The 54,825-nt window shown below is 70.4% G+C and carries 56 protein-coding genes (2 of these 56 only partly in view); 38 read left to right on the forward strand and 18 right to left on the reverse strand.

Annotated features, from left to right (window positions below; all coding sequences use genetic code 11):
- The 11 genes from BM109_RS33730 to BM109_RS33780 form a co-directional block, all read right to left on the reverse strand.
- Window positions 1–662, reverse strand: partial view of a 4-carboxy-4-hydroxy-2-oxoadipate aldolase/oxaloacetate decarboxylase gene (locus tag BM109_RS33730; RefSeq protein ID WP_143129316.1) — the 5' portion only. It extends 49 nt beyond the left edge of the window; the window shows 662 of its 711 coding nt (coding positions 1–662); its start codon is at window positions 660–662; the stop codon falls past the left edge of the window.
- 13 nt (window positions 663–675) lie between these two features.
- Complete coding sequence (locus BM109_RS33735) at window positions 676–1,569, reverse strand: TauD/TfdA dioxygenase family protein (RefSeq protein ID WP_093352948.1); 894 nt, start codon at window positions 1,567–1,569, stop codon at window positions 676–678.
- 54 nt (window positions 1,570–1,623) lie between these two features.
- Entirely contained in the window at window positions 1,624–2,592 is a 969-nt protein-coding gene (locus tag BM109_RS33740) for a Bug family tripartite tricarboxylate transporter substrate binding protein (RefSeq protein ID WP_177239537.1), read from the reverse strand.
- Window positions 2,593–2,603: 11 nt separating this feature from the next.
- Window positions 2,604–3,854 carry an alpha-hydroxy acid oxidase gene (locus BM109_RS33745; RefSeq protein ID WP_256222943.1) on the reverse strand — a complete coding sequence of 417 codons (1,251 nt, stop codon included), beginning with the start codon at window positions 3,852–3,854 and terminating at the stop codon, window positions 2,604–2,606.
- A gap of 115 nt (window positions 3,855–3,969) precedes the next feature.
- Window positions 3,970–4,809: an IclR family transcriptional regulator gene (locus BM109_RS33750; protein ID WP_256222944.1), complete on the reverse strand. Its 840-nt coding sequence runs from the start codon at window positions 4,807–4,809 to the stop codon at window positions 3,970–3,972.
- A gap of 88 nt (window positions 4,810–4,897) precedes the next feature.
- Entirely contained in the window at window positions 4,898–5,896 is a 999-nt protein-coding gene (locus tag BM109_RS33755; RefSeq protein ID WP_093352956.1) for an HpcH/HpaI aldolase/citrate lyase family protein, read from the reverse strand.
- A 31-nt stretch (window positions 5,897–5,927) separates the two neighbouring features.
- Window positions 5,928–7,136: a CaiB/BaiF CoA transferase family protein gene (locus BM109_RS33760; protein WP_093352958.1), complete on the reverse strand. Its 1,209-nt coding sequence runs from the start codon at window positions 7,134–7,136 to the stop codon at window positions 5,928–5,930.
- A 1-nt stretch (window position 7,137) separates the two neighbouring features.
- A complete protein-coding gene (locus tag BM109_RS33765; protein ID WP_093352960.1) occupies window positions 7,138–8,136 on the reverse strand; it encodes an HpcH/HpaI aldolase/citrate lyase family protein in 999 nt (332 codons plus the stop codon).
- 43 nt (window positions 8,137–8,179) lie between these two features.
- Window positions 8,180–9,166, reverse strand: a complete 987-nt coding sequence (locus tag BM109_RS33770; RefSeq protein WP_093352962.1) for a Bug family tripartite tricarboxylate transporter substrate binding protein — start codon at window positions 9,164–9,166, stop codon at window positions 8,180–8,182.
- Between the two features lie 75 nt (window positions 9,167–9,241).
- Window positions 9,242–9,748 (reverse strand): flavin reductase family protein, encoded by a 507-nt coding sequence (locus tag BM109_RS33775; RefSeq protein ID WP_093352964.1) that lies wholly within the window; start codon window positions 9,746–9,748, stop codon window positions 9,242–9,244.
- Window positions 9,749–9,763: 15 nt separating this feature from the next.
- Complete coding sequence (locus BM109_RS33780; protein ID WP_093352967.1) at window positions 9,764–11,128, reverse strand: LLM class flavin-dependent oxidoreductase; 1,365 nt, start codon at window positions 11,126–11,128, stop codon at window positions 9,764–9,766.
- A gap of 130 nt (window positions 11,129–11,258) precedes the next feature.
- On the opposite strand from BM109_RS33780, the gene BM109_RS33785 reads away from it, so the two are divergent.
- The 6 genes from BM109_RS33785 to BM109_RS33810 all read left to right on the forward strand — a co-directional run bounded on the left by BM109_RS33785 (window position 11,259) and on the right by BM109_RS33810 (window position 17,789).
- Window positions 11,259–12,146, forward strand: coding sequence for a LysR family transcriptional regulator (locus tag BM109_RS33785; protein WP_093352969.1), 888 nt, complete (start codon window positions 11,259–11,261; stop codon window positions 12,144–12,146).
- 112 nt (window positions 12,147–12,258) lie between these two features.
- On the forward strand, window positions 12,259–13,458 hold the full coding sequence (locus tag BM109_RS33790; RefSeq protein WP_093352972.1) for a PQQ-dependent sugar dehydrogenase: 1,200 nt from the start codon (window positions 12,259–12,261) through the stop codon (window positions 13,456–13,458).
- A gap of 56 nt (window positions 13,459–13,514) precedes the next feature.
- Window positions 13,515–14,240 (forward strand): response regulator transcription factor, encoded by a 726-nt coding sequence (locus BM109_RS33795; RefSeq protein WP_093353241.1) that lies wholly within the window; start codon window positions 13,515–13,517, stop codon window positions 14,238–14,240.
- Complete coding sequence (locus BM109_RS33800) at window positions 14,237–15,607, forward strand: sensor histidine kinase (protein WP_093352974.1); 1,371 nt, start codon at window positions 14,237–14,239, stop codon at window positions 15,605–15,607. Before BM109_RS33795 ends, BM109_RS33800 begins: the two co-directional genes overlap by 4 nt.
- A gap of 140 nt (window positions 15,608–15,747) precedes the next feature.
- Window positions 15,748–16,236, forward strand: a complete 489-nt coding sequence (locus tag BM109_RS33805) for a tripartite tricarboxylate transporter TctB family protein (RefSeq protein ID WP_093352976.1) — start codon at window positions 15,748–15,750, stop codon at window positions 16,234–16,236.
- A gap of 41 nt (window positions 16,237–16,277) precedes the next feature.
- On the forward strand, window positions 16,278–17,789 hold the full coding sequence (locus BM109_RS33810; RefSeq protein ID WP_093352978.1) for a tripartite tricarboxylate transporter permease: 1,512 nt from the start codon (window positions 16,278–16,280) through the stop codon (window positions 17,787–17,789).
- A gap of 42 nt (window positions 17,790–17,831) precedes the next feature.
- On the opposite strand, the gene BM109_RS40995 is transcribed toward BM109_RS33810, so the two are convergent.
- From BM109_RS40995 to BM109_RS33825, 3 genes are all read right to left on the reverse strand, one after another.
- Entirely contained in the window at window positions 17,832–18,251 is a 420-nt protein-coding gene (locus BM109_RS40995; RefSeq protein WP_143129317.1) for a type II toxin-antitoxin system Phd/YefM family antitoxin, read from the reverse strand.
- A 110-nt stretch (window positions 18,252–18,361) separates the two neighbouring features.
- Window positions 18,362–18,814, reverse strand: coding sequence for a RidA family protein (locus BM109_RS33820; protein WP_093352983.1), 453 nt, complete (start codon window positions 18,812–18,814; stop codon window positions 18,362–18,364).
- Window positions 18,811–20,160: an aminotransferase class V-fold PLP-dependent enzyme gene (locus tag BM109_RS33825; RefSeq protein WP_093352984.1), complete on the reverse strand. Its 1,350-nt coding sequence runs from the start codon at window positions 20,158–20,160 to the stop codon at window positions 18,811–18,813. The genes BM109_RS33820 and BM109_RS33825 overlap by 4 nt, the downstream gene beginning before the upstream one ends.
- Window positions 20,161–20,372: 212 nt before the next feature.
- Between BM109_RS33825 and BM109_RS33830 the strand changes: the two genes are divergently transcribed.
- Both BM109_RS33830 and BM109_RS33835 read left to right on the forward strand, forming a co-directional pair.
- Complete coding sequence (locus tag BM109_RS33830) at window positions 20,373–21,191, forward strand: helix-turn-helix transcriptional regulator (RefSeq protein WP_093352986.1); 819 nt, start codon at window positions 20,373–20,375, stop codon at window positions 21,189–21,191.
- A 125-nt stretch (window positions 21,192–21,316) separates the two neighbouring features.
- Entirely contained in the window at window positions 21,317–21,622 is a 306-nt protein-coding gene (locus tag BM109_RS33835) for a type II toxin-antitoxin system TacA family antitoxin (protein ID WP_371269137.1), read from the forward strand.
- A 75-nt stretch (window positions 21,623–21,697) separates the two neighbouring features.
- Here the strand turns inward: BM109_RS33835 and BM109_RS33840 are convergent, their stop codons facing one another.
- The gene (locus tag BM109_RS33840; RefSeq protein WP_093352988.1) at window positions 21,698–22,819 is read right to left on the reverse strand and encodes a branched-chain amino acid ABC transporter substrate-binding protein; all 1,122 of its coding nucleotides are present in this window, start codon (window positions 22,817–22,819) and stop codon (window positions 21,698–21,700) included.
- A gap of 200 nt (window positions 22,820–23,019) precedes the next feature.
- Between BM109_RS33840 and BM109_RS33845 the strand changes: the two genes are divergently transcribed.
- Entirely contained in the window at window positions 23,020–23,607 is a 588-nt protein-coding gene (locus tag BM109_RS33845; protein ID WP_093352991.1) for a TetR/AcrR family transcriptional regulator, read from the forward strand.
- Between the two features lie 19 nt (window positions 23,608–23,626).
- Here BM109_RS33845 and BM109_RS33850 read toward each other — a convergent pair whose 3' ends face one another.
- Window positions 23,627–24,520 carry a LysR substrate-binding domain-containing protein gene (locus tag BM109_RS33850; RefSeq protein WP_177239538.1) on the reverse strand — a complete coding sequence of 298 codons (894 nt, stop codon included), beginning with the start codon at window positions 24,518–24,520 and terminating at the stop codon, window positions 23,627–23,629.
- Between the two features lie 106 nt (window positions 24,521–24,626).
- Between BM109_RS33850 and BM109_RS33855 the strand changes: the two genes are divergently transcribed.
- From BM109_RS33855 to BM109_RS33865, 3 genes are all read left to right on the forward strand, one after another.
- Entirely contained in the window at window positions 24,627–25,523 is an 897-nt protein-coding gene (locus BM109_RS33855; RefSeq protein ID WP_093353246.1) for a DMT family transporter, read from the forward strand.
- 98 nt (window positions 25,524–25,621) lie between these two features.
- Window positions 25,622–26,608, forward strand: a complete 987-nt coding sequence (locus BM109_RS33860) for an AraC family transcriptional regulator (RefSeq protein WP_093352996.1) — start codon at window positions 25,622–25,624, stop codon at window positions 26,606–26,608.
- Between the two features lie 19 nt (window positions 26,609–26,627).
- Window positions 26,628–27,662 (forward strand): SDR family oxidoreductase, encoded by a 1,035-nt coding sequence (locus tag BM109_RS33865; RefSeq protein WP_093352998.1) that lies wholly within the window; start codon window positions 26,628–26,630, stop codon window positions 27,660–27,662.
- On the opposite strand, the gene BM109_RS33870 is transcribed toward BM109_RS33865, so the two are convergent.
- Entirely contained in the window at window positions 27,652–28,074 is a 423-nt protein-coding gene (locus tag BM109_RS33870) for a helix-turn-helix domain-containing protein (RefSeq protein ID WP_093353001.1), read from the reverse strand. The genes BM109_RS33865 and BM109_RS33870 overlap by 11 nt on opposite strands.
- Window positions 28,075–28,158: 84 nt before the next feature.
- Here BM109_RS33870 and BM109_RS33875 point away from each other — a divergent pair, with 84 nt between their 5' ends.
- The 18 genes from BM109_RS33875 (at window position 28,159) to BM109_RS41705 (ending at window position 45,777) form a co-directional block, all read left to right on the forward strand.
- Entirely contained in the window at window positions 28,159–28,905 is a 747-nt protein-coding gene (locus tag BM109_RS33875; RefSeq protein ID WP_093353004.1) for an alpha/beta fold hydrolase, read from the forward strand.
- A gap of 111 nt (window positions 28,906–29,016) precedes the next feature.
- Window positions 29,017–29,493, forward strand: a complete 477-nt coding sequence (locus tag BM109_RS33880) for a MaoC/PaaZ C-terminal domain-containing protein (RefSeq protein WP_093353006.1) — start codon at window positions 29,017–29,019, stop codon at window positions 29,491–29,493.
- On the forward strand, window positions 29,490–30,272 hold the full coding sequence (locus BM109_RS33885; RefSeq protein ID WP_093353009.1) for an enoyl-CoA hydratase/isomerase family protein: 783 nt from the start codon (window positions 29,490–29,492) through the stop codon (window positions 30,270–30,272). The genes BM109_RS33880 and BM109_RS33885 overlap by 4 nt, the downstream gene beginning before the upstream one ends.
- Before the next feature lie 9 nt (window positions 30,273–30,281).
- On the forward strand, window positions 30,282–30,659 hold the full coding sequence (locus BM109_RS33890) for a Zn-ribbon domain-containing OB-fold protein (RefSeq protein WP_093353012.1): 378 nt from the start codon (window positions 30,282–30,284) through the stop codon (window positions 30,657–30,659).
- Window positions 30,656–31,813: an acetyl-CoA acetyltransferase gene (locus BM109_RS33895; RefSeq protein WP_093353015.1), complete on the forward strand. Its 1,158-nt coding sequence runs from the start codon at window positions 30,656–30,658 to the stop codon at window positions 31,811–31,813. Before BM109_RS33890 ends, BM109_RS33895 begins: the two co-directional genes overlap by 4 nt.
- A gap of 7 nt (window positions 31,814–31,820) precedes the next feature.
- The gene (gene paaN, locus BM109_RS33900; RefSeq protein ID WP_093353017.1) at window positions 31,821–33,473 is read left to right on the forward strand and encodes a phenylacetic acid degradation protein PaaN; all 1,653 of its coding nucleotides are present in this window, start codon (window positions 31,821–31,823) and stop codon (window positions 33,471–33,473) included.
- Between the two features lie 36 nt (window positions 33,474–33,509).
- Window positions 33,510–34,871 (forward strand): phenylacetate--CoA ligase family protein, encoded by a 1,362-nt coding sequence (locus BM109_RS33905; RefSeq protein WP_093353020.1) that lies wholly within the window; start codon window positions 33,510–33,512, stop codon window positions 34,869–34,871.
- Entirely contained in the window at window positions 34,868–36,088 is a 1,221-nt protein-coding gene (locus BM109_RS33910) for a CaiB/BaiF CoA transferase family protein (RefSeq protein WP_093353023.1), read from the forward strand. The genes BM109_RS33905 and BM109_RS33910 overlap by 4 nt, the downstream gene beginning before the upstream one ends.
- Before the next feature lie 71 nt (window positions 36,089–36,159).
- Window positions 36,160–37,269, forward strand: coding sequence for a hypothetical protein (locus BM109_RS33915; RefSeq protein WP_256222947.1), 1,110 nt, complete (start codon window positions 36,160–36,162; stop codon window positions 37,267–37,269).
- Window positions 37,270–37,289: 20 nt separating this feature from the next.
- On the forward strand, window positions 37,290–38,303 hold the full coding sequence (locus BM109_RS33920) for a 2Fe-2S iron-sulfur cluster-binding protein (RefSeq protein WP_093353251.1): 1,014 nt from the start codon (window positions 37,290–37,292) through the stop codon (window positions 38,301–38,303).
- A gap of 51 nt (window positions 38,304–38,354) precedes the next feature.
- Entirely contained in the window at window positions 38,355–39,521 is a 1,167-nt protein-coding gene (locus BM109_RS33925) for an ABC transporter substrate-binding protein (RefSeq protein WP_093353026.1), read from the forward strand.
- 22 nt (window positions 39,522–39,543) lie between these two features.
- A complete protein-coding gene (locus tag BM109_RS33930; protein ID WP_093353029.1) occupies window positions 39,544–40,581 on the forward strand; it encodes a branched-chain amino acid ABC transporter permease in 1,038 nt (345 codons plus the stop codon).
- A complete protein-coding gene (locus tag BM109_RS33935; RefSeq protein WP_093353032.1) occupies window positions 40,578–42,365 on the forward strand; it encodes a branched-chain amino acid ABC transporter ATP-binding protein/permease in 1,788 nt (595 codons plus the stop codon). The genes BM109_RS33930 and BM109_RS33935 overlap by 4 nt, the downstream gene beginning before the upstream one ends.
- A complete protein-coding gene (locus BM109_RS33940; RefSeq protein ID WP_093353035.1) occupies window positions 42,362–43,126 on the forward strand; it encodes an ABC transporter ATP-binding protein in 765 nt (254 codons plus the stop codon). Before BM109_RS33935 ends, BM109_RS33940 begins: the two co-directional genes overlap by 4 nt.
- Window positions 43,127–43,141: 15 nt before the next feature.
- Window positions 43,142–44,551, forward strand: a complete 1,410-nt coding sequence (locus tag BM109_RS33945) for an FAD-binding oxidoreductase (RefSeq protein WP_093353038.1) — start codon at window positions 43,142–43,144, stop codon at window positions 44,549–44,551.
- Between the two features lie 120 nt (window positions 44,552–44,671).
- On the forward strand, window positions 44,672–45,037 hold the full coding sequence (locus BM109_RS41000; RefSeq protein ID WP_143129318.1) for a hypothetical protein: 366 nt from the start codon (window positions 44,672–44,674) through the stop codon (window positions 45,035–45,037).
- Window positions 45,034–45,597: a zeta toxin family protein gene (locus BM109_RS33950; RefSeq protein WP_256222948.1), complete on the forward strand. Its 564-nt coding sequence runs from the start codon at window positions 45,034–45,036 to the stop codon at window positions 45,595–45,597. The genes BM109_RS41000 and BM109_RS33950 overlap by 4 nt, the downstream gene beginning before the upstream one ends.
- Window positions 45,598–45,777: a hypothetical protein gene (locus tag BM109_RS41705; protein ID WP_256222949.1), complete on the forward strand. Its 180-nt coding sequence runs from the start codon at window positions 45,598–45,600 to the stop codon at window positions 45,775–45,777.
- Between the two features lie 27 nt (window positions 45,778–45,804).
- On the opposite strand, the gene BM109_RS33955 is transcribed toward BM109_RS41705, so the two are convergent.
- Complete coding sequence (locus BM109_RS33955) at window positions 45,805–46,299, reverse strand: Lrp/AsnC family transcriptional regulator (RefSeq protein ID WP_057589770.1); 495 nt, start codon at window positions 46,297–46,299, stop codon at window positions 45,805–45,807.
- Window positions 46,300–46,418: 119 nt separating this feature from the next.
- Here BM109_RS33955 and BM109_RS33960 point away from each other — a divergent pair, with 119 nt between their 5' ends.
- The 8 genes from BM109_RS33960 to BM109_RS33995 all read left to right on the forward strand — a co-directional run.
- Window positions 46,419–49,928, forward strand: coding sequence for an indolepyruvate ferredoxin oxidoreductase family protein (locus BM109_RS33960; RefSeq protein WP_093353041.1), 3,510 nt, complete (start codon window positions 46,419–46,421; stop codon window positions 49,926–49,928).
- 16 nt (window positions 49,929–49,944) lie between these two features.
- A complete protein-coding gene (locus BM109_RS33965; RefSeq protein WP_093353044.1) occupies window positions 49,945–50,283 on the forward strand; it encodes a YciI family protein in 339 nt (112 codons plus the stop codon).
- Between the two features lie 73 nt (window positions 50,284–50,356).
- Entirely contained in the window at window positions 50,357–50,890 is a 534-nt protein-coding gene (locus BM109_RS33970; RefSeq protein ID WP_177239539.1) for a MarR family winged helix-turn-helix transcriptional regulator, read from the forward strand.
- Between the two features lie 188 nt (window positions 50,891–51,078).
- Window positions 51,079–52,083: a Bug family tripartite tricarboxylate transporter substrate binding protein gene (locus tag BM109_RS33975; protein WP_093353050.1), complete on the forward strand. Its 1,005-nt coding sequence runs from the start codon at window positions 51,079–51,081 to the stop codon at window positions 52,081–52,083.
- Window positions 52,084–52,098: 15 nt separating this feature from the next.
- Complete coding sequence (hppD, locus tag BM109_RS33980; protein ID WP_093353053.1) at window positions 52,099–53,163, forward strand: 4-hydroxyphenylpyruvate dioxygenase; 1,065 nt, start codon at window positions 52,099–52,101, stop codon at window positions 53,161–53,163.
- Window positions 53,164–53,167: 4 nt separating this feature from the next.
- Entirely contained in the window at window positions 53,168–53,491 is a 324-nt protein-coding gene (locus tag BM109_RS33985; RefSeq protein ID WP_093353056.1) for a YciI family protein, read from the forward strand.
- Between the two features lie 7 nt (window positions 53,492–53,498).
- Window positions 53,499–54,677: a homogentisate 1,2-dioxygenase gene (locus BM109_RS33990; protein WP_093353059.1), complete on the forward strand. Its 1,179-nt coding sequence runs from the start codon at window positions 53,499–53,501 to the stop codon at window positions 54,675–54,677.
- Window positions 54,674–54,825, forward strand: the 5' end (the start) of a protein-coding gene (locus BM109_RS33995; protein ID WP_093353062.1) for a fumarylacetoacetate hydrolase family protein. 829 nt of this gene lie beyond the right edge of the window; only the first 152 of its 981 coding nucleotides appear in the window; its start codon is at window positions 54,674–54,676; its stop codon lies beyond the right edge, outside the window. The genes BM109_RS33990 and BM109_RS33995 overlap by 4 nt, the downstream gene beginning before the upstream one ends.

Raw genomic sequence — 54,825 nt, forward strand, 5'->3', positions numbered from 1 at the left:
GAATAGCTCGCCGCCGAGCCGCCCAGGTCCCACACCGCCTCGCCGCCCTCGACCGCACGCGCCATCTCCTCTTCCTTGCGCATGCGCGCAAGCGCGGCCTCGACAACCTCGCCGGCCTCGCGGCGCGGCACGCAGACCACGCCGTCGCCGTCGGCCATGACCAGGTCGCCCGGCTGCACCAGCACGCCGTCGCAGACCACGGGTGTGTTGACGAAGCCATGGCCGCACTTGTCGGGATGGATCGAGAGGACGTGGGTGGACCAGACCGGCAGGCCCAGCGCCTCGACCGTGTCGGTGTCGCGCACGCAGCCCTGCACCACCACGCCCGCGAGGCCCTTGCGCAGCGCATAGCGCGCCGCCATGTCGCCCCATTGGGCGCCCGAGGTCTCGGCGTCGCAGACCACCACGAGCACGTCGCCGGGCTGCGCGAGGTAGAGCGCGCGGTGCATCATCAGGTTGTCGCCGGGCGCGCAGAAGGCCGTGACGGCGGGGCCCGCGATGCGCGCGCCCTTCTGGATCGGCCGCATGCGGCTGGACATCAGGCCGCCGATGCCGCGCGGCGCGGCCGCCTCGTGCAGGTCGGACACCGTGGCCTCGCGCGCCTTCGCGCACAGGGCCGCTTCCACGCGATTGACGCGCAGGAACACTCTGGAACTGTTCACGGTCGCTCCCGGTTCAGTGCGGCACGCAGTAGGCGTCGGCCGCGAGACGGAAGGTGGTGCGCTTCATCAGCCGCGGCTGGTTGAGCTGCATCTCGTCGCGGCGGTGCATGGTGCAGCCGTTGTCCCACATCATCAGGTCGCCGTTGCGCACCTTGTGGCGGTACACGAGTTCGGCGCTGCCGCCGGCCTCGAACAGCAGCGGCAGCACGCGCGCGTTCTCGGCCTCGCTCAGGCCCTCGATCGCCACCAGCGTGGTCGGGTCGGCATAGAGCGCCTTGCGGCCGGTCAGCGGATGCGTGAGCACCACCGGGTGGAAGGCATCGGGAAGCTTCGCCATCTCCTTGGCCTGCTCGCTCTCCTTGTCCTTGAGCTCGAGCGTGTTCATGATCGCCATGCGCTTGGCATAGCGGTAGGTGCCGGTGCGGCCGTCGATCAGCGCGCGCACGTCGGCCGGCAGGCGCTCCCAGGCGCCGTACTGGTCAGCCCAGTAGATGTCGCCGCCGCCCTTGGGCACCTCGAGGCCGTAGAGCATGGCGCCGGTGGCGGGCTTGACGCGGAAGGTCTGGTCCGAATGCCAGTCGACGTCGTCGCCGCCCGCGAAGCCGCCGACGAAGCGGCCGTCGGCATAGCGCAGGGTGCTGAAGTAGATGATCTCGTCGTGATAGGGCGACTGGATGTCCTTGCGGTTGGCGCTCTCGCAGTGGCCGAACTGCTCGGTGAAGCGCACCTGGTCGGCCTCCTCGAGCGACTGGCGCGGGAACACGATGACCGGCGCGTCCTGCCACAGGCGGCGCACCTGCTCGATGGCGTCGGGGTTGGCGAGGATGTCCTCGATGCGTTCGTCGATCTCGATCACGAAATCGGAATGCAGCGGGCGGAACTTGAGTTCTTGCGCGAGCACGGTCATGGGATGTCTCCTGGGTGTGTATGAAAGAAGAAAAGGGGAAAGAGGGGCGGCGCGTCAGTCGGCCTTCATGCCGGCGCTGCGGATGATCTCGGCATTGGTCTGGCGTTCCGAGCGCAGCCAGGCGACGAGCTGGGCATAGTCCATCGGCGGCGCGGGCTCGAAGCCGAGCTCGTGCAGGGCCTTGGCGGTCTCGGGCAGCGCGAGGATCTTGCGCATCTCGGTGGCCAGCCGTTCACGCACCTCCACCGGCGTGCCGCGCGGCGCCATCAGCGCATTCCAGGCCACCACGCTGAAGCCCTCGAGGCCCTGCTCGGCCACCGGCCGGATCTCGGGCAGCGCGGTCATGGCCTTGGCCGAGGTCACGGCCAGCGGCTTGATCCTGCCGAACTGCGCGCGCGAGGCCGCCACGGTGTCGATCAGCACCGGCACTTGGTTGCCCAGCAGCGCGGTCATCGCCTCGCCCGAGCCCTTGTACTTGATCGAGAACAGCGGCACGTTCTGGCGCCGGATCATCTCGAGCACCAGCTGCGCCGTGACGCTGGGCAGCGCCACGTCGACCTTGTCGGGCCGGCTGCGCGCGAGCTTGATGAGTTCGGGCAACGTCTGCACGCCGAGCGAGGGGTGCACCGAGATCACCATCGGGATGAAGGCGGTCGCGACGATGGGATCGAAGTCCTTCTCGGCGTCGAAGCCGATGTTGTCGTAGAGCGCCGGGTTCATCGCATGCGTGCCCGAGGCGCCCATGATCAGCGTGTAGCCGTCGGGCGTGGCGCGCGCCGCATAGGCGGTGCCGATGTTGCCGAAGGCGCCGGGCCGGTTCTCCACCACCACGCCCTCGTGCAGCGCGGCCGAGAGCTTGGCCGCGAAGTAGCGGGTGGCGATGTCGGTGCTCTGCCCGGGCGGGTAGGCGATCACGATCTTGATCGGCCGGTTCGGGTAGCCCTGGGCCAATGCGCCGGCGGTCAGCGCGAAGGCCAGCGGCAGCGCGGCGAGCCGCCGAGCGAGGCGAAAAAGTGAGGTCATCGCTGTCTCCTTCATGGTTGTGAGGTCGCCGCCCGCGGTGGATCGAAGGCGGTGCCGTTGGCCGCCGACATGGCGGGCAGGGGAGGGGATGGGCTCGCGAAGGCCTCGGCGCCCGCACTGCGCAGATGGCGCGCGTCGAGCGCATCGAAAGAAGCGCAGCCGATCTGCGCAAGCACCATGTCGATCTCGTTGCGCACGATCTGCAGCGCACGCGCGATGCCGCGCGCGCCGCCCGCGGCCGCGCCGAACAGCGTGGGCCGGCCGAACAGCGCAAAGCGCGCGCCGAGGCAGCGCGCGATCACGATGTCGGAGCCGCGGCGCACGCCGCTGTCGAGCAGCAGCTCCACGCGCTCGCCGACCGCCGCGCGAATCGCGGGCAGCATCTCGAGCGGCGTGGGCGCCACGTCGAGCTGGCGCCCGCCATGGTTCGAGACCACGATCGCATCGACGCCGAGCGCCGCGGCCTGGCGCGCATCGTCGGGATGCAGCAGGCCCTTCACGGCGAGCGGGCCGCGCCAGGCCGCGCGGATGCGCTCGAGCGTGCGCCACGTGATCATCGGCGCGGGTGTCAGCGTGCCGTAGAGGTCGGCGACCTCGGACGCCGAGGCCCCCGCGCGGCCATAGGGCGCCCAGTTGCTCATCATCGGGATGCCGCCGCTGCGCAGGTAGCGCAGCACCCAGGCCGGATGGCCGAGCGCCTCGAGCACCACGCCGGGCGTCATCCGGAAGGGGCGCGAGAAGCCGTTGCGCCGGTTGCGCTCGCGGTTGGAGTTCACCGGCACGTCGACCGACACCACCAGCGTGCGCACGCCGGCGTCGCGTGCGCGCTCGACGAGATCGGCGTTGATGCGCTCCTCGCGCGTGCCGTAGATCTGGAACCAGACATGCTCGGGCGCGAGCTTCGCGACCGCCTCGACCGAGGCATTGCTCGCGCTCGACAGCAGGAAGGGCACGTCGGCCGCGCGCGCGGCCTGCGCGAGCAGTTCGTCGGCACCCGGATGAAACAGCCCGGCCAGCCCGGTGGGCGATATGCCGAAGGGGCTCGCATAACGCCGGCCCAGCAGTTCGGTCGACTGGTCGCGCCGCGACACGTCGACGAGGTAGCGCGGCACCAGCTGGAAGCGGCGGAAGGCTTCGCGGTTGCGCCGCATGCAGTCCTCGTCGTCCACGCCGCCATCGATGAAATCGAAGGCGATCCGCGGCAGCTTGCGCCGTGCCATCGAGCGCAGGTCCTCGAGGTTGACGGCAGTGTCCACGTTCATCGTTTCTCGTCGTGAGTTGTCTCTGCGATCGAGAATATCGAGCGGTCTTTTCGCTGCCCATAGGGCCGGGCAGCGGAGTTTCACAGTCTGAACTTGTAGCGCCGCGCGCCGGTGTTCAAGGCTCGGCGCTCGCGCCCATGTGCCCCATGTGCATGACGCCGCCGAGGAGTTCGCGCGCATCCTGTTCCACCGCCGCGGCCACTTCGGCGAGCGCCGCGCGAACTTCGGCCAGCTTCGGCTCGCCGAACTGCTCGGCCAGCCCGGTGAGGCACACCGCGGCCATCGCGCGCCCGTTGTCGGCGCACACCGGCACCGCGAAGGCATGCACGCCGGTCACCACGTCGCCGAGGTTGACGCCGAAGCCATGGCGGCGCGAGCGGTCGCGCATCTTCTCGAGCGCGCCGAGGCGGCCGCTGCCACGCTGCGCGATCTCCTGCTGCACGTTGTCGGCGAGGATGTTCTCGGTCTCGAGCGAGGGCAGGGTCTGCAGGATCGCGACGCCGCCGACCGAGGTGAACAGCGGCCGCCGCGTGCCCGCATGCACCATCAGGCCGCGCAGCTCGAGCGAGCCCTGGCGCACCGCGCAGACGTACTCGTTGCCGCTGCGCAGGATCAGCCAGGCGATGGCCTCGGTCTGCGCCGCCAGCTTCGCCATGCGGCGTTCGCAGGCCTGCTGGAAGGCCGCGTAGCCGGGCAGCGAGAGGCCGAGCTCGTAGAGCATCGGGCCGGGGAAGTAGTGCTTGTCGGTGCTGCGCTGCTGCACGAAGCGTTCGCGCACCAGGCACGAGAGCACGCGGTGCACCGTGCCCTTGTCGACCTCGCAGCGCGCCGCGAGGTCCGACAGCCGCCAGCCGAATTCGCCGCGCGCGGCCAGCTCGCGCAGGATGCGCAGCGCGCGCTCGATGCTCTGCGTGCCATGGGAGGCGGGGGCCTGGGGGCTGCGCGAACTTTTCACCGCTCGTGTTCCTTCGATGGGCCCGCGCGGCGTTCCGGGCCGGACATCGATCGTGGGCGAAGACGCGGATTATTCGCCGCGCGCCGCCTCAGCCCGCGAAGAAGCGCTCGCGCACCTGCGAGGGCAGCGCGGTGCCCGCGGCCTGCGCCGCGCGCAGCACGCTCCAGAAGTATCGATAGCTGGCGCGGTCATGCAGCTCGCCCTCGTGCCGTATCGGCCCCCACTGCGCTTCGCTCGCCGCCAGCAGGATCGCGCTGGCGCGCTCGGCCTGGCTCGCATCGGGCGCCATGGCCTCGACGATCGGCCGGATCTGATCGGGATGCACGCTCCACATGCGCAGGAAGCCGAACTCATGCCGCGCGCGATAGGCGTCGTTGCGCGTGGCCAGCGGATCGCGCAGCGCCAGCGACACGTTGTGCGCCGGCACGAGGCCGTTGGCGAGCGCCGCGGCCACGATGCGCGTCTTGGCGCGCACCAGCAGCGGATGCTCGAACTGGCCCGGGCTGCGCATGGCCTCGAAGCCGATCGCGCCCTGGTGATCGCTGACGAAATCCATCAGCCCGAAGTCGAGCACCTCCAGGCCCGGCAGTGCCGCGATCTCGAACACGTCGCGCAGTGCGCCATGGGTCTCGACCAGCACATGGACCGGGATGGCGCGCGCGAGGCCGGCCGCAACGCGGCGCCGTTCGATGTGGTCGAGCATGGCGATGACGTCCGCGGTGCGCTGCGCCTTGGGCAGTGTGAGGTAGGCCAGGCGGTCGCCGGCTTCGCCGACCAGCGTGTCGACGTCGGCGCGCCAGAAGGCCGACGAGGCATCGTGCACGCGCGCGCCGACCCGGCCGTGGCGATTGGCATCCGAGGCGATGGCGCGCGCGGCCATCTCGGCATGCGCCTTCTCCTCGCCCGCCGCGGCGCCATCCTCGCAGTCGCAGGTCAGGTCGAAGACCGGGCCGAGTTCGGCCTGCAGCTGCAGCGCCTTGTGGATCAGCTTCTCGCTGCCCGCGTAGTGCTCGCAGGGGGCGAGCGCGGGAACGAGCTTCTCGCCGGAGAACAGCGCGGCGGAGGGATGAACGGGCGTGGGATGCATGAGCGCTTGTCGTGGATGAAAGGAGACCGGGTCACAGCGCATGGGCGGCACGCAGCCGCGCCAGCGCCTCGGCATCGAGGCCCAGCAGTTCGCCGAGCACCTCCTGCGTGTGCGCGCCGAGCGCGCCGCCCAGGTGGCGCAGCAGCGGCGGCGTCTTCGACAGCCGCGGCACGGCGGCCGGCACCACGAGCTCGCCCACGCGCGGGTCCTGCACCCGCTGCAGGTTGCCGCGTGCCGCGTACTGCGGGTCGGCGAAGATGTCGTCGATCGCCATGATCGGACCGCAGGGAACGCCGGCCGCGTCGCAGCGCGCCACCGCTTCGGCCAGTTCGAGCCGGCCGATCCAGCCCGCGATGGCGGCATTGATCTCGGCGCGGCCCGCGAGCCGCTGCGCATTGGTCGCGAAGCGGTCGGGTGCCACGAGCTCGGGCCGTTCCATCAGGTGGGCCAGGCGCTCGAAGATCTTGTCGCTCGAACAGGCCAGTGCCACCCACTTGCCCTCGGCCGTCTGCCAGTGGCCATGCGGCACCACGTGCGGCACGTCGGCGCCGAGCCGCTGCCGAACCTCGCCGAACTTGCCGTAGGCCGGCACCAGTTCGTCGAGCAGCCGGAAGATCGATTCGTAGAGCGAGACGTCGATGACCTGGCCTTCGCCGGTCTGTTCGGCGACACGCAGCGCCAGCAGCACGCCGAGCGCACCCCACAGGCCCGAGATGTAGTCGGCCAGCGAGGTCGAGCCCGGCACCACGGGCGGTCCGTCGCTCATGCCCGCGAGGTGCGAGAGCCCGCCGAAGCCGTGCGCCACGCGCGCGAAGCCGGGCTTCTCGCGGTAGGGGCCGGTCTGGCCATAGGCGCTCACGCGCAGCAGCACGATGCGCGGATTGGCCTTGCGCAAGGTCTCGAAGTCCAGGCCCCAGCGCTCCAGGGTGCCCGGGCGGAAGTTCTCGAGCACGGCATCGGACTGCGCCACCAACTGGAGGAACAGTTCGCGGCCCTCGGGCACGCGCAGGTCCAGCGTCACGAAGCGCTTGTTGCGCGCCTCGCTGAGCCACACCAGGGTGTCGCCGCATTCGGTGGGCGTGCCGAACTTGCGCAGCGGATCGCCGCCCTCGGGCTGCTCGATCTTGATCACGTCAGCGCCGAAGTCCGCGAGGATGGTGCCGCTGAAGGGCGCGGCCACGAAGGTCGCGATGTCGAGCACGCGCACGCCGGCCAGCGGGGCGGTGGAGGTCTGTTCCATCTCAGCGCCGCTCGGCGTTGCCGCCCGTGTGCCGGTCGATCGTGGCCTGGCGCTGCTGCAGCGAGCGCGCGAGCTTGGCATGGGCCAGGTCGATCAGCACGCCCTTCTCGCCGATGGCCCCGTTGCCTTGCGCGGCGGCCGCTTCGAGCGTGCCGAGCACCTTGTCGGCCCAGGCCAGTTGCCCGGCCGAGGGCGAGTAGACCTCGTTGGCGATCGCCACCTGCGAGGGATGGATGGCCCACTTGCCCTCGAAGCCCAGCGCCGCCGAGCGCGTGGCCGAGGCGCGGTAGCCCTCGGCATCGCCGAAGTCGGTGAAGGGCCCGTCGATGGCGCGCACGCCGTAGGCGCGGCAGGCATTGGCGATGCGCGCGAGCGCGAAATGCCACTGGTCGTTCCAGTGCCGGTGGCGCACGCCCTGCGCGTCGGGGGCGGTGAGCACCGCATAGCGCTCGCTCGGCGTGCCGAACACGAAGTCGTTGGTGCGCATGTCGACCGTGTAGTCGCCGACGCCGAAGATCATCGCCTCCAGCCGATCGGACGAAGCGGCGATCTCCTCGGCATGCGCGACGCCCTGCGAGGTCTCGATCAGCACCTCGATGCCCACGCGCTTGTCGCGTCCCTTCTCGCGCTCGATGGCCGTCAGCACCTGCGCCACGAACTGCACGTCGAAGGCGGTGCCGGCCTTGGGCAGCAGCACCATGTCCAGCCGCGGGCACTCGCTCACGATCTCGACCAGGTCGCGCAGGGCCCAGGGCGTGTCGAGGCCGTTGATGCGCACGGCCACGCTCTTGCGACCCCAGTCGAGTGCGTTGAGGGCCTCGACGGCCTGGCGCCGGGCCTGGTCCTTGAAGGCGTCGGCCACCGCGTCCTCGAGGTCGAGGAAGACGACGTCGGCATCGCTCGCGCAGGCCTTGGCGAAGAAGCGCTCCGAGGTGGCGGGCACCGCGAGTTCGGAACGTTGGAGGCGCTGGCGGCGCGGCGGGGTGAGGGTGGCGGACACGAAGGCTCCTGTGGCGGATGAAGGGGTGTGGGATGCGGCCGGCCTACTGGTCGACCTTGATGCCGTTGGCGACGATCAGCTCGGTCCACTTCGGGACCTCGGCCTTGACGAAGGCGCCGAAGGCACCGCCGCCTCGCAGGTCGGGCAGCGCGCCGCGCTGCGTCATGGCCTCCTGGATCGCGGGGTCGGACATCACGTGGTGGATGCCCTGCTCGGCGGCCGCGACCACGGCCGGCGGCGTGTGCAGCGGCAGCAGGAAGCCGGCCCAGCCCACGGCCTCGACACCCGGGAAGCCGCTCTCGGCCACGGTCGGCACGTCGGGCAGCTGCGGCACGCGTTTGGCAGAGGTGACGGCGAGCGCCTTGAGCTGTCCGCTGCGCACATAGGAGATGGCGGCCGAGACCGTGTCCACGCCCAGCGTGACCTGCCCGCCCAGCAGGTCGCTGAGCATCACGCCGCTGCCGCGGTAGGGCACGGCCACCACGTCGATCTGCGCCTTGGCCTTGATCAGTTCGCCCGCGAGGTGCGGCGAGGTGCCCAGGCCGGCCACGCCCCACTTCTCGGCGCCGGGCTTGCGCTTCGCGGACTCGACCAGCTGCCTGAACGAATCGATGCCGGCCGAGGGATGGGCGAGCACCACCAGCGGCGAGAGGAACAGGCCGTGCACCGGGATGAAATCGGCCAGCGGGTCGTAGGGCAGCTTCTTGCCGTAGAGCCCGGGGTTGATCGCCATCGGCCCGCTGCCGCCGACCGTCAGCGTGTAGCCGTCGGGCGCGGCATTGCGGCCCGCGAGCATGCCGGGGATGCTGGCGCCGCCGCCCTTGTTGTCGATGAACACCTGCTGCGGCCACAGCTTGCCGAGTTCGATCGCGACCATGCGGCCGAACAGGTCGGCCGACTGGCCCGTGGTGTAGGGCACAAGGATGCGCACCGGCTTGCTCGGGTAGCCGGCCTCGGCGCGCGCGGCGCCCGCGTGCACCAGCGGCCAGGCGGCCGCGGCGCCTGCCTGCAGCAGGGTTCTTCTCTTCATGGCTGTCTCCTGTTCTTGTCGTCGGATTTCCCGGCGGGTCGCCGGGCGGGTTTCCGAGTGAGTTTTCGGGCGCGGTCAGGCCGCGCAGGCCGCTGTCGCGCGCTCGCGCAGCGCGCTGAAGCTGCCGCGGAAATAGATCAGCGGGTCGGCGCCGCCATCGCTGTGCACCTCGCGCACCAGGCCGATGAAGACCGAGTGCGTGCCGTGGTCGTGCGCCTGCAGCAGCTCGCAGTCGAGGCTGGCGAGCGCATCGGCCATCACCGGCGCGCCGGTCTGCTGCACGGTCCAGTCGCCGCCCTCGAAGCGCTGCTCGCCCTTCAGGCCGGTCATGCCCGCGAAGCGCGCGGCGATGTCGGCCTGGCCGTCGCGCAGCAGGTTCACCGAGAAGGCGCGCGTGCGCTCGATCACCGGGTGCGCGCTCGCGCCGCGGTTGACGCAGATCAGCACGGTGGGCGGCGAATCCGACAGCGAGCAGAAGGCCGTGGCGGTGAGCCCGGTGCGCTCGCCGGGCCGGCCGGTGGCGATGACCACCGGCGCACCCGCGTGATGCTTCATGAGTTGCTTGTAGGCGCTGGCTTCCATGGGGTGCTCCTCGTGTCAGCGGTAGAGATGTTTCCAGTCGCCCGCCGCCGGACGCGCCAGGCCGAGGTTGTCGCGCAGGGTCGGGCCCTCGTAGTCGTGGTGGAAGACGCCGCGGCGCTGCAGCTCGGGCACCACCAGCCGCACGAAGTCCTCGTAGCTGCCGGGCATGCTGGTGGCCGCGAGCACGAAGCCGTCGCAGGCGCCGGTGCGGAACCACTGCTCCATCTGGTCGGCGACGTCGGTCTTGCTGCCGACGAAGGTGGCGAGCTCGTCGGTGGTGCCGCGGCCGCTGAAGCGCAGGAAGTCCGCGAGCGTCGGCCGTGCGAGACCGCTCTGCGCGATCACGCGATCGAGGATCGCGCGCAGCCCGGTGATCGAGCCCAGCTCCTCGTCGGTGAAGGGCTCGTCGGGCCGCTTGGTCGCGAAGTCGAAGTTCAGCACTTCCGACAGCAGCGCGAGGCCGTCGACCGGTTTCACGAGCGCATCGATCGCGGCCTTCTTGTCCTCGGCCTCGGCACGGCTCTCGGCCGCGATCACGTAGACCGCGGGTGCCACCTTGACCTGGGCGGGATCGCGGCCGTGCGCCGCGACCTTGCGCTTGAAGTCGGCATACGACCTGCGCGCCACGTCGATGTTCGGATAGATCACGAACACCAGCTCGCCCCAGCGCGCCGCGAACTCGCTGCCGCGTCCGCTCTGGCCGGCCTGGATCAGCACCGGATGGCCCTGCGCCGAGCGCGGCACGGTGAACGGTCCGCGCGACTTGAACCACTTGCCGCTGTGGTCGAGGCGGCGCACCTTGGATGCATCGGCGAAGCGGCCGTTCGCCTTGTCGTGCAGCACGGCGCCTTCCTGCCAGGTGTCCCAGTGGCCGAGCACCACTTCCAGGAACTCGTCGGCGCGTTCGTAGCGCAGGTCGTGCGCGAGATGCTCCTGCGCGCCGAAGTTCGCGGCCTCCGAATTGTTGAGCGAGGTCACCACGTTCCAGGCCACGCGGCCCTGCGTCAGCAGATCGAGCGTGGCGAACACGCGCGCCACGTGGAAGGGCTCGTAGTAGGTGGTGGAGTAGGTGGCGCCCAGGCCCAGGCGCTCGGTGGCCAGGCCCATGGCCGTGACCACCGAGATCGGATCGAGCTTGACTGCGCGCACGCCATGCTCGACCGTGTCGCGATGGTCGTCGCCGTAGCGGTCGGGCATCGCGAGCCGGTCGTCGAAGAAGGCCATCTGGAACTTGCCGCGCTCCAGCGTGCGCGCGATGTTCTGGTAGTAGGCCGGCGTGCCATAGCCGAGCTCGGTGTCGGGGTGGCGCCACGAGGCGACCAGGTTCGAACAGTTCTGCGCCTGCAGGAAGGCCACGAGCGTCATCTGGGGTGCGGTCATCGGATCTTGCCTCTCTCGCGACTCGTCGGAGTCATTGGGATGGCTCGAATGCTAGGTTTGACCTCGCACCACAACAACTCAAATAATCTTAGGCATTGTTCAGACTTTTGGAATGACTCAGGATCGCCCCATGAACATCAACTTCAAGCTGATCGGCACCTTCCTTTCGGTGGCCCAGAACGAGAGCTTCCGCAAGGCGGCCGAGGAGACCAACCGCTCGCTGCCCGCGGTCAGCATGCAGGTCAAGCAGCTCGAGGAGCAGCTCGGCGTGGCGCTGTTCCAGCGCACCACGCGCAAGGTGGCGCTGACGCAGGAGGGCGAGCAATTGCTGATCAGCGCGCGCAAGGCGCTGGCCGAGCTCGAGGTCGGGCTCTCGCATATCCAGCACGCGGCCGACGTGCAGCAGGGCCACCTGTCCTTCGCCTGCGTGCCGACCATCGCGAGCACGCGGCTGCCGGCGATCCTCACGGCCTTCGCGAAGAAATACCCGGGCATCAGCGTGCACGTGCGCGAACTCGCCAACCAGGACCTGCTGGAGGCGGTGCGCCGGCGCGAGGTCGACTTCGCGATCGGGCCGGTGCCCGAGAAGAAGGGCGAGCTCGAGTTCGCGCCGATCTTCGTCGACGACTACTGCGCGATGCTGCCGCGCGGCTACCAGGACAACGGTCGCGCCAGCATCTCGCTGCGCGAGCTGTCGAAGCTGCCGCTGCTCAAGCTGTCGAGCTCGACCGCCTTTCGCGACCATGTCGACAACGCGCTCAAGGCCAACGGCCTTTCGCACGAGAGCAACTACGAGTTCATGCAGGTCACGACGCTGGTGGCGATGGCCGAGGCGGGGCTCGGCATCGCGCTGCTGCCGCGCGTGGCGCTGCCGCGGCGCACGCCGCTCAAAGTGGTGCGCATCATCGGGCCGGCGCTGAGCCGCACCATCGCCATCGTGACGATCCGCGGCCATTCGCTCTCGCCCGCGGCGGCGCGGCTGGTGGAGATGTGCAACAAATTGATCGCGGCCGAGTAGCGAGCGGCCGAACATGGACAAACGGTAATGTTCGCGGCGTTCGTGCGGTCCCTATCGTTCCTATGATCCGAAGCGAGGGCGGCCCTGTCACGGGGTCGCCGTTCCGCTCGACATGAACACCGCACCCCGTCCCTCCCTGTCGACCTGCTTGCGGGCCGGTCTGCTGTGCGCGGGCCTGTTGCTCGGGCACACCGCCGACGCGGCGCGCGGGCCCGCGCCCACCGCCTTCCAGACCAGCACCTACGCGGCCGGGCTCGAGCTGCCCTGGGGCATGGAGTTCATGCCCGACGGCCGCCTGCTGGTGACCGAACGCGCGGGCCGGTTGCGCATCGTGGATGCGCAGGGCGACAAGGTCTCGATACCGGTGCGCGGCCTGCCGGCCGTCGATCAGCGCAGCCATGGCGGGCTGCTCGACGTCACGATCGATCCGGGCTTCGAGGCCAACCGCCTCATCTACCTGAGCTACACCGAGGTCGATCGACGCCGCAGCCGCGCCGGGCGCAACGGCATCGCGGTCGCGCGGGCGCGGCTCAGCGACGACGGCGCGCGCGTCGAGCAGCTCAAGGTGCTGTTCCGCCAGACGCCGAAGATCGCGATCGGCGAGAACCTCGGCGGGCGGCTCGCGGTCTCGGGCGACGGCCACCTGTTCCTCACGCTCGGCGATCGCTATGCGCCCGAGGACCGCATGCGCGCGCAGTCGCTGGGCTACTACCAGGGCAAGACGGTGCGCATCCGCACCGATGGCGGCATTCCGGCCGACAATCCCTTCGCGCAGCGCGCGGGCGCGCGGCCCGAGATCTGGAGCCTCGGCCATCGCAATCCGCAGGGCGCCTTCGTGCATCCGCGCACGGGCCAGCTGTGGGTGGCGGAGCACGGACCGCAGGGCGGCGACGAGATCAACGTGGTGCGCAAGGGCCGCAACTACGGCTGGCCCCTCGTCACCTTCGGCTGCGAATACAACACCTGCGCGCCGATCGGCGAAGGCACCGCCAGGCCCGGCCTCGCGCCGCCGCTCGTGCACTGGGGCCTGCCGGCGATCGCGCCGAGCAACCTGATCCTCTACACCGGCGACCAGTTTCCCGAATGGAAGGGCAGCGTGCTCGTGGGCGCGCTGGCCGGCAAGGCCGTGTGGCGCATCGAGCTCGCGGGCGAGGACGCCGCGCCGCGCGTGGTGCGGCGCGAGCCGCTGTTCGCCGAGCTCGGCGAGCGCATCCGCGACATCCGCCAGGGGCCCGATGGCGGGCTGTACCTGCTGGTGGACGGGGTGCAGGGCCGCGTGGTGCGCGTCGCGCGCGCCGACGCGAGCCTGTAGCGCCGGCGCGGGCGGCAGCGGGCGGCACAATCGCAGGCGTGATCCATCCCACTCCCCTGTGGCGTTGCCTCATCGTCGAGGACGACGCCGACAACGCCCGCTACATCGCCGAGGGCTTCCGCGCGCTCGGCCACGTGGCGGTGATCAGCCGCGACGGCGCCGATGCGCTGGCGCGCGCCACCAGCGAAGCCTGGGACCTCGTGATCCTCGACCGCATGCTGCCGAACGAGGTCGATGGCCTGTCGATCCTCTCGACACTGCGCGCGCTCGGCAAGAAGACGCCGGTGCTGGTGCTCAGCGCGCTGAGCGCGCTCGACGAGCGCGTGCGCGGCCTCAAGGCCGGCGGCGACGACTACCTGGCCAAGCCCTTCGCGTTCTCGGAGCTGGCCGCGCGCGCCGAGGCGCTGGTGCGGCGCTCGCGCACCGGGCCCGAGATCCGCACGCTGGAGGTGGCCGACCTCTCCATCGACCTCGCGAGCCGGCAGGTGAAGCGCGCGGGCCGTCCCATCGCGCTGCAGCCTCGTGAGTTCCGCCTGCTGGCCTACCTGATGATGCATCCGGGCCAGGTGGTCACGCGCACCATGCTGCTCGAGGCCGTGTGGGACTACCAGTTCGATCCACAGACCAACGTGATCGACGTGCAGGTGAGCCGGCTGCGCGGCAAGCTCGACGCGGGCGGCGCGCCGACCCTGATCCAGACGGTGCGCGGCGCGGGCTACCGGCTGGCGCCGCCCGAGCCCGAACCCGAGGCTGCACCGGCCGCCGCGCCCGCGCGCCGATGATCCCGGCGCTGCGCCAGCTCTGGCGCTCGGTCGGCTTCCGGCTGGCCTTCTACTACGGGCTGCTGGTCGCGATCACCATGCTGGCCTCGCTGGCGATCGTCTACATGCAGACCGTGGGCGTGCTGCAGCAGCGCATGGTGCGCCAGGTGGCGGCCAGCGTGCAGCAACTGGGGGTGCGCCACGAGGCGCGCGGCCTCGAGGGCGTGGCGGGCGAGATCGGGCACCTGCTGGCCGACGACCGGCATTCCGACAACGAGGTCTACCTGCTGGTCGACCGCGAGGGCCGCAAGCTCGCGGGCAACCTCGACCAGATGCCCTCGAGCGCGCCCGACGCGGGCGATGGCGTGCACCGGCGCGTGCTGCGCGGCGGCCAGGGCGCCATCGCCTACCTCGTGATGCGGCCGCTGCCCGACGGCGCCACGCTGGTGGTGGGGCACGACCTGCGCGACCAGGAGTCGATCGAGTCGCTGGTGGCGAGCGCGAGCGCCGCGGCCGGCATCGTCGCGGTGCTGCTGCTGATCGGCGGCACCTTCGTGTTCCGGCAGGAGCTGGAGCGCAGCGTGGGCGCGGTGCGGCGCACGGCCGCGCGCATCGCGGCCGGCGAACTGCAGGAGCGCGTCGCGCCTTCGGGCGAGGAGGACGAGTTCGCGCTGCTCGAGCAGGACATCAACGCCATGCTCGACCGCATCGAGTCGCTGATGGACGGCGTGCGCCATGTCTCCAACACCATCGCCCACAACCTGCGCACGCCGCTCACACGCGTGCTGGTGCGGCTGCGCGCGGTGGAGCTGGGCCTGCCGCCCGACGATGCGCAGCGCGGTGCCGTGGCGACCGCGATCCGCGAGCTCGAGGAGCTCGCGGTGGTGTTCGAGAAGCTGCTGCAGATCGCCGAAGTGGAGGCGGGCGCGCGGCGCCAGCAGTTCGCGCCGGTGGCGCTGCACGTGATCGCCGACGACGTGGCCGAGCTCTACGAGGCCGTGGCCGAGGTGCAGGGCATCGTGCTGCGGCGCATGCCGTGCGAGGCGGCCACGGCGCTCGGTGACCGCGACCTGCTCGCGGGCGCGGTCGCCAACCTGGTCGACAACGCGCTCAAGTACTGCGGCGCCGGTGCCGTGGTGTGCATTGGCACGCAGACCGTGAACGGCCGCGCGCAGCTCTTCGTGCAGGACGACGGCCCGGGCATACCGGCCGCCGAGCGCGAACGCATCGGCGTGCGCTTCCACCGGCTCGATCGCAGCACGCCGGGCCATGGCCTGGGCCTGGCCAGCGTGCGCGCGGTGATCGCGCTGCACGGCGGGCAGCTCGCGTTCGAGGATGCCGCGCCCGGGCTGCGCGTGCGCATCGACCTGCCCGGCGGCGGCGACTGAGGCGCGCCACATTGCCGAACGGCAATGTTGTGTTCACGCACAGCGCGGGCGCGAATTCCTAGGATCGGCGGCTCGCACTTTCACGTGCCAGCCGCATGGGCCGCGCCGCGGTCCCAGGCAATTCCCAGGAGACATCAACGGTGAGAATCAAGAGTCAGAGAGACTTCTGCTCGGGCGTGCTCTTCAGCGCCTTCGGCGTGGCCTTCGCATGGGGCGCCACGAACTACAACGTCGGCACCGGCGCCCGCATGGGCCCGGGCTACTTCCCGCTGATCGTCGGCATCCTCATCGCCCTGATGGGCGTGCTGATCACGCTCAAGGCGCTGTCGGTGGAGACCGACGACGGCGAGCCGATCGGGCGCATCGCCTGGAAGCCGCTGGTGTTCATCATCAGCGCCAACCTGGTCTTCGGCGTGCTGCTCGGCGGGCTGCCGAGCATCGGCCTGCCGTCGATGGGGCTGATCGTCGCGATCTATGCGCTGACCTTCATCGCCAGCCTCGCGGGCGACAACTTCGGCTGGAAGGGCGTGACCCTGCTGGCCACCGTGCTCGCGCTCGGCAGCTACCTGGCCTTCGTGGTCGCGCTCAAGCTGCAGTTCCAGGTCTGGCCGACCTTCATCGCCGGCTGATTTCGCTACAAGAAGAACGAAAAGACAAAGACAAGAGAACCATGGACCTGATCACCAACCTCTCGATCGGCTTCGGCGTCGCCTTCACGGCGCAGAACCTGGTCTACGCCTTCGTCGGCTGCCTGCTGGGCACCCTGATCGGCGTGCTGCCCGGCATCGGCCCCGTCGCGACCATCGCGATGCTGCTGCCCGCGACCTATGCGCTGCCACCGGTGTCGGCGCTCATCATGCTGGCCGGTATCTACTACGGCGCGCAGTACGGCGGCTCGACCACCGCCATCCTGGTCAACCTGCCAGGGGAGTCATCATCAGTGGTGACAGTGATCGATGGCTACCAGATGGCGCGCAAGGGGAGGGCCGGGCCCGCGCTCGCGGCCGCGGGGCTCGGTTCCTTCTTCGCCGGTTGCGTGGGCACGCTGATTCTGGCCGCCTTCGCGCCGCCGCTGACCGAGCTGGCCTTCAAGTTCGGCCCGGCCGAATACTTCTCGCTGATGATCCTGGGCCTGATCGGCGCCGTGGTGCTGGCTTCGGGCTCGCTGCTCAAGGCCATCACCATGATCCTGCTCGGCCTCGCGCTGGGCCTGGTGGGCACCGACGTGAACTCGGGTGTGGCGCGCTACAGCTTCGACATTCCCGAACTCACCGACGGCATCGGCTTCATCGCCATCGCGATGGGCGTGTTCGGCTACGGCGAGATCATCGCCAACCTCGCGGTGCCCGAGCACGAGCGCGAGGTCTTCACCGCCAAGGTCAAGGGCCTGTGGCCTACCAAGGAAGACTTTCGCCGCATGACGCCCGCGGTGCTGCGCGGCACGGCCCTCGGCTCGGCCCTGGGCATCCTGCCCGGCGGCGGCGCGCTGCTGTCGGCCTTCGCGGCCTACACCATCGAGAAGAAGATCAAGCTCAAGAACGGCGAGGTGCCGTTCGGCAAGGGCAACATCCGCGGCGTGGCGGGCCCCGAGTCGGCCAACAACGCCGGTGCGCAGACCTCCTTCATCCCGCTGCTGACGCTGGGCATCCCGCCCAACGCCGTGATGGCACTGATGGTGGGCGCGATGACGATCCACAACATCCAGCCCGGCCCGCAGGTGATGACCAGCAACCCCGAGCTGTTCTGGGGCCTGATTGCCTCGATGTGGATCGGCAACCTGATGCTGATCGTGCTGAACCTGCCGATGATCGGCATCTGGATCAAGCTGCTGACCATTCCCTACAAGTGGCTGTTCCCTTCGATCGTGCTGTTCTGCGCGGTGGGCGTGTACTCGGAGAACAACAACACCTTCGACGTCTGGATGGTCGCGATCTTCGGCATCGTGGGCTACCTGTTCCTCAAGCTCAAGTGCGAGCCCGCGCCGCTGCTGCTGGGCTTCATCCTGGGCCCGATGATGGAAGAGAACCTGCGGCGCGCGCTGCTGCTGTCGCGCGGCGACTGGAGCGTGTTCGTCACGCGGCCGCTGTCGGCCGGGCTGCTTGCGGCGGCGCTGCTGCTGCTGGTGGTGGTGCTGCTGCCTTCGGTGAAGGCGAAGCGCGAGGAGGCGTTTGTCGAGGATTGAAGGGGATGCAGTCCCCAGGGGCTCCTGGGCAGGAGCGGGTACCTAAGACCCGCTGCCCGAGCCCTTCATCCGGGGATTCCCTTTCTTCGTGAGCTTGGTGGTCAAGTGAGGAGTGGTAAGCCCATGCGTTTCACCCGGGAATCGCAGCGCATCATCCGCCGCTTGCTTCATGGCACGCGCATCCTCGGCCGAGGCTGACCGATGCTCTATGGCATGAAGATTCATTCGTTGCAAAAGATCGCCATACCAATCCAAACCAAGTAGCTGCATCGCGACAGCGCGCGGCAGTACGCCGTGAGCATAGGCTCCCAGGATGGCCTTCTCGGCGACTTGAGCGCTCAAGAGCATCGCCGCGGGGCGGCGATCCCTTTCGATCAGAACGCTGGCACCTTCGTCCTTTTCGACATCGTCGAGAAGCTCGCCGAGTTGGCTCTCGACGTCGATGGCGTTCACGATTTGCATGGCAGAGTCCCCGGAATGGAAGTGCGCATTTTCTTGATGATGCGCACTTCTACAAATATCCGGATGCCCCCATCAGTGGAATCGCTGCCTTGGCTCTGAAGGCAAACGAGCTACTTCGCCGCGATGCACTCGACCTCGATCCGCGCATTGAAGGCCAGCGCGGTCGCACCGAAGGCACTGCGCGCCGGATACCGGCCTTCGGCGAAGTAGCCCTTGTAGACCTCGTTGAAGGCCCCCCACTCGCTCATGTCGGCCAGCATGGCGGTGCACTTCACCACGTCGGCCATGGTGTGGCCATGCGCTTCGAGCGTGGTCTTGATGTTCTCCATCACCTGCTTCGACTCGGGACCGATGCCGCCCGGCGGCAGCTTGAGGCTGCCGGGCAGATTGCCGATCTGGCCCGACAGGTAGAGCGTGCGGCCGACCTGCACGGCCTCGGAGAAGGGCAGGGTGGTGGGCAGCACCTTGCCCGAGTTGAGATGGCGCGGCGCGACGCCGCAGGCGCTGGTCGCGAGCACGAGGCAGGCCAGCGCGGCGCCGCCGAAGAGGGTGTGGCGTTTCATGGCGTTCCGATCGCGGCGAGGAATTTGGCGATGTCGTTCATGTCGTTGTAGACGGACGGCGAGATGCGCGCATGGTTGGCGCGCAGGGTGATCTCGATCTTTTCGGGCGCGAGCCGGCTCGCGAGCTGCGCGGCATTGGCATAGGCGAAGGTCACGATCGGCGAGCTGCTGTCGGGCGGCGTCACCACCTGGAAGCCCTTGGCGCGCAGGCCGGCCTGCAGCGCGTCGGTCATCGGCTTGCGCCAGGCCTGGATCCTGTCGACGCCCACGCTCTGGATCCAGTCGATGGACGCCGCGCAGGCGGCCTCGATGGAGGAGGCCGGGAACGAGCCGCTGAAGTAGCCCGACACCGAATCGATCTGCACGCTTTCGTAGGGCACGCTGCCGGGCGGGTCGAGCGGATAGACGTGCAGGATCGGCGCCGCGAAATTGCGCGTCTGGCGGTAGCCGTACCAGGGCCGCTGCAGCTTGGGCAGCAGGCTCTTGCGCACGTAGAGGAAGGCGAAGCCGAAGTCGCCCATCAGCCACTTGTAGGTGCCGCAGCCCGCGAAGTCGACGCCGGCCGCCTTCACGTCCACTGGCACCGCACCGGCCGACTGGATCAGGTCGACGTAGACCAGCGCGCCGCGCGAATGCGCGAGGTCGCACACGGCCTTGAGGTCGTGCGTGAAGCCGTTGTAGAGCGACACGTGCGAAATGGCCACCAGCTTGGTGCCCGGCGAGATGGCCTTGTCGAGGTCGGCCAGCGCGATGCGGTGGTTGGCGTCCATCGGCACGGTGAGCACGTCGAGGCCGCGCAGCCGGTATTGCTCGTACATGTAGAACGAGCCCACGAAGTGCAGCGCGTCGGTGACCACGCGCCCGCCCGATTCGGGCAGCCCGAGCGCGCGCGTCACGAGGTACTCGCCCATCGAGGTGCTGGGCACGTAGGCGATCTCGTCGGCATCGGCATTGATCAGCGCCGCGAACTTCGCGGTGGCGGTCGCGCTGCCGCTCGCGAGCGAGAGCTTGGACTGCGCGTAGGAACTCAGCGCGTCGGTGGCGTACTGGTTCCAGGGGTGGTCGGCCGCGCCGTTGAGGTACACGCGGTCGGCCACGCCGGGGAACAGCGCCTTGGCCGGCAAGGTGGGCGTGTCGCTCGGCGGGGCCGGCGGCGGCGCGGCCGAGGCGAAGGGCAGGAAACCGCCCGACGAGCCCGAGCCGCCGCCGCAGGCGACGAGCTGGCTGCCGAGCACGCCCGCGACGGAAGCGCCGCCGAGGGACTTGAGCCAATGGCGGCGGGAGGTGACTGGCGGCGAGGCCGGCAGGGGCGCCGCGGTAGCGGCGGGATGGTTCGAACTCGGCATGATATGAACTCCTTGTTGATGTATCAACGAAATGTTGAATTTCTGGGCGCACCTTGCCCTACAGTTGCCGCGTCGTTTCGGGCGGACCCCAGGGCCGGCCGGACCTGCAAGACATGTGCCAGAATCAACGCCAGATCAAGTATTCAACAGTTTGTTGAAATCGGAGATCAGGGCTTTCACTCCCCTTCGACCTTCCTTCGACTTTCGCGTCCATGCCAGCCACCCGCAAGACCGCCGAGACCTCCAGCGCCCGTTCGACCGCGCAGCCGCCGCCGGCCTCGCGTGCACGCTCGCGCGCGGCCAAACCCTCGAAGGCCACGACGGTGCCGCCGGCCATCGCCGAGGAGCGCCGGCGCATCGTCGAGGTGCTCAAGCCCGTGGTGGAGATGATGGGGCGCATGCTCGGGCCGAACACCGAACTGGTGCTGCACGACCTGACGCAGCCCGATGCCTCGGTGGTCGCGATCGCCAACGGCCACGTGTCGGGCCGCAAGGTCGGCAGCACCATCCTCAGCGGCCCGAAGGACGACCGCGCCTTCGGCGCCGCCTGGTCGGCCGCCACCGACCTCTCGGGCAGCGGCCATTCGGTGGTCAATGTCTATCCCACGCTGACCGGCACCGGCACGCCGCTGAAGTCGGCCACCGTGATCTACCGCGATGCCGACGGCACGCCGTTCGCGGCGCTGTGCATGAACGCCGACCTCACCGTGTTCAAGCTCGCGCACGCCTGGCTCGAGCATGCGATCCAGGGCGCGCCTGCGCCCGCGGCCACGCCCGAGTCGCGCGAGGAATCACCCGACATGGACCTGCTGATGGGCGAGATCATCCGCTCGGCGATCCGCACCTTCGGCAAGCCGGTGCAGCTCATGAACAAGGAGGAGAAGGTGCACGCCGTCGAGGAGATGCTGCGGCGCGGCCTGTTCATCGTGAAGGGCAGCGTGGGCCGCGCGGCGGCGGCGCTCGACATGTCGCGCTTCTCGATCTACAACTACCTCGACGAGATTCGCAAGCGCGAGGGGTTCTCGAAGTAGCTGGGGTCAGTGCGCGCTGTGCGTAAACGCGTTGGTGTCGAGGTCGGCTCGTCGAGGTGTCTCGATGACAAGAGGCATCACTTTGGGTCTTGACAGTGACTCTGCGTGCGGGCCAATGTGCGTCCATGAACCGTAAAAACAAAGAGAAGCGCACCGTGCGTCTTGCAACCATCCATTTCGAGGCGTCGCCCGAACAGCTGCACATGATCGACCGCGCGGCGAAGCTGCTGGGGAAGGAACGCTCCGAATTCATGCGCGAAGCCGCTTGCGATCGTGCGCAGTCAGTGATCCTCGACCAGGTGCTCTTCAATCTGGATGCCGTGCGCTTGCGGACGTTCAACGCGATGCTGGATGCACCGCTGGCACCGAACACCGGTCTTGAGCGACTCAAGACGGTGCGGGCTCCGTGGCACAAGAACTCCGAGGCATGAACTGGATGGCGGCGTCGCTCGGGCTACCGGGAATTCATCGCCCGATCTTGTGATGACGGCCCGCCCGGCGTCGAACTACGGCGCCACCACCAGCTTCCCCCCACGCACCTGATAGATCGTCACCGTGCCCCGCAGATTGTCCCCGCGTGCATCGAAGGCGATCGGCCCGATCAGCCCGGTGAGCGTCACGCCCGCGAGCTTCGGTCCGTACACCGCGGGATCGGTGGAGCCGGCCTTCTTCATCGCCTCCACCAGCACCATCACCGCGTCGTAGGCATAGGGCGCGAACACGATCACGTCGGCGCCGAAGCGCGCCTTGTAGCGCTGGTTGAAGGCCGCGAAGGCGGCCATGGCCTCGCGTGGCGCGCCGGCCTGCGAGCAGTAGGCGCCCTCGTTGGCGCCGGCCGCGAGCTTGCTCCATTCGCCGGTGCACACGCCGTCGCCCGCGATGAAGGTCGCGCTCAGGCCGAGCTGCTTCATCTGCCGGTTGACCAGCGCGGCCTGCGCGTCGGCGCCCGCGTAGACGATCACGTCGGGCTTGAGGCCGCGCAGGGTGGTGAGAATGGCCGAGAAGTCGGTCGTGCGGTCGGTGCCGAACTCGCGCTTGAGCACCTTGACCTGCGCCTTGCCGAGGTCGGCCACCACCTGGTCGGCCAGGCCCTGGCCGTAGGCGGTGCGGTCGTCGATCACGGCGGCGGTCTTCGCCTTCAGCGTGCGCGCGACGTAGCCGGCGATGCCGTCGGCCTGCTGCACGTCGGTGGCCATGAGCCGCGCGGCGAATTTGTAGCCGGCGCGCGTGTACTGCGGGTTGGTCGCGGCCGGCGCGACCTGCGGGATGCCGGCGTCGTTGTAGACGCGCGCCGCGGGAATGGTGGTGCCCGAGTTGAGATGGCCGACCACACCGTTGACCTGCATGTCGGCCAGCTTCTGCGCCACGGTGGTGGCGCTGGCGGGATCGGCCCGGTCGTCCTCGACCACCGCCTCGAAGCGCAGCCGGCGGCCGCCGATCGCGAGGCCCTGCGCGTTGAGGTCCTCGATGGCGAGCCGAGCGCCGTTCTCCATGTCCTTGCCGAGATGGGCGATGCCACCCGTCAGCGGCGCGGCGATGCCGATGCGCACGGGCGCATCCTGTGCCTGCGCGGTGGTGGCGATGGCGACGACGAGCGAGGCGAGGGCGTGGCGTACAGCGGGATTCATGCGCGGCTCCGTGGGGCGGGTGGATCGGGAAGACCAGGAAGGGGCCCCGCCGCGAGGTCGCGAGGCCTCGGTTAGAGTAGGCCGTCCGGACGGAATAAATTTCGCTGTTTCGCCCGGCTGCATACAGGGCGGGCGGACGAAACATGCGCGAGGCGCGGGTGTTTCGAACGAACCATTTTTCTTTTGCGGGCGATGCCGACATGGCCAGAACCAAATCCGAGAACTTCGACGACATCCGGGCCACGATCCTCGACGTGGCCGCGTCCCTCTTCGCCAAGAACGGCTTTCGCAACACCAACATCATCGACATCGGCGCCGCCTGCAACGCGTCGAAGTCGCGCATGTACCACTACTTCCCCTCGAAGGAAGCGATGCTCGCGGAGATGCTCGGCGAGCACGTGAGCGCGCTGGTGGCGATCGCCTCGGACCTGGTGTCGGCACCCATCGATCCGCGCGCGCGGCTGCGCAACTACTTCCTTGCCCACCTCAAGTACTACTACGAGCAGCGCGACCGCCACACCGTGCTGATCGAGGACGTCTACCACCTGCCCGAGGAGGTGCGCGCGCAGGTGAATGCCAACGAGCAGAAGCTGGTGGGCTTCCTGTGCGCGCTGCTGCGAGAGATCAACGCGCAGAAGTTCAAGGACCGCCAGGCCGCGACCACGCACGCGATGCTGATGTACGGCATGCTGAACTGGACCTACACCTGGTACCAGCCCACCGGGCGCCTGAGCCTCGAGACGCTGGCCGACCAGGCGAGCGACATGTGCCTGCACGGCATCGTGTAGGGCCCGCGCGGCCGCGGGGTCAGCCGGCTGCTGGCTGGCCGTGCAGCGTGCCGAGCCAGTCGGCGAGCGCGGCGATGGCCGGCTCCTGCGCGCGGCGTCTGAGCACGCACAGCGAGATGCGGTCGCCGCTGGGCACGAAGCCCAGCGGGGCCGCGATACGTGCCTGCGCGAGCTCCTCGCGCACCAGCACCGAGGGCGCGATGCCCACGCCGAGACCGGCGATGGCGGCCTGGATCATGTAGACCCACTGACCGAAGGAGCGCCGCGGCCGCAGCCGTGCGGCGTCCAGCCCATTGGCTTGCGCCCAGATCGCCCAGCCGGCGGGATAGGACTCCGTGCCGAGCAGCGCATGCGACAGCACGTCCCGTGGCCGGGCCAGCGTCTTCGCCTGCGCGGGCGTGCAGATCGGCCCGATGTCGTTGTCGGCCAGCAGGATCTCGCTCACCTCGCGCGGATGCGTCCCGCGGCCGCAGTAGACCAGTGCATCGATGTGCCCGGCGCGCAGCCGGCCGAGGTCGCTGCCGGTCTGCAGGTTGAGCACGACCTGCGGATGCCGCGCCTCGAAATCGTCGAGCCGCGGGATCAACCACTGCAGCATGAAGCTGCCGGGGCAGGCCAGCGTCAGCGCCGTGGCGGGCCGCTGGCCGCGGATATCGGCGCAGACCTGGCCGATGTCGTCGAGTGCCCGCGCGGTGCTGGCGAACAGCCGCCGGCCGGCGTCGGTCAGCGTCACGCCCGCGGCATGGCGGTCGAACAGCTTGCAGCCCAGCCACGATTCGATGAGCCGGAGCTGGTGGCTCACCGCGCTGTGCGTGACGTTGAGCCGGTCGGCCGCGCCGACCACGCTGCCGGCTTGCGCGGCCGCGGCGAAGGCGCGCAGGGCCGTCAGCGGGGGGAGTTGCTGGAGGTCCATGGTGTGAATTAGTTTCACGGCCAGTGTAGAGAAGGATCGCTGGCGAAGGGGCGCGGAGCGGCTTATCTTGAGCGGCTTCCGCTCCATCCCCTGCCCACCGTCAGCCATGTCCTCGAACGCCTCGCCGCCCGGCACCGCCGTCCTTCTCCTCGCGATCGTCATCGGTGCCTGGGGCGTCAACTGGAGCGTCGGCAAGGTGGTGCTGGAACACGTGACGCCGATCTGGGCCACCACGCTGCGCATGGTGCCGGCCTGCATCGTGCTGTGGGTGGTGCTGCCGGCCTCGGGCCGGCTGGCCATGCCGACACGGCACGACCTGCCGGTGATCCTGAGCGTCGGCCTGCTGCACATGGTGGCCTTCTCGGTGCTGGCCGCGCTGGGCCTGCAGTACCTGAGCGCGGGCCGCTCGGTGGTGCTGGCCTACACCACGCCGCTGTGGGTGCTGCCCGCGGCCCGCTTCTTCCTCGGCGAGGCCTTCACCGCGCGCCGCGCCGCCGGCCTGGGGCTCGGCGTGGCAGGGCTGCTGGTGCTGTTGCAGCCCGCGGCCGTCGACTGGCGCGATGCCGACGTGGTGCGCGGCCACGGCCTGATCCTGCTGGCCGCGGCCTGCTGGGCCGCCTGCATCGTCTACGGACGCGCCCATCGGTGGACCACGCCGCCGTTCCAGCTGCTGCCCTGGCAGATGCTGCTGGCGAGCATCGCGCAGCTATTGCTGGCGCTGGCCATCGAGGGCGTGCCGCGCATCGCGTGGTCGATGGAGCTGGTCGCGCTGCTGGGCTACAGCAACCTCATCGGCACCGTGCTCGCCTACTGGGCGATGAACACCGTGAACCGTGACCTGCCGGCCTCCGTGACCTCGATGGGGCTGCTGGGCGTGCCGGTGGTGGGCCTGCTGGCGGCCGACCTCGCGCTGGGCGAAAGGCCCGATGGCGCGCTGCTGCTGGCGACGGGGCTGATCGTGGCGGGCATCGCGATCGGGACTTCGGTGCGGCGCGCACGGTAGCTTTCTGCAAGCCGTCGACCAGCGGTCCGCATCCCCGCGGCCCCCTTTTTGGCGCGATCGGATTTGTCGGGCGCTCCCCGCGCTCCTATTCTTTGCGCATGACTCGCCACGACACTTTCTCGGTGTCTCCCCTCGTTCTCGCAAAGTCCGGGCTCCCCATCGAGCGGCTGTGCGAGCGTGCCGGCGTGAAGCCATCGAACGCGTGGAGCACGAGCGAGTTCTTCCGCATCTGGGCCGCGGCGGACGAGGCATTCGACGATCCATCCGCGGGACTTCGCTTCGGTGCCGAAGGGATCGCCCGGGGCTATGGCGTGGCCTCGATCGTGGCGCTGCATGCGCCCGACTTTCGCCGCGCGCTGGCGGCCCTCTCGCGCTACAAGCGCCTGACCTGCCCCGAGCTCGTCGAGGTCGAGACCGTGGGCGAGCAAGCGACGGTGCGCTATCGCTGGCTGCTGGCGACGAGCGAGGTGCCGCGCCTGCTCGTCGACATGACCATGGCCTCGCTGCGGGAGCTGGCGCGGCACGGCAGCGCCGGACGGATCGCGCCCCTTCGACTGGAACTGGCGCGTCGGCCCCAGCATCAGGCGCTGCTGCGCCGCCACTTCGGATGCCCCATCGTCTTCGGGGCCACGCACGACGCGATGGTGTTCGACCGCGCGGCGCTGGACGTGCCGTTCGTCACTGCCGACGGCGGGGCCTTCGCGCGGGTGCTCGATGGCCTCGAGCAGAGGGCGGCCCACGGCGAGGGCCTGTCCCCGCTCGTGGCCGAGACCCGCGTGGCGATCGCGCGCCAGTTGAGCGAAGGCCTGCAACCCGGCATCGCGGCGGTGGCGAGCCGGCTCCACCTCAGCAGCCGCACGCTCCAGCGTCGCCTGGACGAATGCGAGACGAGCTTCCAGCAGCAGCTCGCCGCGGTGAGGCACACCACGGCGACACGGCTGCTCGCCAACACGGTGCTCGATCCGGTGGCCATTGCCATGCTGCTCGGCTTCGTCGAGCCCAATTCGTTCGCCCGCGCGTTTCGCGGCTGGGAGCGGACCACCCCTTCCCGTTGGCGCGAGCGTCAGACCGCCGACCAGGCATGAACCACGAAAGCACCCTCTCATGACCTCCACACGCGCCCTCGTCACAGGTGGCTCCGGCTTCATCGCCGGACACTGCATCCTCCAGCTCCTCGCGCAGGATCATTTCGTGCGGACCACCGTTCGATCGCTCGCCAGGCAGGCCGAGGTGCGGGCGTCGCTCGCGGACGCGGGCATGGTGCACGGCGACAGGCTGAGCTTCGTCGCCGCCGACCTCCTGCGCGACGAAGGCTGGGCGCAGGCCATGGCCGATGTCGACTTCGTGCTGCATGTCGCATCCCCGGTGCAACCCGGGCACGTGGCGAACGAGAACGACCTGATCGTCCCCGCGCGCGAAGGCACGCTGCGCGTGCTGCGGGCAGCGCGCGACGCGGGCGTGAAGCGCGTCGTCCTCACCTCGGCGTTCCATGCCGTGAGCTGGGGACATCCCCACGGCGCCCACATGTTCACCGAGAACGACTGGACCGTTCTCGACGGCCCCGGCGTCGATGCCTACGGCAGGAGCAAGACCCTCGCCGAGCGCGCGGCATGGTCCTTCATCGCCGCCGAGGGCGGTGGGCTGGAACTCGCCACCATGCTTCCCGTCGCGGTGATGGGACCGGTGATGGGCAAGGACATCTCCGGGGCCAATCATGTGATCCAGCGCATGCTCGAGGGGGACATGCCGGGTTTCCCGAACCTGTTCATCCCGGTTGTCGACGTGCGCGACGTGGCACGCGCGCACATCCTGGCGATGACCCGTCCAGGGGCCGCGGGCGAACGCTTCCTGCTCTCGAATGGCCGAGCGCTGGCGATGCGGGAGATCGGCGCCATCGTCAAGGCGGCGCTCGGCGAATCGGCCAGGCGCGTTCCGACCCGCACGATCCCCGATCTCTTGCTGCGCGCGGTTGCGCTCTTCAATGCCGAGCTTCGCCCCTTCATTCCCGATCTCGGCTACGCCAAGAAGACCTCCAACGAGAAGGCTGGTCGGGTGCTCGGCTGGACACCACGCGATGCCCGTGAGGCCATCGCGGCGGCCGCGAAGAGCATGGTCGCCAAGGGATTGCTCAAGGCCTGAGCCCGCGGCCCGCTTCGGGCGAACGCGTGCCGATCTTCGGCGGCTCGGGCGGAACCCCGGGCGCGCCGGCCTGCAGCCAGGCGATCTTCGCGTCGACGAAGCGCAGCATCGCGGCGAGTTCCTTCTGCTGCTGGCGCAACCTGTCGCGCCGCGCGAGCATGGCCTGCAGCATGCGGCCGCGGCCACCGGCTCGGCGCTCGTTCATCAGCAACTGGATCTCGGCGAGCGACATGCCCATGGCCTGGCCCGCGCGGATCGCGGCGACCAGGCGCAGGTCGCGTGGCGAGAACTCGAGATAGGGCCGCGTGCCGCCGGCCAGGCCCGTCTTCGGCTGCAGCAGGCCGCTGCGCACATAGAAGCGGACGGTGGCGACGCTGAGGCCGGCCTGCTGCGAGAACTCTGCGATCCACATGGAGCGGCTCCGGGTGACTTGACTGTGAACTTGACTTCATAGTTATAACAAGCCCATCGACATGCCACCACCCGAGGACTCGCCATGATGAACACCGTACCGCTGCTGCTGCTTCCCGGCCTCATGAACGACGCGCGCGTCTGGGATCCCGTGCGGCGGGCGCTGCCCGTCGGGCGCGATGTCGTCGTGTCGCCGACCGACGGGGCCGACACCGTCGAGGCCCTGGCCGCCACGGCGTTGGCCGCGATGCCCGACGGAAGCTTCGCGCTGGCGGGTTTCTCGCTGGGCGGCTACGTCGCGCTCGAGGTGTGCCGGCAGGCCGGCGCCAGGATCGCGGGCCTCGCCTTGCTCGACACCGGTGCGCGCGCCGATTCCGAGGAGGCCACGCAGAACCGGCAGCGGATGGTGGCGGCGCTGAGCTCGGGCGGCGCGAGCTTCGCCCAGGTGGTCGAGAGCTTCACGCCCCGCGTGATCCATCCGTCGCATGCGCAGGACCGCACGCTGCTCGAGCTGCTCGCCGACATGGCGAGGCAGGTCGGCGGCGAGGGCTTCACACGGCAGCAGAAGGCCGCGATGCAGCGCCGCGACGCGCGCGAGCTGCTGCCTGCGTTGACGGCGCCGGCCCTGGTGCTGTGCGGCCGCGAGGACCAGATCACGCCGCCGGCATTGAGCGAGGAGATGGCGGGCCTGCTGCCCGGCGATGCCGAACTCGTCGTGGTGCCGCAGTGCGGCCACATGTCAACGCTGGAACAGCCCGCGGCCGTCGCCGAGGCCTTCCTGCGATGGCTCGCACGCGTCGACGCCGCCGCCTCGCTGGCGCGCGGCGGCTGACGACCACACCCCTTTCGATCGCGCCTTTTCCCGCAGCTTCGGGTAAGCCCTAGCTGCCGCCAGGTCTTCGTCTTCATTTATATTCCGTCTGGAAGGTTAAATAAAGACGCGATGACCGACATCACCAGCACCTGTGGATTTCTGGAGCAGCACTTCGACCGGATCGAGGAGGGCGCGCGCTTCCGTTCGCGCGGCCGCACCCTCACGGAGGCCGACATCGTTCAGTGGTGCGCGCTGACCGGCGACTGGTACGTGCTGCACACCGACGCGCACCATGCGGCGCGCACGCGCTTCGGCCAGCGCATCGCGCCGGGGCTGATGCTGCTGGCCTATGCGGCCGGCCTGGGCATCCCGCCCGCGGCGCCGGCGATCGTCGCGAACTACGGCAGCGATGCGCTGCGCTTCACCGCGCCGGCCTTCATCGGCGACACCATCCATCTGGAGGCCGCCGTGCTCGAGAAGACCGTGAAGCGCCCCGGCATCGATGGCGTGCTGCGGCTGCAGTGGAACGTCCACAACCAGAACGGGCTGCTGCTGATGGCCAGCGAGCTGCGCATCCTGATGGCCTTCGAGGGAGCCGCGCGATGAGCGGCGCCATCTCCACCGACGCGGTGCGCCTGACCTTGGAGTCGTCGCTCGCGGTCATCGCGATCGACCGGCCCGCCGCGAAGAACAGCCTGCGCCTCGACGAGATGACGGCGATCGGCGATGCGATCGGCGAGGCCGTGTCGGCCGGTGCGCGCGCGGTGCTGGTGCGCGGCACGCGCCATGCCTTCTGCGCCGGCCGCGATCTCAAGGACACGCACCCCGGCACCGACGACACGCTCGCGATCCTGCGCGAGCGGATCAACCCGGTGCTGGTCGCCGTGCGCGACTGCCCGGTGCCGACGATCGCCGCGGTGCAGGGCCCCGCGCTGGGCTTCGGCTTCGGGCTGGCGCTGGCCTGCGACATCGCGCTGGTCGCCGACGATGCGCTGCTCGGCAGCCCGTTCCGCAACATCGGCGCGGTGCTCGATTCGGGCGGCCACCATCACCTGCGCGAACGCGTCGGGCCGCACCGCGCGGCCGAACTGATCTTCCTGGGCCGCCTGTTCTCGGGGCGCGAAGCCGCGGCCATGGGGCTGGTCAACCGCAGCGTGGCGGCCGAGTCGCTCGACGAGATCGCGCTGCAGATGGCGCGCGAGATCGCGAGCGGCCCGACCGCCGCCTTCGCCGCGTCGAAGCGCATCCTGTCGCGCGCGCGTTCCTTCGAGGAGACGCTCGAGCTCGAGGCGATCGCGCAGGCCGAGGCGCTGGCCGGGCCCGACGGCATCGAGGGCATCGGCGCCTTCCAGCAGAAGCGCAAGCCGCGCTTCATCGGACGCTAGGCGATTGACATGACCTCCACTCCCGACGCCGCGCGTTCGCCGCGCGCCCTGTTCCTCGCCGCGCTGGCCGAAGGCCGGCTGGCCTACCAGTTCGACCATGGCGCGGGCCGCGCGGTCTTTCCGCCGCAGGCCGTGGGTCCAGGCGGTCGGCCCAGTGAACTCGAATGGCGCACCAGCCGCGGCGAGGGCACGGTCCACGCTTGCACCGAGGTGCAGCGGCGCGACGGCGCCTTCAACATCGCGCTGGTCGATCTCGACGAAGGCTTTCGCATGATGGCCACCGTGGTCGATGCGGCGCCCGGCGCGCTGCGCATCGGCCTGCGCGTGGCCGCGCGCATCGAGCCCTGGAACGACGCGCACCGCGTGGTGTTCGGAGCGCTCGCATGAGCGCAACCAATCTGCGCGGCGCGGCCGCGATCGCCGGCATCGGCAGCACCGGCTTCGCGACGATGCCGGCCCTGTCTTCGCCGCTCGACGCGATGGCGCTGGCCTCGGTACGCGCGCTCGACGACGCGGGCCTTTCGCTGGCCGATGTCGATGGCGTGTTCGCGGCCGGGCTGCAGCTGTTCATGCCGACGCTGAGCCTGTGCGAATACCTGGGCCTGCGCCCGCGCTACACCGATTCCACCCAGGTCGGCGGCGGCGCCTTCCTCGCGCACCTCAACCATGCGCGCGCCGCGATCGCGGCCGGCCTGTGCTCGGTGGCGCTGATCGCCTACGGCAGCACGCAGAAATCGGCGGGTGGCCAATTCGCGACCCATTCCGAACCCAACCCCTACGAAGTGCCCTACGGCTACCCGGGCCCGCTCGCGGCCTATGCGATGGTCGCGCAGCGCCACATGCACGAGTTCGGCACCACGCGCGAGCAGCTCGCGCAGGTGGCGGTGAGCGCGCGCGACTGGGCACGGCTCGACACCGATGCGCCCGATCCCGGGCCGCTGAGCATCGAGGACGTGATCGCGGCGCGGCCGGTGGCGCATCCCTTCACCGTGCGCGACTGCTGCCTGGTGACCGATGGCGGCGGCGCGCTGGTCGTGGTCTCGGCCGAGCGCGCCGCGCAGCTGCGGCGCAAGCCGGTCTACCTGCTCGGCGTGGGCGAGGCCGCCACGCACCGCAGCATCGCGCAGATGCCGGACCTGGTGCGCACCGCGGCCAGCGTGTCGTCGGCCACCGCCTATGCGCAGGCCGGCGTGGGCCCGAAGGACATCGACGTGGTGCAGTTCTACGACGCCTTCACGATCATGCCGATCGTCTTCGCCGAGGACACGGGCTTCTGCGCCAAGGGCGAGGGCGGCGCCTTCCTCGATGGCGGCCGCGCCTCGCCGGGCGGCGACTTCCCGATGAACACCAGCGGCGGCGGACTCTCCCTCGGCCACCCCGGCATGTTCGGCATCTACACCGCGATCGAGTCGGTGGTGCAGCTGCGCGGCGACGCCGGCGCGCGCCAGGTGGCTGGCGCCGAGCTCGCGCTGGCCCATGCGCCGGGCGGCTACATGTCGAGCCAATGCACTGCGATCTTCGGCACCGCCGCCACGCTCTGAACCCACCATGACCCTCCAAGACCTGCAACTGAAACACGCCGGCCGCCTGGCCGATGCGATCGCCGCCGTGGCCCGCCGCGGCTACCACAGCGCCTATCCCGAGGATCCGACGCATCCCGTCTACGCCGACGGCTCGCGCGCAGCCGGCGAGGCCGCCGTGCGCGCGGCCTGGACGCGGCGCGACGGTGCGATCCGCGGCGAGGAGCGCAGCGCCTTCGGCGTGCCCTTCGACACCGCCTATGCCGACGAACCGGTCGATGCCGTGCTCGCGCGCGCAGAGGCCGCGGCGCCGGCCTGGGCCGCGCTCGATGCGGCCGAGCGCGCCGCGGTGGCGCTCGAGATCCTCGAGGCGCTGCAGCAGCGCGCCTTCGAGATGGCCTTCGCCTGCATGCATGCTTGCGGCCAGCCGTTCGCAATGGCCTTCCAGGCCGGCACCGCGCATGCGCTGGACCGCGCGCTCGAGGCCGTGGCCATCGCCGTGCGCGAGATGGGCGCCTATCCGGCGCACGTGCTCTGGGAGAAGCCCGATGCGCGCCGGCCGCTGCGCGTGGGGAAGACTTTCGAGATCCTGCCGCGCGGCATCGCGGCCGTGATCGGCTGCGCCACCTTCCCGACCTGGAATTCCTACCCGGGCCTGTTCGCGAGCCTGGTCACGGGCAACCCGGTGGTCGTGAAGCCGCATCCCACGGCCGTGCTGCCGCTCGCGCTGTGCGTCGACACGGCACGCTCGGTGCTCGCGGGCCTGGGCCTCGACGCCGACGTGGTGCAGCTGCTGGTCGACACGCGCGCCGCGCCCAAGACCAAGGCGCTCGCGCTCGATGCGCGCGTGAAGCTGATCGATTTCACGGGCGGCCCCGAGTTCGGCGACTGGCTCGAAAGCCACGCGCGCCAGGCCCATGTCTTCACCGAGAAGGCGGGTGTCAACGCGGTGCTGATCGAGAGCACCGGCGACTACCCCGGCCTGGTGCGCAACCTCGCGCTCACGCTGAGCCTCTACAGCGCCCAGATGTGCACCACGCCGCAGAGCATTTACCTGCCGCGCGCGGGCATCCGGCTGCAGGACGGCACGGCGAAGACGGTCGAGGATTTCAAGGCCGACCTCGCCGCGGCCGTGGCCAAGCTGGTCGCCGATCCGGTGCGCGCCATCGAATTGCTGGGCGCGATCCAGAGCGATGCCACCGAGGCACGTGCCGTCGAGGCGGCATCGCTAGGCGAGCCGGTGTTCGCCTCGCGCCGGCTCGCGCATCCCGATCTGCCCGATGCGGTGCTGCGCACGCCGGCCCTGTACGCCGTGCCGCCCGAAGCCCTGGACACCATCGCGCGCGAGCACTTCGGCCCGATCAGCCTGCTGATCGTGACCGAGGACGCCGACGCGGCGCTGCGGCATGCGCACGAGGTCACGCGCTCGCGCGGCGCGATCACCTGGTCGGTGTACTCGAGCGACGAGGCCTTCGTGCGCCGCGCGAAGAACGCGGCCACCGATGCCGGCGTGCACCTCACGCTCGACATGACCGGCCCGGTGCTGGTGAACCAGTCGGCAGCCTTCAGCGACCTGCACGTGAGCGGCCACAACGCCGCCGGCAACGCAGCGCTGTGCGACACCGCCTTCGTGCTGCCGCGCTTCCGTGTGCTGCAAACGCGCCGCTACCTCGCCGCCTGAAGCGCGGACTGCAGCCAATAACAAAGGAGACGCCCCATGACCGAATCCCGCAATGCGCAGGCCGCGGCCGATGCCGCCGACGATTTCCTGTCGCTCGACGAGCTGCAGGCGCGCCAGGACGCCAAGCTCGCCGCGCTCGGCCGCCGGCTCGCGCACTCGCCGCAGTGGCAGGCGCATTTCGCGGCGGCCGGCGCCTCGCCGCTCGACCTGAAGGACCGCGCCGCGCTGCAGGCGCTGCCGCTGCTCGAGAAGAGCCACCTGCGCGCGCTCTATCCGTACCCGCTGCTCACCGTGCCGCTCGAGCAGGTGGTGCGCTTCTGCGCGACTTCGGGCACCACGGGCCTGCCGGTGCTGTTCGGTTTCACGCAAAAGGACTGGGAAGACACGCTGGTGCGCCAGCTCTCACGCATTTACCGCACCGTGGGCGTGCGTGCGGGCGACCGCGTCTACCAGGGCTACGGCTATGGCCTGTGGATCGGCGGCAGCTCGATGGACGAGGCGCTCAAGGCCTATGGCGCGGTCAACTTCCCCGTCGGCCCGGGTCGCGGCGAGCTGATGGTGCAGTGGCTGCGCGACCACCGCCACACGGTCACGACCATGTCGCCGCTGTGGCTGATGACGCTGATCCAGCAGGCGCGCAAGGCCGGCATCGACCCGCGCCGCGACTGGGCGCTGCGCGTGGGGCTGTTCGGCGGCCAGTCGGTGTCGACCACCTTCCGCAGCGAGATGGAGGCGCTGATGCCCGAGGGCTTCCTGGCGCACAACATCTACGGCACCACCGAGGCTGGCGGGCCGGTGCTCGGCGTCTCCTGCCCGCATTCGCACGGCGACGACGAGATGCACCTGGTCAACGACGACAGCGTGCTCAGCGAGATCCTCGACCCGCAGACCCTGCGCCCGGTGGCGCCGGGCGAGGTCGGCGAGATCGTCTTCACCACGCTCGACAAGGAGGCCTCGCCGGTGCTGCGCTGGCGCACGCGCGACCTGGTGCGCCGTTCGGCCCAGCCCTACCGCTGCGCCTGCGGCCGCCATGCTTATGCGCGCATCGGCCGCATCATCGGCCGCTCGGACGACATGCTCAAGGTGCGCGGCGTGCTGGTCTATCCCTCGCAGATCGAGGACGTGATCGCGGGCGTCGAGGGCCTGGCCAAGGATGCCTGGCAGATCTACATCGACAGCGAGCGCAGCGTGCTCGACCACATGGAGGTGGCCGTGGAGCGCGTGCCCGGCACGGCCTGCACGGGCGACGACCTGGCGCGCGAGGTGCGCGCGCGGCTCAAGGCCCGGCTGGGCCTCACCTGCGAGGTGCGCTGCCACGACGAGGGCGCGTTGCCGCGCTACGAGGCCAAGGCCACGCGCGTGCTGCGTCGCAGCGCCTCGGAGGCCAGCCCGGCATGACGCACACCACGCAAACCACGCCCGGCGCGCTGGCCGGCCTGCGCGTGATCGACCTGTCGCGCGTGCTCGGCGGTCCCTTCTGCACCCAGATGCTGGCCGACCATGGCGCGCAGGTGATCAAGGTCGAGCCGCCGCAGGGCGACGAGACGCGCGACTGGGGCCCGCCCTTTCTCGACGGCGCGGCGTCGTACTTCCTCGGCGTCAACCGCAACAAGCGGGGCGTCGCGCTCGACCTCTCGCTGCCCGAGGGCCGCGCGCTGCTGCTGCGCGTGCTGGCGGACGCCGACGTGCTGGTCGAGAACTTCAAGCCCGGCACGCTCGAGCGCTGGGGCATCGGCTACGAGGACTTCCTGCGCGAACGCTTCCCGCGCCTGGTGCACTGCCGCGTCAGCGGCTTCGGCGCCGACGGCCCGCTGGGCGGCCTGCCGGGCTACGACGCGGTCGCGCAGGCCATGACCGGGCTGATGTCGGTCAACGGCGAACGCGGCGGCGCGCCGCTGCGCATGGGCATCCCGGTGATCGACATCGCGACCGGGCTGCACGCGGTCATCGGCATCCTGATGGCGCTGCGCGAGCGCGAGCTGTCGGGCCGGGGCCAGTCGGTCGAGGCCACGCTGTTCGACACCGGCGTCTCGCTGATGCATCCGCACCTGCCCAACCACTTCCTGTCGGGCCGCGTCGCGGGGCGCAGCGGCAACGCGCATCCCAACATCTGCCCTTACGACGCCTTCGCCACGCGCAGCGTCGGCGTGTTCATCGCCGTGGGCAACGACGGCCAGTTCCGCCGCCTGGTCGCGCTGCTGGGCCGCGCCGAGCTGGCCGACGATCCGCGCTTCGCGCACAACAGCGAGCGGCTCGCGAACGCGGCGGCGCTCAAGGCCGAGCTCGAAGCGCTGCTGGCCACGCGCGACGGCGAGGCCATCGCGCAGGAGCTGATGCGCGCGGGCGTGCCCTGCGGCCCGGTGCTCGACGTCGGCGGGGTGCGCACGCATCCGCATGCGCTGCACCGCGAGCGCTTCGTCGAAGCCGGCGGCCAGATGGGCGTGGCCTCGGCCGTCTCGCTGTCGCGCACGCCGGCCAGCTACCGCACCGCGGCGCCGGCCTTCGGCGCGCACAGCCTCGAGGTGCTGCGCGCCGCCGGTCTCGGCGAAGCCGAACTCGCCGAAGCCACTCGCGCGGGCGCGATTCCGCACGCGCGTTCTTCCTTTGCCAATTGATATGCCGTCTGGAAGGCTAATCAATGATCCACCCCCCTCCCATCCGAACACATGACAAGGAGAGATTCCCGATGAACCCGTCCCCCACCCACCAGGACAACGCCCAGGACACCGCCGCGCTCGCGCGCGCGCTGACCTCGCCGCCCGAGCAGGTGCTCGCCATGCCCGACCCGCAGACCCTGCTCGCCGAGATCGAGGCCGCGCCCGGCATCGACGGGCCCAACATCTTTCCGCTCGAGTGGCATGTGGAGACGCCCAAGCTCTACGACATCTACGACGCCGCGCGCGATCCGGGCTGGTCGCCACACACCCTGGCCTGGGACACGCTGCGCGTGGAGGACTACAGCCTCGACCAGCGCTACGCCATGGCCTACTGGTTCTCGCTGCTCGCGGTGTTCGACGGCTCGGGGCCGTCGGTGTTCGCGCGCGCCATGATCCATACCTACGAGAGCAAGGAAGAGGACCCGGTGCGCAAGTGCTTCTTCTCGGTCGTGCGCGACGAGATGAACCACGAGGAAGTGTGCGGCCGCGCCATCAAGCGCCTCACGCCCGGCGGCCCGCTCGGCTATGTGCCCGAGACGCCGCTCGGGCATCTCGCGCGCAACAACATCGAGTGGCTCTACTACAACGGCTCGCGCTACTGGACCGGCTTCAAGAACGGCGTCGACAAGTACCCGCTCGCGATCCTGTTCACCTCCTTCCTGTTCGGCGAGGTGGCCTCGAGCACGCTGTTCCACGGCATGTACCAGCGCACCACCATCCCGGTGTTCAAGGAAGCCTTCAAGCGCATCGGCCAGGACGAGGGCCGCCACCTGGGTATCTGCCTGGCGGTGCTGCAGAAGCTGCTGCCGGTGCTCACCGAGGACGACAAGCAGATGATCAGCATCCAGCTGCGCGCGGGCTTCGTGTTCCTCTCGGGCATCCTGCACGAGCCGCCCGAGCAGTTCTGGAAGCTGCCGCCCACCTTCATCCCCGCGCAGCGGCAGATCGACGAGGTCGCGCGCAGCGCCGGCCTGGGCATCCTCACGCTCGAAGAGCGCAAGGCCAACTGGAAGACGGCCGTGCTGCGCATGAAGGCCAACCTCGATCCCTACGGCATCGAATTCCCCGCGCTGCCCGAAGTCGGCATCGAGGGCAAGGAGGTGGTGTTCGATCCCGAGAAGGTGATCCCGATCTTCTAGGCCGCATGACATCGATGAACATGAGCCGAACGATCCTCGTCAACGAGGCGATCCGCTTCGGCGTCCCCGAGGGAGAGATCATCCTGGACGCCGCGCTGTCGCAGGGCGTGGTGCTGCCGCACCAGTGCCGCGGCGCCTCCTGCGGCATGTGCAAGGCGCGCGTCACGCAGGGCACGGTCGACAACGGCTGGTCGCTGGGCCTCGCGATCTCCGACCAGGAGATCGCCGAGGGCTTCTGCCTGATGTGCCAGGCGCGGCCGCTCAGCGCCGAGGTGCATCTGCGCACGGTGCAGCCGATCCCGGGCGGCGAGGGCTCGGCCGTGCAGAGCTTCGAGGCGCGCGTGCTGTGCAACACCCCGCTGACGCCGCGCGTGCGGCGGCTGGTGCTGCAGGCGAGCGAGCCGCTGCGCTTCGAGGCGCAGGCCGGCGCCTATGTCGAACTCGCGCTGCCGGGCCTGTCGCCGCACCGGCGCTACAGCCTCGCGACCGTGCCTTCGAGCGCGGGCCTGATCGAGCTGCTGGTGGCGCGCCATCCGGGCGGCGCGGCCAGCGGCCATATCCACGATCTGCTGCAGCCCGGCGACAGCGTTGGCGTGACCGGTCCCTACGGCACCTGCCGGCTGCCCGAGGGCGAGGGCCCGGTGCTCGGCCTCGCGGGCGGCACCGGCCTGGCGCCCGTGCTCTCGATCATGGAGGACGCGCTCGCGCACGGCGACGCGAGCCCGATGACGCTGCTGTTCTCGGTGCGCGACGACGCCGAGCTGATGTTGATGGACCGCCTCGCGGGGCTGGCCCGCGCGCATCCGAACTTCCGCTATGCGCTGCTGGTGACCGAGGCGCGCAGCCGCTTCTGCACCAGGCAGCAGTACGCGCCCTCGTGGCTGCGCGAGAACCACGGTTCGCTGGCCGGCGCCCGCGCGGTGATCGGCGGCTCGCCGGGCTTCGTCGCCGCCTGTTCCGACACCTGCATCGCGCTGGGCATGGAGAGCACGGCGATCTCCGCCGACAGCTTCACGCCGGTGGCGCAGACCTAGCGCGCTTTCGATTTCTTTCCCGGTACGACAGACACATAAAAGGAGACAACGATGATCGAGATTGCAAAGGCCCGCTTCCGGGCCGCCGCCTTCGGCGCGGCACTGTGCTTCGCGGCGCTCTCGGGCGCGCGGGCCGACATCAACGTGGGCGTGGTGGTCTCGGCCACCGGGCCCGCGGCCTCGGTGGGCGTGACCCAGCAGCGCACGGTCTCGGTGCTGCCCGCCACCGCGGGCGGCGAGAAGGTCAACTACATCCTGCTCGACGACGCCTCCGACACTTCGACCACGGTCAAGAACGTGCGCAAGCTGATCTCCGAGTCGGCGATCGACCTGCTGATCGGGCCGAGCCTCACGCCCAACTCGCTCGCCGTGCTCGACGTGCTGGTGGAGAGCGGCACGCCGATGATCAGCCTCGCGGGCTCGGGCGCCATCGTCGAGCCGGTGGACGACCGCAAGCGCTGGGCCTTCAAGACCCCGCAGAGCGACACCCACATGGCGACCGCGATCATCAAGCACATGGCCGACAACGGCGTGAAGCGCGTGGCCTTCATCGGCTTCAACGACGCCTACGGCGAAGGCTGGTGGCGCGAGTTCGGCAAGCTCGCCGAGCTGCGCAAGATCGAGGTGGTGGCCAACGAGCGCTACACGCGCACCGATGCCTCGGTCACCGGCCAGGTGCTCAAGCTGCTGGCCTCGCAGCCCGACGCGGTGTTCATCGCGGCCTCGGGCACGCCCGCGGTGCTGCCGCAGGCCACGCTGTTCGACCGCGGTTACCGCGGCAAGGTCTACCAGACCCATGGCGTGGCGAACAACGACTTCCTGCGCGTGGGCGGCGCCAAGCTCGAGGGTACCTTCGTGCCGGCCGGCCCGGTGCTGGTGGCCGAGCAACTGCCCGACAGCCACCCGGCGAAGAAGCCCTCGCTCGAATTCATCCGCAAGTACGAGGCGCTGCCCAACGCGGGCCAGCGCTCCACCTTCGCCGCCTACCTCTGGGATGCGGCGCTGATCCTGCAGGACGCGGCGCCGCGCGCGCTCAAGGGCGCCAAGCCGGGCACGCCCGAATTCCGCAAGGCGCTGCGCGACGCGATCGAGTCCACGCAGGACCTGCATGCCACCAACGGCGTCTACAGCCTCGGGCCCAAGGACCACATCGGCCTGGACCAGCGCAGCCGGGTGATGGTGCGCATCGAGAAGGGCAGCTGGAAGTACATCCCCTGACGCGCGGCGGACACCACTGATCATGGACATGCGGATCTTCGGCCTGCTGGTGCAGGACGGCCTCGCGAGCGGCGCGGTCTACGTGCTGCTGGCGCTGGCGCTCGTGATGGTCTTCACCGTCACGCGCATCGTGTTCGTCCCGCAAGGCGAATTCGTCAGCGCCAGCGTGCTGACCATCGCGGCCTTCCAGCAGGGCCAGGCGCCGGGGCTGGCGGTGCCGGTGGCGGCGGTGGCCCTGCTGGCCTGCGGCATGGAAACCGCCGAGCGGCTGCGGCAGCGCAACCTGGCGGGGCTCGGCGGCCGGCTCGCGCTGCTCGGCGCGCTGCCGCTGGCGGCCTGCGCCTTCGCCTGGTTCGGCGTCGGTGCGCGCTCGCCGGCCTGGATGCAGACGGCCGCGGCGGTGGCGCTGGTCACGGCGATGGGGCCGCTGATCTACCGCACCGTGTTCCGGCCGATGGGCAATGCCTCGCCGCTGGTGCTGCTGGTGGCGGCGATCGCGCTGCACTTCGTGCTGGTGGCGCTGGGCCTGTACGTGTTCGGGCCCGAGGGCTCGCGGCTGCCGGGCTTCGAGCTGCCGGCCGGCCTGCTCGCGGGACTGCCGGTGGCGCCGCAGACGCTGGCGGTGGTGGCGGCGAGCGCCGTGCTCGTGGCCGTGTTCTTCGCCTTCTTCGGCCACACGCTGAGCGGCAAGGCGCTGCGCGCCACCGCCGTGTGCCGCGACGGCGCGCGGCTGGTCGGCATCTCGCCCGACCACTCGGGCGAACTGGCGCTGACCATCGCCGCCTTCATCGGCGCGGTCTCGGGCGTGCTGATCGGGCCCTTCACCACCATCTACTACGACTCGGGCTTCCTGCTCGCGCTCAAGGGCTTCGTCGGCGCGATCGTCGGCGGGCTCTCGGGCTACGTCCTCGCCGCAGCGGGCTCGCTCGTGGTGGGCCTGCTCGAGGCCTTCTCGTCCTACGGCGCGAGCGCCGCCAAGGAGATCATCGTGTTCGCATTGATCGTGCCGCTGCTGCTGTGGCGTTCGCTGGCCGACCCGCATTCGCAGGAGGCTTCATGAGCTTTCGTTCCTGGCTGCTCGCGGCCCTCGCCGTGGCGGCCGCCGCCGGCGTGGCGATGTTCGCCTCGAGCTACTACGTCACGCTCGCGAGCTTCGTGCTGCTCTACGCCACGGTGGCGCTCGGGCTCACGCTGATGACCGGCTTCGCGGGCCTGATCTCCTTCGGGCAGGCGGCCTTCGTCGGCATCGGCGCCTACGCGGCCGGCTACCTCGCGGTGGCGCACGGCGTGCCGGGCTGGGCCACGCTGCTGGCCGGCGTCGCGCTCGCCACGCTGTCGGCCGCTGGCATCGGCGCGCTCACGCTCTCGATGGGCGGCCACTACCTGTCGTTGGCCACGCTGGCCTGGGGCGTCGTCGTCTACTACGGGCTGGGCATCATCGAGCCGCTGGGCGGCTTCAACGGCCTCGCGGGCATTCCCGCGCTGAACCTGTTCGGCTTCGACTTCGCGTCCGAGCGCTCGATGTTCTGCTTGATCGCGGGGGGCTTCGCGCTGGCCTTCTGGCTGGTGCGCAACCTGCTCGATTCGCGGCTGGGCCGCGCGGTGCGCGCGCTGCGCGCCGGCGCCGACCTGCCCGAGGCCTTCGGCGCGCATGCGTTCCGGCTCAAGGTCGCGGTGTTCTGCACCGCCGCGGGCCTGGCCGGCATGGCGGGCTGGCTCTACGTCTACATGCAGCGCTTCCTCAATCCCACGCCCTTCGGGCTGCAGATGAGCATCGAGTACCTGTTCATGGCGGTGATGGGCGGCGTGGGCGCGCTGTGGGGCGCGCTCGCGGGCGCCGGCGTGGTGGTGGTGCTCAAGCAGGTGCTGCAGGACGTGCTGCCGGCGTTGCTCGGCCGCTCGGGCAACTTCGAGATGGCGGTGTTCGGCGTGCTGATGCTGCTGATCCTCGCGCGCGCCAACGCGGGGCTGTGGCCGCTGCTCGCGCGCTGGACGCGCTTCACGGCCGCCGTGCCGCGGCGGCCCGCGCCGCGCGGCGCGCCGGTCGAGCTGCGCGCGCCCGCGCAGCACGCAGCCGCCGCGCCGGGCGAGGTGCTGCTGCGCGTCGACGGGGCCGAGAAGCGCTTCGGCGGGCTGGTCGCGGTCAACCGCGTCTCCTTCGAGGTGCGCGGCGGCGAGATCGTCGCGCTGCTCGGGCCCAACGGCGCGGGCAAGAGCACGCTGTTCAACCTGATCACCGGCCTGCTGCCCGCCAGCGCCGGCGCGATCCTGCTGCGCGGCCAGCGCATCGACGCGCTCGGCGCGCGCCACGTGGCCGCGCGCGGCGTGGCGCGCACCTTCCAGCACGTGAAGCTGGTGCCCGACATGAGCGTGCGCGACAACGCGGCGCTCGGCTGCCATCTGCTCGGGCGCGACGGCTGGCTGCGCGCCATGCTGCGGCTCGATCGCCGCGAGGAGGCCGCGATCGAGGCCATGGCGCTGGCGCAGTTGCGGCGCTGCGGCCTCGAGGACCTCGCGGATGCGCCGGCCGCCAGCCTGCCGCTGGGCAAGCAGCGCATCCTGGAGATCGCGCGCGCCCTGTGCGCCCGCCCGCAGCTGCTGCTGCTCGACGAGCCCGCGGCGGGCCTGCGGCACCAGGAGAAGAAGACCCTGGCCGCGCTGCTCAAGCAACTGCGCGGCGAAGGCGTGACCGTGCTCATCGTGGACCACGACATGGAATTCATCATGGACATCGCCGACCGCCTGGTCGTGATGCAGTTCGGCCAGAAGATCGCCGAGGGCGAGGCGCAGGCGGTGCGCGACGACCCGCGCGTGCAGCAGGCCTACCTGGGGAGCGCGGCATGACTCTGGAAGCCCGCGCGCTGTGCGCGTTCCATGGCCGCATCCCCGCGCTGCACGAGGTCGACGTGTCGGTGCCGCCCTCGGGGATCGTCACCGTGGTCGGCCCCAACGGCGCCGGCAAGTCCACGCTGCTGGCCGCGCTCATGGGCCGGCTGCCGATGAGCGGCGAGGTGCGGCTCGACGGCACCGACCTGCGCTTCGTCTCGCCCGAGCGCCGCGTGGCCATGGGCCTTTCGCTGGTGCCCGAGCAGCGCGACCTGTTCGGCACCATGAGCGTGGCCGACAACCTCGAGCTCGGCGCCTTCTGCTGGCGCCGCGCGGGCCGGCGCGCGATCGCCGCCGAGATGGAGCGCGTGTATGCGCTGTTCCCGCGCCTGGGCGAGCGGCATGCGCAGCTCGCGCACACGCTCTCGGGCGGCGAGCGGCAGATGCTCGCGCTGGGCCGCGCGCTGATGGCGCGCCCGCGCATCCTGCTGCTCGACGAGCCGAGCCTGGGGCTCGCGCCGCTGGTGGTGCGCGACATCTTCGCCACCGTGCGGCGGCTGCAGGCGCAGGGCGTGGCGATCCTGCTGGTCGAGCAGAACGCGCGCGCCGCCTTCGAGGTGGCCGACCATGCCTACGTGCTCGAGATGGGCCGCGTGAGCCTGCAGGGGCCGGCCGCCGAGGTCGCGCGCGACGCGCGGGTCGCCGACAGCTACCTGGGGCGGGCCGCGGCGCCCTCGGCCGCTATTGAATCGATGCCGCCCGAGAAGCTGGCGGCCTGAAGAAGGAGACCCCCGATGAACGAAGAATCCCTCGCGCCGCGCGAGCGCCCCGTCGCCGCCGTGATCCACCAGCTGCGCGAACGCTTCGGCGAGCGCTGCGCGACCGGCCAGGCGGTGCGCGACCAGCACGGCAAGGACGTGTCCTTCCATCCGCTGCATGCGCCCGACGCGGTGGTGTTCGCCGAGTCGACAGAGGAGGTGGCCGCGGTCGCGCGGCTGTGCCACGCGGCCTCGGTGCCGATGATCCCGTTCGGCACCGGCACCTCGTGCGAAGGCGGCGTCGCGGCGCTGCATGGCGGCATCTGCATCGACCTCTCGCGCATGAATGCCGTGCTCGAGATCCACGAGGCCGACTTCGACTGCCGCGTGCAGGCCGGCGTGACGCGCAAGCAGCTCAACGCGGCGCTGCACGGCAGCGGCCTGCATTTCCCGATCGACCCCGGCGCCGATGCCTCGATCGGCGGCATGGTGTCGACGCGCGCCTCGGGCACCAACGCCGTGCGCTACGGCACCATGCGCGAGAGCGTGATGTCGCTCGAGGTGGTGCTGCCCGACGGCGAGGTGGTGCGCACCGGCGGTCGCGCGCGCAAGTCGGCCGCGGGCTACGACCTCACGCACCTGTTCACCGGCGCCGAGGGCACGCTGGGCATCGTCACCGAGGTGGGCCTCAGGCTGCATCCGCTGCCCGAGCGGATCGCGGCCGCGCGCTGCGGCTTTCCCGACCTGCGCGCGGCCATCGAGGCGGTCACCGCGATCATGCAGACCGGCGTGCCGGTGGGACGCATCGAGTTCCTCGACGCGCAGCAGGTCGAGGCCTGCAACCGCTATGCGAAGCTCGGGCTGCCGGTCATGCCCACCTTGTTCCTCGAGTTCCACGGCGCGCCCGAGAGCGTGGCGCAGCAGGTGCGCGTGGCCGAGGAGCTCGCGGCCGAGCACGGCGGCGTGGGCTTCGCCTGGGCCGACACGCCCGAGGAGCGCAGCCGGCTCTGGCAGGCGCGCCACGACGTGTGGTGGGCCGCGCTCGCGCTGCGTCCCGGCTGCCAGGGCATGCCCACCGATGCCTGCGTGCCGATCTCGCGCCTGAGCGAGGCGGTGCTGGCGGCGCGCGCCGACGTCGAGGAACTCGGGCTCACCGCGCCCATGTGCGGCCACGTGGGCGACGGCAACTTCCACCTGTGCGTGGTGGTCGATCCCGCCGATGCCGACGAGATGGCGCGCGCCGAGACGCTCAACGCGCGGCTGATGCGCCGCGCCATCGCAATGGGCGGCACCTGCACCGGCGAGCACGGCATCGGCTACGGCAAGCTCGACTTCCTCGAACTCGAGCGCGGCGCCTCGATGCGCGTGATGGCGGCGATCAAGCAGGCGCTCGATCCGCGCGGGGTCATGAATCCGGGCAAGGTGCTGCGTCGCAGCGTCGGCTGACGGAGGGGCGGCAACCGCCATCGCACTCATGGAGAGGTAACCATGTTTTGAAACTATCGACGGCCTTTTTGAGCAAAATAGTCTCGGCCCTTCCATCTGCGCCACAACCGAGACGCCCCGATGCTTGCCAAGAAGCCTTCCGTTCCTGCCAGACCTACCCGGGACGCCAACGCCGGCAGGATCGTCGTGAACACCGTCAACGGCGGTTCGGCCTTTTCGACGGTGAGATTCGGCGCGGTGAGCGTGAACGCAGTGTCCCCCGGGGACGACGAGTTGCGTCGCAACGTCAGCAGCGGGCAGGCCGCGCTCGCTAGAGCCCTGCCCAAGCTCGTCAGGCCGGGCGTGACGGTCAAAAGCCTTGCCGGCGTGCCTCTTTTTCGGGCGGATCCGCAAGATCCAAGTCGGCTCATCCGTGAAGTCAACGGCAAGAGGGCGACGGGCAGATTCGTCAATGGCAAGTTCAAGGTGCTGAGCGCCAAGCGATGACGACGCTCGCCCAGGCGGTTGCAAAGGTTCAGCGTACCCAGCGTCGCTCGAAGAAGCCGCTTGCGGTGATCCTTGCTGGCCACAATGGTTCGGGCAAGTCGACGATGTGGCGTCGCTACCTGTCGTCGAGCTTCCAGATTCCTCTGGTGAATGCCGACCGGATGATGCTGTCCATCCTTCCGGAGCCGGATGGCCACGGCAAGTTGACCAAGTGGGCGCAGGAATTGCGGGATACGGACGAGAGCTGGATGAAGGTCGCTCAGAAAGGTGTCGAGGCCTTCGTGGGCCAAGCCATGGCACGTGGCGTGCCGTTTGCCATGGAGACCGTTTTCTCTTACTGGGAAGAGCTGCCCGATGGGACGGTCAAGTCCAAGATTCATCTCATCCGCGAGATGCAGCAAGCCGGCTACTTCGTCATGCTGTTCTTTGTCGGTCTGTCGAACGTGCAGTTGTCGATCGGACGCGTGGTCACACGCATCGCCGAGGGCGGCCACGCGGTAGGCGTCGACAAGCTCATCGACCGGTTCCCGCGCACCCAGAAGGCGATCGCTACCGCGTAAATGGTGGCTGACGCCACGATCTTCGCCGACAACAGCCGTACTGCCCGGCAGGCGTTTACCGTGTGCCGCATCCAGATTGGCGAGCGTGAAGCTTTTGACCTGCGACGCAGCACACGTCGCCGGATTCCTGGCGAGATCGGCGAGTGGCTCAACGTCGTGAGCCCGCAATCCGTCGCGTAGCGCTCGTCCCGATCCTCCCCCTCCTCCCTAGAGCGGCACCCGCGTCAGGTCGAGCCGGGTGTCGTTCTTCACCTCGCGCAGCGCGACCGAGGTCTTGATCTGCCGGATGCCCTCGAGCTTCAGCATGAAGCGGTGCAGGAAGCGGTCGAAGGCCAGCGCGTCGGGCACCACGATCTTGAGGATGTAGTCGCCGTCGCCGGTGGTGACCCAGCACTCGAGGATCTCGGGCGTGGCCTGCACCGCGCGCTCGAAGGCCGCCACCACCGTTTCCGAATGCCGCTCGAGGCTGATCTGCGTGAACATGCAGCCGTGCAGGCCGACCTTGTTGCGGTCGACCAGCGCGACGAAGCGGCGGATGATGCCGCTGTCCTCGAGTTCGCGCAGCCGGCGCCAGCAGGGCGCCGAGGACAGGCCCACCTCGTCGGCCAGCGCCTGCACCGTCATGCGGCCGTCGGCCTGCAGCAGGTCGAGGATGCGGCGCGTGGGCGCGTCGGACAGCGGCGTCGAATCGGTCTTTCCCATGGCGGCGTTCTCCGGAATGAAACATGCCGGGTTGTCACCAACGCCGCATGGATCGCAATTATATATGCTGTCCAGACGGATTAATATTTGATCTTCCCCCCGATGGACGGATCCACACCATGCAGACAGAAGAAGCAGCGCCCGCGCTGGAGACAGGCTACCGGCTCGAAGACAACCGCACCGCGCGCGCAGGTCGCGTGTTCCTCACCGGCACGCAGGCGCTGGTGCGATTGCTGTTCCGCCAGCAGCAGGAGGACAAGGCCCGCGGCTGGAACACCGCCGGCTACGTGAGCGGCTACCGCGGCTCGCCGCTCGCGGGCGTCGACACCGAGCTGTGGCGCGCCAAGTCGGACCTGGCCGAGCACGGCATCCGCTTCCTGCCGGCCATCAACGAGGACCTGGCCGCCACCGCGGTGATGGGCACGCAGCAGGTCGGCCTGGACCCCGAGCGCGAGGTCGATGGCGTGTTCGCCATGTGGTACGGCAAGGGGCCGGGCGTGGACCGCGCGGGGGATGCGATCCGCCACGGCAACGCGGCCGGCACCTCGCGCCGCGGCGGCGTGCTGATGGTGGTGGGCGACGACCATGCAGCCACCTCGTCGTCGATTCCCAACGCCAGCGACCTGTCGCTGATGGGCTGGGGCATACCGATCGTGCATCCGGCCTCGGTCGACGAGTACGAGGCCTTCGGCCTCTGGGGCTGGGCGGCTTCGCGCCATGCCAGCACCTGGGTCGCGTTCAAGGCGATCTCGGAGACGGTCGAGAGCGCGCGCTCGGTCGAGGCCTCCTCGGGCGCGGCGCTCGCATTGCCCGAGCCGTCCGGATTGCCCGACACCTCCGCGCTCGAATACCGCACCAGCGACTTCCTCACGCCGGCCGTCGAGCTGCGGCTGGCTGCCAAGCTCGAGGCCTTCAGTGCCTTCGCGCGCGGCAACCCACTCGATCGCCTGGTGGTGCCGGCGCCCGGCGCCACGGCCGGCATCGTGGCGGTCGGCAAGTCCTTCCACGACCTGATGGAAGTGCTGCAGCGCTGCGGCCTCGGCGCCGACGACCTGCCAGCGCTCGGCCTGCGGCTCTACAAGCCCGGCCTGGTGTTCCCGCTCGATGCCGAGGGCGCCGACCGCTTCTGCGAGGGGCTGTCGCATGTGCTGGTGATCGAGGAGAAGGCCTCGGTGGTCGAGCAGCAACTCAAGGACCGGGTGTTCAACCGCGCGCGCCGGCCCACGGTCTGCGGCAAGCAGGACCTCGAGGGCCATCCGCTGCTGGCCTGGACCGGCCAGCTCTCGCCCGCGAGCATCGCCGCCGCGTTGCTGACCTGGCTGCGCGCCGTCGATCATCCATTGGCCGCGCGCATCGACACTGCACGCTTCGCCGCGCGCGCGGCGCTGTCGAACGAGGCCGACGGCATGCGGCGGCTGCCGTACTTCTGCTCGGGCTGTCCGCACAACAGCTCGACCAAGGTGCCCGAGGGCAGCCAGGCACAGGCCGGCGTCGGCTGTCACTACATGGCGAGCTGGATGGACCGCGGCACCGGTGGCCTCACGCAGATGGGCGGCGAGGGCACCGACTGGCTCGGGCGCGGCGCCTTCACGCGCGTGCCGCACGTGTTCCAGAACATGGGCGAGGGCACCTACTTCCACTCGGGCTACCTCGCGATCCGGCAGGCGGTGGCGGGCGGTGCCAACATCACCTACAAGATCCTGTTCAACGACGCGGTGGCGATGACCGGCGGCCAGCCCGTCGACGGCCAGACCAGCGTGCCGCAGATCTGCACCCAGGTCGCGAGCGAAGGCGCGCGCAAGGTGGTGGTGGTGACCGACGAACCGCAGCGCTACCACGGCGTGGCGCTGGCCGCGGGCGTGCAGGTGCGGCACCGGCGCGAGCTCGACATGGTGCAGCGCGAGCTGCGCGAGATCGCGGGCGTCACGGTGCTGGTCTACGACCAGACCTGCGCGGCCGAGAAGCGCCGCCGCCGCAAGCGCAAGAGCTATCCCGATCCGGCGCGGCGCGTGCTCATCAACCCCGAGGTCTGCGAAGGCTGTGGCGACTGCGGCACGCAGTCGAACTGCCTGTCGGTCGCGCCGCTCGAGACCTCGTTCGGCCGCAAGCGCCAGATCGACCAGTCGAGCTGCAACAAGGACTTCTCGTGCGCCGAGGGCTTCTGCCCCAGCTTCGTGAGCGTGCTCGGCGGCAGCCTGCGCAAGGGCACGGCGGCCGCGCCCGCGCAGGACCCCGAGGCGCTGGCGGCCGCGCTGCCGCTGCCCGCGCTGCCTTCGCTCGCGCAGCCCTTCGACCTGATGATCGCGGGCGTCGGCGGCACCGGCGTGATCACGCTCGGCGCGCTGATCGCGATGGCCGCGCACCTCGAGGGCAAGGGCATCTCGGTGCTCGACTTCACCGCGCTCGCGCAGAAGGGCGGCTCGGTCGTGAGCCACGTGCGCCTGGCCGACAGGCCCGATCGCCTGCATGCGGTGCGCCTGCTGCCGGGCACCGCGCGCACCCTGATCGCGGCCGACCTGGTGGTGGGCGTGCTGCCCGACGTGCTGGGCGTGATCGGCGAGGGCCGCACGCGCGTGGTGGTCAACACCCACCTGCAGACCCTGGCCGAGTTCACGCGCCAGCCCGACCTGCCGTACCGCGAGGACGCGCTGCTCGCCAAGATCGAGGCCGCCGCGGGTGCCGCGCAGGTCGAGCGCATCGATGCGAACGCCACCGCCAAGGCGCTGCTGGGCGACGCCATCGGCGCCAACATGCTGATGCTCGGCCATGCCTGGCAGCAGGGCGGCGTGCCGGTGAGCCTGGCGGCGCTGATGCGCGCGATCGAGCTCAACGGCGTGGCCGTGGCCGCCAACAAGCGCGCCTTCGCGGCCGGCCGGCTCACGGCCGCCGATCCGCAATGGCGCCGGACGCTGATGGGCGAGCGTGGCAGCGTCGTCACGCTGAACCTGCCGCAGTCCTTCGAGAAGCTGCTCGAGGAGCGCGTGCGCTTCCTCACCGACTACCAGGACGCGCGCTATGCGCGCCGCTACCTCGACACCGTGCGCCGCGTGGAGGCCGCCGAGCGCGCCGTCGCGCCCGGCGCGCGGCGGCCGCGGCTGGCGGAGGCGGTGGCGCGTTCGCTGTTCAAGCTGATGGCCTACAAGGACGAGTACGAGGTCGCGCGGCTGCATGCGCGGCCCGAGTTCCTGCAGAACCTGCGCAGCCAGTTCGAGGGCGACTTCAAGCTGCAATTCCACCTGGCGCCGCCGATCTTCGAGAAGCGCGGTGCGGACGGCAAAGTGCTCAAGCGCAGCTTCGGCGCCTGGATGCTGCCGGTGTTCCGCACGCTCGCGGCGCTGCGCGGCCTGCGCGGCACGCCGCTCGATCCCTTCGGCTGGCTGGCCGAGCGGCGCGAGGAGCGCGCGCTGGTGGTCGAGTACGAAGGGCTCGTCGGGCGCTTGCTCGATGGGCTGACCAGCGAGCGCATCGGCAGCGCGGTGGCGGTCGCGGCGCTGCCCGAGAAGATCCGCGGCTACGGGCACGTGAAGGCGCGCGGCATCGCCGAGTACCGCCGCAACCTGCCCGTGCTGCTGGCGGCGCACGATGCACCGCCGCCCGCGATGCAGCCGCCCGCGCTGAAGACCGCCTGAGCCAGGAGCACCCGCCATGCCCATCGCCCTCGATTGCCGTTACCGCCCCGGTGGCGCGCGGGACCGTCTGCCGATCCGCGCGGTCCACCTCGACTACATGATCGCGAACCAGGCGCGCGTGCTGCACGGCGGCCCGTCGCTGGTCGACGGCGAGCTGGTCGGCATGTACCTCCTGCTGGCCACCGACGACCCCGCGCAGGCCGACGACTTCCTGGCCGGCGAGCCCTATGCGCGCGCCGGGCTGTTCGCCGAGGTGCGGCGCACGCTCTTCACGGGCTACCTGCCCGAGCCGCGCGAAGGCTTCCTGCAGGAACTGCGGCGCGAGGCATCGCGCGCGGTCGCGGCGCCGGACTGAGCCGGCGCGGCGCCCGCGCGGCGTGCCTGCGCTAAAGTCCCCGGCCATGCCGTCCAAAGAGAGTGCCTCCCCCATGCCCCGCGATGCCGCCAGCGTTCAACCCGACGGCATCCTGCGCCTGAACGACTGGCTGCCCTACCAGTGCTCGGTCATCACGAACCGCGTGAGCGGCATGCTGGCGCGCATGTACTCGGAGGAACTCGGCATCGGCGTGGTCGAGTGGCGCGTGCTCGCCAACCTGGTCGCGTTCTCGCCGATGTCGGCGACCGAGCTGTCGGAGAGCACGGCCATGGACAAGGTCAGCATCACGCGCGCGCTGAACCTGCTCGTGACCAAGAAGCTGGTCTCGCGCCGCGTGGATGCCAAGGACCGCCGCAAGGTCGTGCTGCGCCTCACCAAGACCGGCGCCGACGCCTACGAGCGCGTGATGCCGCTGGCGCGCGCCATCGAGCAGGAGCTGACCAGCGCGCTCACGCCGCAGGAGCTCAAGACCGTGCAGGCGGCGATGCAGGTGCTGGTCGCGCGCGCCAACGCCACGCTGGACGACACGCGCGACTGGCGCGAGCTCGCGCCGGCCGACGCACTGCCGGCGGCCACGGCCGTCTGAATCCCCACGCGGCCGGCGCCGCGCCTTCCCCCTTTGCGATCGATCCGCGCCGCGCGGAGGCACGCGCACGCCCGCTTGCCGGCGACCACACGGGCAGAAGCAAGAAATCAATTTCCAAAAGAAACAGTTTCACAATGAAATGAATAGGCCTAGAATCCGGCGCACCCCCTAAAAAAAGGAGACAAGCCATGATTCGACGCCGCGACATCCTTGCCGGTTCGGCCTGCGCCGCAGCGGGTGCGCTGATCCCGGTCTTCCCCCTGGCGGCCGCCGCCGAAACCCCGCCCACGCTGTCGAAGACGGCGCGCATCGTGATGGGTTTTCCAGCGGGCGGTTCGGGCGATTCCATCGCGCGGCTGCTGGCCGAACGCATCAAGGGCAGCTACGCGCCGGTGGTGCTGGTCGAGAACCGCGTGGGCGCGGGCGGACGCCTCGCGATGGACCACGTGAAGGCGGCGGAGGCCGACGGCAGCGTGCTGGTGCTGGCGCCCGCCTCGGTGATGGTGATCTATCCGCACGTCTACAAGCGGCTGTCGTACGACCCGCTCAAGGACTTCGCGCCGGTGTCGACCGTGTGCACCTTCCAGTTCGGCCTCAGCGTGGGGCCGGCGGTGCCGCCCGAGGTGCGCACCGTGCAGCAGTTCGCGCAGTGGTGCAACGCCAATCCCTCGAAGGCCAGCTTCGGCTCGCCGGGCGAGGGCACGATGGCCCACTTCGCGGGCGTGGTGATCGGCAAGGCCGCCGGCATGAACCTCACGCACGTGCCCTACAAGGGTGGCGCGCCCGCCATCCAGGACGTGGTGGGCGGCCAGATCGCGGCCTCGGTCAACGTGCTGAGCGAGCCGCTGCCGTTCGCGAAGGAAGGGCGCATCCGCGTGCTGGCCACCACCGGCTCCGCGCGCTCGCCCTACCTGCCGGAGGCGCCCACCATGCGCGAGGCCGGCTTTCGCGACTTCGACATCCAGGAGTACTTCGCCGTCTGGGCGCCCTCCCGGACGCCGCCCGCCGTCGCGAACGCACTGGCCGCTCAGATCCGCGACGCCGTGGCCACGAAGGAGCTGCAGGAGGCCTATGCCGCGCGCGCCTTCCTGCCGAGCGCGGTCACGCCGCGCGAACTCGACGCCATGGTGCGTGCCGACCTCGCCAAGTGGGCGCCGATCGTGCAGTCCACCGGTTTTTCCATCGACAGCTGAAGCCAGGAGAATTCAATGACCCAGAAGGAACGTGCAGAGGTGCTCGGCACCGCGTTCATGGAGTTCGCAAGTCCCGACGCGCAGGCGCTGGCCGCCGTGCTCGAGCGCATGGGGTTTCGCACCGTCGCGCGGCACCGCGCGGGGCATGCGCTGCTGATGCGGCAGGCGGGTGTCGAGTTCATCGTCGGCACGCGCCAGGATGGGCATGCGATGCAATTCGCCGCCCACCATGGACCGTCGTGCGCCGGCATGGCCTTTCGCGTGCCCGACAGCGCGCGTGCGATGGCGCTGGCCCGCGAGCGCGGCGCGCAGCCGCTCGACGCGGCGGCGGGCTCGCTGCTGCCGGACTGCGCGCTGCAGGGCATCGGCGGCAGCGCGCTCTACCTGGTCGACGACGCGGCGCTCGCGGCGCTGCATGCGCAGTTCGAGTTCGATCCGGCCGCCGTGCCCGACACCGGCGCGGCCTTCGCGCCCTTCGTGCGCGTCGACCACGTCACCCACTGCGTGCACCCGGGCAACATGCCCCAGTGGGTGGACTTCTACAAGAACATCTTCGGCTTCGAGGAGGTGTTCAAGTTCGTCGCCGGCGACGCCAGCAACGGCTTCGACACGGTCGCGGTGCGCGATCCCGCGAGCACGGCCTGCGTGACCGTGGTGTCGCCGATGGGCCGCAGCTCGCAGATCCAGGAGTTCATCGACGAGTACAACGGCGAGGGCATCCAGCACATCGCGCTGTTCAGCGACGACCTCTACACCAGCGTGGAGCGGCTGCGCGGTGCCGGCGTGGAGTTCCTGCCCACGCCCGCGGCCTACTACGACGCGCTCGACACCCGGCTGCCGGGCCATGGCGAGGACGTGGCGCGCATGAAGTCGCTGGGCATGCTGCTCGACGGCGCCGCCACCGGCGAGAACCCGGATGCGCGGGCGCGCTTCCTGCTGCAGATCTTCACGCGCAAGATGATCGGGCCGATCTTCTTCGAGGCCATCCAGCGCAAGGGCGACACCTCGTTCGGCGAGGGCAACGCCAAGGCGCTGTTCGAGGCCATCAAGCGCGAGCAGGCCGGCGCGGACGCGCACTGAGACCATGGCCTGGCTCGTCCGTTGCCTCTATCGCCCTGGCGGCGCGCAGGACCGCCTGCCGGTGCGCGCCGACCACATCCGCCACATGCTGGCCTGGCTGCCCCGCACCGTGTTCGGCGCGGCGCTGCTCGACGCCGATGCGCGCGAGCCGATCGGCATGGTGGTCGCGCTGTCGGTCGCCTCGCGCGCCGAGGCGCGGCGCTTCATCGACACCGAGCCCTACAGCCGCGCGGGCCTGTTCGCCACCGTCGAGCTCACGCCGCTGGTCCAGATGACCCCGCCCCACACGCCCGAATTCCTGCAGGCCGAACTGCGCAAGTGCCCGTGAACCGTCCATGAACAAACCCATCGTCCTTCCCATGCGCGCCGGCATCGCCTCGCGCCAGGCCCACGCGGACATCCCGCCCGGCACCTACGAGCGCGAGATCGGCCGCGAGGGCTTCGGCGGCCAGGCCACGCACATGTACCACCGCCATGCGCCCACGGCCTGGCTGCGCTGGGACGGCCCGCACCGCCCGCGCGCCTACGACCTCAACCAGCTGCCCGCCGCCGCGCAGGGCCTCGACTGCCCGCTCGACGCGCCGCTGGTCGCGGGCAATGCCCACATGCGGCTGCGCTGCTGGAAGCCCTCCGCGCCGATGCGGCACCTCGCGCGCAACGCCGACGGCGACGAGCTGCTGTTCGTCCACGAGGGCGGCGGCGATCTCTATTGCGACTACGGCCACCTGCGCCTGCGCGACGGCGACTACCTGCTGCTGCCGCGCGGCACCGCCTGGCGCTACGAGCCCGCAGCACCGTCCTTCCTGCTGCTGCTCGAAGCCACGGGCGACAGCTTCCGCCTGCCCGAGCGCGGGCTGCTCGGCGAGCATGCGCTGTTCGACGCCGGCGTGCTCGACGTGCCGCAGCTCGACGAGGCCTTCGTCGCGCAGCAGCACGCCGCGCGGCGCGAGTGGGCCGTGCGCATCCAGGCGCGGCACCGCGTGTCCACGCTGACCTATCCGCACGATCCTCTCGACGCGCTGGGCTGGAAAGGCACGCTCGCGCCGGTGCGCCTCAACTGGCGCGACATCCGGCCCGTGCTCAGCGCGCGCTACCACCTGCCGCCCTCGGCCCACACCACCTTCCTCACGCAGCGCGTGGCGGTCTGCACTTTCTGCCCGCGGCCGGCCGAGACCGACCCGGGCGCGCTGAAGGTGCCGTTCTTCCATTCGAACGACGACTACGACGAGCTGCTGTTCCTGCACGCGGGCCGCTTCTTCAGCCGCGACGGCATGGGGCCGGGCGCGATGACCTTCCATCCCGCCGGCTTCCCGCACGGGCCGCATCCCGCGGCCTACCGCAACAGCCTGTCGGCACCGCGCACCGAGCTGCACGAGGTCGCGATCAACATCGACGCGCGCGATCCGCTCGACATCGGCCCGGGCATGGCGGCCTTCGAGCGCGCGGAGCATGCCGATTCCTGGCGCGGCTACCTCGATGCGCCCGAAGACAAGACCGAACAGGTGACCGCATGAGACTCGCGACGCTGAACAACGGCCGGCGCGACGGCCAGCTCGTGGTGGTGTCGGCCGATGCGCGGCGCTGCCTCGCCGTGCCCGAGGCCGCGCCCACCTTGCAGGCCGCGCTCGACGACTGGGCGCATGCGGTGCCGCTGCTGCGCGC

Source organism: Variovorax sp. PDC80 (assembly GCF_900115375.1).
Taxonomy (GTDB): domain Bacteria; phylum Pseudomonadota; class Gammaproteobacteria; order Burkholderiales; family Burkholderiaceae_C; genus Variovorax.

What these genes read in the sequence shown, in the direction of transcription:
- BM109_RS33735 (WP_093352948.1), bottom strand. Translation starts at nt 1,569, where the DNA reads ATGACCGTGCTCGCGCAAGAACTCAAGTTCCGCCCGCTGCATTCCGAT.
- BM109_RS33740 (WP_177239537.1), bottom strand. Translation starts at nt 2,592, where the DNA reads ATGACCTCACTTTTTCGCCTCGCTCGGCGGCTCGCCGCGCTGCCGCTG.
- BM109_RS33745 (WP_256222943.1), bottom strand. Translation starts at nt 3,854, where the DNA reads ATGAACGTGGACACTGCCGTCAACCTCGAGGACCTGCGCTCGATGGCA.
- BM109_RS33755 (WP_093352956.1), bottom strand. Translation starts at nt 5,896, where the DNA reads ATGCATCCCACGCCCGTTCATCCCTCCGCCGCGCTGTTCTCCGGCGAG.
- BM109_RS33760 (WP_093352958.1), bottom strand. Translation starts at nt 7,136, where the DNA reads ATGGAACAGACCTCCACCGCCCCGCTGGCCGGCGTGCGCGTGCTCGAC.
- BM109_RS33770 (WP_093352962.1), bottom strand. Translation starts at nt 9,166, where the DNA reads ATGAAGAGAAGAACCCTGCTGCAGGCAGGCGCCGCGGCCGCCTGGCCG.
- BM109_RS33775 (WP_093352964.1), bottom strand. Translation starts at nt 9,748, where the DNA reads ATGGAAGCCAGCGCCTACAAGCAACTCATGAAGCATCACGCGGGTGCG.
- BM109_RS33780 (WP_093352967.1), bottom strand. Translation starts at nt 11,128, where the DNA reads ATGACCGCACCCCAGATGACGCTCGTGGCCTTCCTGCAGGCGCAGAAC.
- BM109_RS33785 (WP_093352969.1), top strand. Translation starts at nt 11,259, where the DNA reads ATGAACATCAACTTCAAGCTGATCGGCACCTTCCTTTCGGTGGCCCAG.
- BM109_RS33790 (WP_093352972.1), top strand. Translation starts at nt 12,259, where the DNA reads ATGAACACCGCACCCCGTCCCTCCCTGTCGACCTGCTTGCGGGCCGGT.
- BM109_RS33800 (WP_093352974.1), top strand. Translation starts at nt 14,237, where the DNA reads ATGATCCCGGCGCTGCGCCAGCTCTGGCGCTCGGTCGGCTTCCGGCTG.
- BM109_RS33810 (WP_093352978.1), top strand. Translation starts at nt 16,278, where the DNA reads ATGGACCTGATCACCAACCTCTCGATCGGCTTCGGCGTCGCCTTCACG.
- BM109_RS40995 (WP_143129317.1), bottom strand. Translation starts at nt 18,251, where the DNA reads ATGCAAATCGTGAACGCCATCGACGTCGAGAGCCAACTCGGCGAGCTT.
- BM109_RS33820 (WP_093352983.1), bottom strand. Translation starts at nt 18,814, where the DNA reads ATGAAACGCCACACCCTCTTCGGCGGCGCCGCGCTGGCCTGCCTCGTG.
- BM109_RS33825 (WP_093352984.1), bottom strand. Translation starts at nt 20,160, where the DNA reads ATGCCGAGTTCGAACCATCCCGCCGCTACCGCGGCGCCCCTGCCGGCC.
- BM109_RS33830 (WP_093352986.1), top strand. Translation starts at nt 20,373, where the DNA reads ATGCCAGCCACCCGCAAGACCGCCGAGACCTCCAGCGCCCGTTCGACC.
- BM109_RS33835 (WP_371269137.1), top strand. Translation starts at nt 21,317, where the DNA reads ATGAACCGTAAAAACAAAGAGAAGCGCACCGTGCGTCTTGCAACCATC.
- BM109_RS33840 (WP_093352988.1), bottom strand. Translation starts at nt 22,819, where the DNA reads ATGAATCCCGCTGTACGCCACGCCCTCGCCTCGCTCGTCGTCGCCATC.
- BM109_RS33845 (WP_093352991.1), top strand. Translation starts at nt 23,020, where the DNA reads ATGGCCAGAACCAAATCCGAGAACTTCGACGACATCCGGGCCACGATC.
- BM109_RS33850 (WP_177239538.1), bottom strand. Translation starts at nt 24,520, where the DNA reads ATGGACCTCCAGCAACTCCCCCCGCTGACGGCCCTGCGCGCCTTCGCC.
- BM109_RS33855 (WP_093353246.1), top strand. Translation starts at nt 24,627, where the DNA reads ATGTCCTCGAACGCCTCGCCGCCCGGCACCGCCGTCCTTCTCCTCGCG.
- BM109_RS33860 (WP_093352996.1), top strand. Translation starts at nt 25,622, where the DNA reads ATGACTCGCCACGACACTTTCTCGGTGTCTCCCCTCGTTCTCGCAAAG.
- BM109_RS33865 (WP_093352998.1), top strand. Translation starts at nt 26,628, where the DNA reads ATGACCTCCACACGCGCCCTCGTCACAGGTGGCTCCGGCTTCATCGCC.
- BM109_RS33870 (WP_093353001.1), bottom strand. Translation starts at nt 28,074, where the DNA reads ATGTGGATCGCAGAGTTCTCGCAGCAGGCCGGCCTCAGCGTCGCCACC.
- BM109_RS33875 (WP_093353004.1), top strand. Translation starts at nt 28,159, where the DNA reads ATGATGAACACCGTACCGCTGCTGCTGCTTCCCGGCCTCATGAACGAC.
- BM109_RS33880 (WP_093353006.1), top strand. Translation starts at nt 29,017, where the DNA reads ATGACCGACATCACCAGCACCTGTGGATTTCTGGAGCAGCACTTCGAC.
- BM109_RS33885 (WP_093353009.1), top strand. Translation starts at nt 29,490, where the DNA reads ATGAGCGGCGCCATCTCCACCGACGCGGTGCGCCTGACCTTGGAGTCG.
- BM109_RS33890 (WP_093353012.1), top strand. Translation starts at nt 30,282, where the DNA reads ATGACCTCCACTCCCGACGCCGCGCGTTCGCCGCGCGCCCTGTTCCTC.
- BM109_RS33895 (WP_093353015.1), top strand. Translation starts at nt 30,656, where the DNA reads ATGAGCGCAACCAATCTGCGCGGCGCGGCCGCGATCGCCGGCATCGGC.
- paaN (WP_093353017.1), top strand. Translation starts at nt 31,821, where the DNA reads ATGACCCTCCAAGACCTGCAACTGAAACACGCCGGCCGCCTGGCCGAT.
- BM109_RS33905 (WP_093353020.1), top strand. Translation starts at nt 33,510, where the DNA reads ATGACCGAATCCCGCAATGCGCAGGCCGCGGCCGATGCCGCCGACGAT.
- BM109_RS33910 (WP_093353023.1), top strand. Translation starts at nt 34,868, where the DNA reads ATGACGCACACCACGCAAACCACGCCCGGCGCGCTGGCCGGCCTGCGC.
- BM109_RS33915 (WP_256222947.1), top strand. Translation starts at nt 36,160, where the DNA reads ATGAACCCGTCCCCCACCCACCAGGACAACGCCCAGGACACCGCCGCG.
- BM109_RS33920 (WP_093353251.1), top strand. Translation starts at nt 37,290, where the DNA reads ATGAGCCGAACGATCCTCGTCAACGAGGCGATCCGCTTCGGCGTCCCC.
- BM109_RS33925 (WP_093353026.1), top strand. Translation starts at nt 38,355, where the DNA reads ATGATCGAGATTGCAAAGGCCCGCTTCCGGGCCGCCGCCTTCGGCGCG.
- BM109_RS33930 (WP_093353029.1), top strand. Translation starts at nt 39,544, where the DNA reads ATGGACATGCGGATCTTCGGCCTGCTGGTGCAGGACGGCCTCGCGAGC.
- BM109_RS33935 (WP_093353032.1), top strand. Translation starts at nt 40,578, where the DNA reads ATGAGCTTTCGTTCCTGGCTGCTCGCGGCCCTCGCCGTGGCGGCCGCC.
- BM109_RS33940 (WP_093353035.1), top strand. Translation starts at nt 42,362, where the DNA reads ATGACTCTGGAAGCCCGCGCGCTGTGCGCGTTCCATGGCCGCATCCCC.
- BM109_RS33945 (WP_093353038.1), top strand. Translation starts at nt 43,142, where the DNA reads ATGAACGAAGAATCCCTCGCGCCGCGCGAGCGCCCCGTCGCCGCCGTG.
- BM109_RS41000 (WP_143129318.1), top strand. Translation starts at nt 44,672, where the DNA reads ATGCTTGCCAAGAAGCCTTCCGTTCCTGCCAGACCTACCCGGGACGCC.
- BM109_RS33950 (WP_256222948.1), top strand. Translation starts at nt 45,034, where the DNA reads ATGACGACGCTCGCCCAGGCGGTTGCAAAGGTTCAGCGTACCCAGCGT.
- BM109_RS41705 (WP_256222949.1), top strand. Translation starts at nt 45,598, where the DNA reads ATGGTGGCTGACGCCACGATCTTCGCCGACAACAGCCGTACTGCCCGG.
- BM109_RS33955 (WP_057589770.1), bottom strand. Translation starts at nt 46,299, where the DNA reads ATGGGAAAGACCGATTCGACGCCGCTGTCCGACGCGCCCACGCGCCGC.
- BM109_RS33960 (WP_093353041.1), top strand. Translation starts at nt 46,419, where the DNA reads ATGCAGACAGAAGAAGCAGCGCCCGCGCTGGAGACAGGCTACCGGCTC.
- BM109_RS33965 (WP_093353044.1), top strand. Translation starts at nt 49,945, where the DNA reads ATGCCCATCGCCCTCGATTGCCGTTACCGCCCCGGTGGCGCGCGGGAC.
- BM109_RS33970 (WP_177239539.1), top strand. Translation starts at nt 50,357, where the DNA reads ATGCCCCGCGATGCCGCCAGCGTTCAACCCGACGGCATCCTGCGCCTG.
- BM109_RS33975 (WP_093353050.1), top strand. Translation starts at nt 51,079, where the DNA reads ATGATTCGACGCCGCGACATCCTTGCCGGTTCGGCCTGCGCCGCAGCG.
- hppD (WP_093353053.1), top strand. Translation starts at nt 52,099, where the DNA reads ATGACCCAGAAGGAACGTGCAGAGGTGCTCGGCACCGCGTTCATGGAG.
- BM109_RS33985 (WP_093353056.1), top strand. Translation starts at nt 53,168, where the DNA reads ATGGCCTGGCTCGTCCGTTGCCTCTATCGCCCTGGCGGCGCGCAGGAC.
- BM109_RS33990 (WP_093353059.1), top strand. Translation starts at nt 53,499, where the DNA reads ATGAACAAACCCATCGTCCTTCCCATGCGCGCCGGCATCGCCTCGCGC.